Consider the following 56,576-nt stretch of genomic DNA (forward strand, 5'->3'; position numbering starts at 1 on the left):
GCGCTCGGCACGATGTACGAACAAGGTACCGGCACCCAAAGGAATCATCCTAAAGCTCGCTACTGGTACAAAAAAGCAGCCATTGCCGGGTACGCTACGGCCATGCACGACTTAGGGCGATGCTACCTGCGCGGTATTGGAGGCCCCGTAAAGCTGCCCGCGGCCCGGCGGTGGCTAGCCGCGGCCCACGAGGCAGGCGAAGCTATGGCTGCGGTGGCACTAGGTAATTATTTTACGCTGCTGTCTCCTCCAGATTGGCCGCAGGCGCTGGCGTGGTACGAGCGCGCCGTTGAGCATGGGCCGCAGCAGGAAAGCGCTCGGGCACTGTACCAACTCGGAAAAGCAGCGTTACAGGGCCAGTACGTTCCGGGCCGGTCCCGCGAGGCCAAAGATCATTTTCAGTGGGCCGCGAAATTTGGCCATCAAAAAGCTGCTATGGAACTCGCCTTGCTCACGGACGAATCGTTCTAAAAAAACCGGCCCGCCCCTGCTGGAACAGCAGAAGCGGGCCGAATAGGTTGGCGGGCGGTATGACTAGCGAAGGTCAATCACCTTTACGCCTTTGTACTTGGTTTTATCGAAATTGAAGGTCGTGGCATCGACCGGCGCGTTGGGCAGGAACTTGCTGATGCGGTAGGTGTAGCGGTTGCCGTTCTTCTTGTACATCTGCCAGCTTTTCACGGCTTTGTCGTTGCGGCCCACTTTCAGGCGCACCTTGTACACGGGGTTGTTGCGGTCTTCGGGCGACAGGTCGATGATGTCGACCATTTCGCCGCCTTCCTTGGCCTCGCCGGCATAGTTGTACTTGTAGCCTTTCTTGTAAAGCGTGTAAATCTGCGAAGGCGACACCTCCTGCTCATCGGGCTCGTAGTCGGACACGTTTACCTCGTTTTCCGACTTCATGTAGGTCCACATGGTCTGGCCGTTGTTGATGACCTCCTGGCCGCTCATCTTCAGCCGGAACTTCTGGCCGCTCACCGTGATGTCGCCGCTCAGATTCTCCTTCACCTTGGCCGCGTCGTTCTCGAGGGTTTGGGTGAAAGTAGCTTTAAAGGCCTTCATGGCCTTGTATTTGGCGCTCATCTGGTCCAGAATCTTCCCCGCCTTGGGGTCCTGCTGGGCAGAAGCCACGGAAGAAAAGGAAACAGACAGGGCGAGCAGAGCAAGGTATTTTTTCATTACAGATTTTTAAGTGTTGAGTACCGATGGGGTAGAGGTGAGTACAGAGACGTGAGAAGTAAGACTTTGTTCAGATACAACACACAGAAACGAATTCTGTCTCACTTCTCACCTCCCTATATTCACCTCTATCTTCTCTACTTGGGCAGCGTATTCAACAACTGTTCCAAACTGTACTCGTCGGGAATTAACACCTCCCGGGCCTTGCTGCCCTCAAACGGCCCTACAATACCGGCGTGCTCCAGCTGGTCAATCAGGCGGCCTGCGCGGTTGTAGCCGAGCTTGAGGCGGCGCTGAATGAGGGAGGTGCTGCCCTGCTGGTGCGTGACGATAACGCGGGCGGCTTCCTCAAACATGGCGTCGCGGTCGGCGGGGTTGAAGTCGTCGCTGTCGCCGTTGCCGCCGCCGCTTTCGCCCACCACTTCGGGCAGGTGATAGGCGTCGGGGTAGCCCTGCTGCTCGCCCACGAAGTCGCAGAGGCGGTCCACCTCGGGCGTATCAATAAAGGCGCACTGCACCCGGATGATGTCGGAGCCCTGCGAAATGAGCATGTCGCCCTGGCCGATGAGCTGGTCGGCGCCGCCGGCATCGAGAATGGTGCGCGAGTCAATTTTGCTCGTCACCTTGAAGGAAATCCGGCAGGGGAAGTTAGCCTTGATGATACCGGTAATCACGTTTACCGAGGGGCGCTGGGTGGCCACAATCAGGTGGATGCCGATGGCGCGGGCCAGCTGGGCGAGGCGGGCAATGGGCGTTTCGACCTCCTTGCCGGCCGTCATCATCAGGTCGGCCAGCTCGTCAATCACCAGCACAATGAAGGGCATGTAGCGGTGGCCCTTTTTAGGGTTGAGGCGGCGCTCAACGAACTTGCGGTTGTACTCCTTCAGGTTGCGGCAGCCGGCATCCTTGAGCAAATCGTAGCGCTTGTCCATCTCCATGCACAGCGAGTTGAGCGTGTTGACCACCTTTTTGGTATCGGTGATGATGGGCTCCTCGGTGTCGGGCAGCTTGGCCAGGAAATGGCGCTCAATCTTGTTGAAGATACTCAGTTCCACTTTTTTGGGGTCGACGAGCACGAATTTGAGCTGGCTGGGGTGGCGCTTGTAGATAAGCGAGGCCAGAATCACGTTCAAGCCGACCGACTTACCCTGGCCGGTGGCGCCGGCCATCAGCAGGTGGGGCATCTTGGCCAGATCGACCACGAACACCTCGTTGGTAATGGTGCGGCCGAAGGCAATGGGCAGGTCCATTTCCGTGGAAATGAACTTGTCGGTGTTGAACACCGAGCGGATGCTCACCATCTCCTTTTTGGCATTCGGCACCTCGATGCCGATGGTGCCCTTGCCCGGAATGGGCGCAATGATGCGGATGCCCAACGCCGCCAGGCTCAGCGCAATATCGTCTTCCAGGCTCTTGATTTTGCTGATACGCACCCCGGCGTCGGGCACGATTTCGTAGAGCGTAACGGTGGGGCCGATGGTGGCCTTGATGCTGGCGATGTTGATGCCGTAGTGGCCCAGCGTCTCCACAATGCGGTCCTTGTTGGCCTCCAGCTCCTCCTTGGTTACCTGGGCTTTGGCCTGGCCGTAGTCGTTGAGCAGCTCCAGCGTCGGGTACTGGTAGCGGGGCAGGTCGAGCGTGGGGTCGTACTCGCCGGTGGGCATGGCTTCGGCCTCCTCGTCTTCCTCGGCAATCACGGCCATGTCGGGGCCGGCCGAAGGATCAAGCTCGGGCTTGCCGGTGGCGTCTTCCACTTCGAACGAGAGCCCGGCCGTAACGGCCGGCGCGGCCACCGGCAGCGGCAAAGAAGCCGGCAGCGGGGCGCTGTCATCGGCCAGATCGGCCAGCGAAAGGGGCGTGGGCACGCTGGCTACCGCGGCCGGGGCCGCCGGCACGCGCATGGGCTCGGGCTCGGCCACCTCAATGGAAAAGCTGGGGCCACTGGGTTTGGGCACTGCCGCCGCGGCAGCTGCCACCGGCGCCACGCTCAGGGGCAGCGTTGCGGCGCCGGCTGCCAGCCCGCCGCCCGCGGCAGTTGCAGTAGCCAGCGCCGCCGAAGCCACGGCCCCGGTACGGACCGGAACGGGCGCCATGTCAGCTTCCTCCAGCTCGTCGTCGGTGTCGTCAGTGTCGTCGGCCGCGACGGGCTGCGGGGTGCGGGTGTCGCGCAGGGTGAGACCCAGGGGATTGTCGTCGGCGTGGGAGGGCGCATCGACGGCCCAGGGAGCGGGCTCGTTGGTGGCACGGCGGGCGGCGGGGGCGGGTTCTTCGGCGGGCTCGTCGGGGCTGCTGCCCAGGTTGAGGGTGGTGATGTTGAAGAAGAACACCACAAACGAAATCAGCAGGAAGGCCAACAGCAGCACGGTGCCCCAGCCGATGAGGCTATCGAGCCAGAAGGCCGTTTCGTAGCCGATGCCGCCGCACAGAAAATCGAGGCTGTGGGCCAGCGTGGGGTCAATGCCGGGGCTTTGCAAGGACAGTACCACGTAGCCCAGCAGCACGCTCAGCCAGAGGCTGGAGAACAGGCACAGCGCCAAGACGTAGCTAAACGACACAATTCCGCGGCGAAACACGGTTTTATAGCCCAGGAAGAACACTATCGGAATCAGGGCAAACGCGGCCACGCCAAAGCCATCCTGAATCAGCCATTCGGCCAGCAGCGCACCCACTACGCCCAGCCAGTTGCCGGTTTCCTGGCCCGCCTCGGGCAGGGAGGTGCGGCCCACGCTTTCGATTACGCTCTGGTCGGCGTGGCCGGTGAACAGGAACGAGACGAAGGCGATGGTGAGGTAGATGGAGCTGAAGAGCAGGAAGAAGCCCAGAAACAGCTGAAAGCGACGGTCGCGCAGAAAGCCGAACAGCCCGCCCAGCTGGAAAACCGGCAGTTTAAGCGGCCTGCGCTCCTTGCGGGGGGCGGCCGCCGACTTGGGCTCGTTGCGCCGATTCTCACGCGGGGCGGCCGCCGCCGGAGCCGCGGGCCGGGGTTGGTTGCGGGCCGGCCGGGGCTCGGCCGGGCGGGGCTCGTTGCCGCGCCGGGCAGGGGTTTCAGCCGGTTGCTTGTAGGTATTTTTAGCCATTGGAAAGTACGCCAGAAACCAAATCTAGGCATAAAGGAGGTGAAATGATGAGATGGGGAAACGCGAGGTTTGACGGTCAGGGGTGCTGGCGGGGCAAAAGGGCCGGTTACCCTGCTGAGTTCTACCCTCTACGTTGCGCCGAGGGGCGGCCAGGCCCGCCGAACGCCAACTCAGTATCCCCCTATTTCGCCGCGTACACCCACAGGTGCCAGTAAGCACCGGGCGCGGCGTAGCTGCCGAACAGGCGCAGGCCGCTGGCTTCGGGCCGGGCCAGGCGCACCGCCGACAGCACGTAGCGCCCGCCGAGGCGGCGGAAGGCAGCGGCATTAAACTGCCAGTGCTGCACGGTGCGGGCCGGCGTGCCGGGCACCCGGAAGTTCCTGCCCAGCTCGGCCGAAAACAGGTAGCAGCGGTTGCCCCAGGCATCAAAATACGTGGCCAGGTCCGGGCTTTTGGCCAGCTCGCCGGCAATCAGGGGCCGGAAGGCGTGCTTGTAGGCCAGCGGGTAGTTGTTGAGGTAGGCGTCGAGGGTGTAGAAGTTGTTGAGCGTGGCTACGGCCGGCGGCAGGCCCAGGCAGGCCACCCGGTAAGCAGCCGGCGCCTGGCCGGTGCGGGCCAGAATAGCCTGCCTGACCTGCCCAAACAGCCCGGGGGCCACGTAGGCGGCGTAGGTGGGCTCGGCAGCGGGCAGCCGGCCCAGCAGGCGGCGCACGTTCAGCGTCCACTCGGTATTCATACCCAGCCCAACAAGCAGCTGCAGGCCCACCAGCGCCCAGCGGCTCCGGCCGGCGGGCAGCTGGCGCAGGCTCAGGGCCAGCAGCGCAAACCACGCCAGCGGCAGCAAAAAATGCAGCCGCGAAAGATTAAATGCCCGCAACAGCGGCAGTACCTGCTGGCCGGCGGCCGTCAGCTGGGGGTAGAAGCCGCAGAACAGCGCCGCCCCGCCCAACGCGACCAGCGCGCCGGCCAGCTGCCGCCGGTAGCGGTAGCGGCCAGGGCTGGCCGGGACCAGCAACGCCGCCGCGCCGGCCGCCAGCAGCGGGGCCAGCCGCACAAACAGCGCACTGTGGTAGTGGCCCAGCAGAAAGTAGCGCGCCGCCGCCAGCAACCCTGCCCCTACCCCGCCCGGCACCAGCCGGCGGTAATCAAACTCGAGCCGGTGCGATACGAACTGCCCGCCCAGTAACGCCGATACCAGTGGGTATTCAACCACCAGATATGTAGAGGCCAGCACGGCCAGCCCCAGCGCGAGGCGCCTGGCAGCGTGGTAGCGGCCCAGCCAGACCGCGTGCAGCAGCAGCGCCCCGCCCGCCAGCAGCACAAACACCCCCGCCAGCACCAGACTTGACCACAGCCCAAAGCCCACCAGCACCGCCCAGTAAGGCCAGCGGGCCGGCCCTCGGCGCAGGTGCAGCAGCACGGCCGCTACCGCCGGCTGCCCCAGCACCGATACGCCGTAGGCCGTGTAGGCCGGCAGCACCGCCCAGGCCAGGGCCAGCGCGGCGCCCAACGCGGCGTGGCGGGGCGCAGGCAGCAGATGGCGGCGTAGCAGCCAGAACATGCTCAGCAGGCCTGCCAGCCGCACCAGCAGCTCGTGGAGCAGGTAGGCGGGCAGCGTGGGCAGCAGCGCCTGCAGGCCCACCAGCGGCTGCAGGCCGGGCCGCAACGCGTTGCGGGGCAGCCCGTTCAGCAGCCGTTCTACCTTGGTGGCGGGGCGGTAGTCGAGGGTTTTACCTTCGCGCACCAGCACGTAGCCGGTGGCCAGCTCAGTGTCGAGGTTGTCGTCGAGCAGAATGTAGGTGCGGCCGGCCGGCGCTACGTAGGCCAGGGCCAGCAGCAGCAGCGCCGCCACGGCGACCAGCAGAGCATTGCGCGGACGAAAGGGCGCAACGGTGGCGCCAGGTAAAGCGGGCATGAAGGTCGGCTGCAGGAACAGGGTTGCAAAAGTAGCAGCCTTTTAACAGCCACAGGCATCCCAATTCATGCTTTCACCGTTAATACATTTTCCTTATTATTTATGCTTTTTCTTATGATCGAGCGCCTGCTGTCCAGCCCCGAAAGCCCCGGGTATTGCCGGCTTAGCTACCACCCGGGGCGGCACCTGCTGGCCGTGAGCTGGCAGGGGCACGTAACCTCGGACATGGCCCACCAGGGCGCCGAGGCAGCGCTCGATATTCTGCGCCAGCACCCCTGCTGCTGCCTGCTCAACGACAACACCGAGCTGCATGGCCCCTGGTTCGATTCGCTGCTGTGGCTGGCCCAGCGCTGGGCCCCGGCCGCCGCCCGGGCCGGCGTGCAGTACGTGGCCCACGTGGTACGGACCGGCACCCTGGCCACCACTTTCCTGGCCACGCCCACCCACCACATGTTCACCCAGTTTGAAATCCAGATTTTTGACTCGCTGGCCGAAGCCGATGACTGGCTGTTGAGCCACAGAATCTGAACAGCAGGCCCTCGGCCCGTTCTGCTGGCAGCTTATCGCTGGCCCTTCGGGCCTAGCTGCGCGGATGAAACTGGGTGATGACCTGGCGCAGGTAGTCGCGGTCGAGGTGGGTGTAGATTTCGGTGGTCGTGATGCTTTCGTGGCCCAGCATCTCCTGCACGGCCCGCAAATCGGCCCCGCCTTCGATTAGGTGGGTGGCAAAGCTGTGGCGGAACGTGTGCGGGCTGATGCTTTTGCTGATGCCGGCTTTTTCGGCGGCCGCCTTGATGATGTGGAAAATCATCACCCTGGAAAGGCCCGCGCCGCGCTTGTTGAGGAACACCGTGTCTTCGTGGCCGGGCTTGATGTCGAGGTGGGCCCTAATGCCCTGCAGGTAAAAGCCCAGGTGCTTGAGCGCGTCGCGGCCGATGGGCACGAGCCGCTCCTTGTTGCCCTTGCCCGTGACGCGCACAAAGCCCTGGTCGGCGTAGAGGTTGGACAGGCGCAGGCCGGTCAGCTCGCTCACGCGCAGGCCCGAGCTGTAGAGCACCTCCAGCATGGCCCGGTTGCGGGTGCCCTCGGGCGTACTCAAATCGATGGCGGCCAGCAGCTGCTCAATTTCTACGTAGCTGAGCGTGTCGGGCAGCTTGCGGCCGGTTTTGGGCGCTTCCAGCGTGTCGGTAGGGTCGATGGAGAGCATATCCTCCATAATCAGGAAGCGGTAGAAGGCCTTGAGGCCCGAGAGCGTGCGGGCCTGCGAGGTGGCCTCCAGGCCCAGGCCGCCCAGCCAGGTCAGGAAGTCGCGCAGCAGCCGGGTGGTTACCTGCTGGGGCGAGGCCTTCAGCCCTTCCAGCTCCAGGTACTGGCGCAGCTTGTGCACGTCGCGCGCATACGCCTCCACCGAGTTGGCCGACAACGACTTTTCGAGCTGCAGGTAGCCCTCGAACTGTTTGATGGCAAGATTCCAGGGCGACATGGGTGAATGAGGGACTCGGTGAAGGAGGGAAGGAGGGGATTGAGCAAGGCAAAAGAACGTCATTCTGAGCGAAGCGGAGCGGAGTCGAAGAATCTCTACTGTAAGGCTACCCCTGTCGCCAAGACTTACTGGGGCCCGCAAGATTCTTCGACTTCGCCTCCGGCTTCGCTCAGAATGACGTTCTTTTGCCTTGCGCAATCCTCTCCTTCCCCCATTCCCCCACGCTATGCAAATTCTGCTGCTCAACGGCCCCAACCTCAACCTGCTGGGCCGGCGCGAGCCCGGCATCTACGGCACCCGCTCGTTCGAAGATTTTCTGCCCGAGCTGGTGGAGGCGTTTCCGCAGTTCGAGCTGGAGTATTTCCAGAGCAACCACGAGGGCGGCCTCATCGACAAGCTGCACGAAGTCGGCTTCAGCTACCACGGTATTGTACTAAATGCCGGCGGTTTCACCCACACCAGCGTGGCGCTGGCCGACGCGGTGGCCGCCATTGGCTCGCCAGTGGTGGAGGTGCACCTGAGCAACCTGCACGCCCGCGAGGAGTTCCGCCAGCGCAGCCTGCTGGGCCGCCACTGTGCCGGCAGCATCAGCGGCTTCGGCCTCGACAGCTACCGGCTGGCCCTGCACCACTTCGACGGCCAGCGCCCCAAGCGCATGGGCTTCCGGGTGTAGCGCTGGGCAGGTAAAAGTCAAAGAGAAAAGGTAAAAAGGCAAAGCTGTTGAACGTCCACGCCAGGCCCGTTCAACGGCTTTGCCTTTTCACCTTTTCTCTTTGACTTTTACACTTTCACTTACCTTGGCTTGGCCCTTTCCGTACCTTTGTCGTCTACTTCCCATCGGCCTTGCTTTATGTATACGTTCAATCCCGGCCCCTCGCAGGTGTATCCGCAGGTGCGCCAATATCTACAGGACGCGTTTGATGAGGGCTGGCTTTCGGCCCCGCACCGGGGCGAGAAGTTTGTGCAGATGATGCGCCTGACGGTGCAGGAGCTTAAAACCAAGCTCAACATCCCGCAGGACTACACCATTTTCTTTCTCAGCTCGGCCACCGAATGCTGGCAAGTGCTGGCCCAGAGCCTGACGCCCACCAAAAGCTTCCACCTCTACAACGGCGCCTTTGGTCAGAAATGGTACGAAAACGCCCGGGCCCTGCGCCCGGCATCAGTGGGCCAGAAATTCGGCATTGATGAGGTGCCTGATACCGACCGGCTGCCCGGCCTCGACGAGCAGACCGACCTGGTGTGCATCACCCAGAACGAAACCTCCACGGCCACCCAGCTGCGCGACGGCGTAATCCTGAATCTGTACAACCGCCTGCCTGCCAAGGCCCTGCTGGCTGTCGATGCCACTTCATCGATGGCGGGCGTGCAGCTCAAGTTTATCAAGGGCGACATCTGGTACGCGTCGGTGCAGAAGTGCTTCGGGCTGCCGGCGGGCCTCTCGGTGATGGTGCTTTCGCCGCGGGCCATCGAGCGGGTGCGGCGGCTCAATGAGCGCAGCCACTACAACTCGCTGGCCGACCAGTACGAGAAGATGCTCAACTTCCAGACCACCCACACGCCCAACGTGCTGGGCCTCTACCTGCTCAACCGCAGCCTCCACGACAACCCGCCCATCAAAACCATCCACCAGCACGTCGTGGAAAGGGCCACCAAGCTCTACGATTACTTCGACCAGGCCACCCAGCTGCGGCCGCTGGTTTCCAACCCCGAAACCCGCTCCTACACCGTCATCGGCCTGCAGGCCGCGCCGGCGCTCATCGAGGAAGTCAGGCGCCGCGCCCTGGCCCAGGACCTGTTCATCGGCAGCGGCTACGGCGAGCTGAAGGCCACCAGCCTGCGCATCGCCAACTTCCCCGCCATCCCCGACGCCGCCTTCGAGCAGCTCGTGCAGTTCTTCGCCAAGGAGTTCTCCTAAATCAGGCACCGCTTTTCGCTGATCAATGGTGATTGCCCTGCTTTTGAGCACAATCACCATTCATCAGCGCGAGTTGGAGAAATGAGGTGGAGAAAAATTGGAAGACCCCAGAAATCAGCGAAATCACGATTAATCAGCGAAAATCCGCGATTCATGTTTAGCCTCAAGGAAATAGCCTCCGTTACGCTCACGCTGTTTGCCATCATCGATATTCTGGGCTCGGTGCCCATTATCATCCAGATCCGGCAGCGCGAGGGCAGTGTGAATGCCGAGAAGGCCACCCTTGTGGCGGGCGTACTGATGGTGAGCTTCCTGTTCGTCGGCCAGAGCATCCTCTCACTCTTTGGGGTTGATTTCCAGTCGTTTGCCCTGGCGGGCGCCATCATCATCTTCCTCATCGGCATGGAGATGATTCTGGGCATCGAGCTGTTCCGCCACGACCCGGCGGCCGGCACGGGCTCCATCGTGCCGCTGGCCTTCCCCCTGATTGTGGGCGCCGGCACCATGACCACGCTGCTCTCGCTGCGGGCCGCCTACGAGCTGCCCAACGTGCTGGCCGGCGTGCTCGTGAACCTGATTTTCGTGTACCTGGTCATCAAAAGCTCGGCCTGGATTGAGCGCAAGCTTGGCAAAGCCGGCGAGGATATCCTGCGCCGCGTGTTCGGCGTTATCCTGCTGGCCATTGCCATCAAGCTGTTCAAAACTAATTTTTAAGGAGCAAGGAGTTAGGAGCCAGAAGGTAGAATGACCGGCTGTCATCCTGAGCGGAGCGAAGGACCTTATCATGCTAAAACGGCCACACTAACGACTCGTTCCAACATGATAAAGTGCTTCCTTCGTCAGGATAACAGCCGGTCATTCGAACTCCTAGCTTCTCAGCAAACCCTCAATACTCGCCAATAGCGGGTTCCTCGCGGCTCATGACCAGGCCCACCATCATGAGGATGCCGGTGAGCAGGATGACGATGAACAGGATGTTTTCGGATACTTCGCCGATGAGGTGCTCCTGCGGGATGCTGTAGAACAGCAGCACGGTAATCAGGCCTTTCGGGGCGATGAAGAGTTCCGGAATGAGGTCGGTTTTGGCAATGAAACGCAGGTAGAAATAGCGGATGGCCGTGAGGGCCGCCACGATGAGCACGCCCTGAATCAGCAGCTGCGGGCTTACGAGCTTGCTGACCGTGATGCTGAAGCCGAAGAGCAGGAAAAAGAACGTGCGAATCAGGAAGGCCGACTCGGCCGTGATGCTGCGCAGCTGGTGCAGCTCCTCGGTGAGGCGGGCCGGGTTGAACCAGCGCTTGAGCGGCCCGAGCATGAATTGCTCGGCATTGTTGACGGCCAGCCCGAACACCAGCACCAGCACCAGGGAGGAAAGGTGCAGGTTCTTGGCCACGCTATAAAGCAGCACCAGGAAAGCCAGAATCAGGAAGAATTTCACGTGCAGCCGAATCCGGTCGAGCAGGAAAATAAGGGCGGCCGTGCTCACAATTGCCACCAGTGCCACGGCTACCACATCGAGCCCGAACGTGGCCACCGACATGCCCTCACCAAAATTGGACTGCAGGGCAAAGTTGAAGAGCATGATGCCCAGAATGTCGGAAAACGTGCTTTCGTAGATGATAAACTCCTGCTTTTCACCCGTCAGGCCGGCCACGCTCGGAATGGCAATGGCCGAGCTGATAACGGCCAGCGGAATGGCATTGACGAGGCAGCTCTGGAAATTCACCCCCAGCCAGTAGTGCAGAATCAGGGCAATCACCACCGATTGCACGACCAGCATGAGCACCGCCGCGAAGAAGGAACGCCGGATAAGTGGGGCCTTTTCGCGGGTTATCTTCAGGTCGAGGGCGCCTTCCAACACAATCATAATCAGACCGATGATTCCAAATATCTCCAGGATCACTTTGGGTGTGGCAAAGGTAAACTCGAAGTAGTCGGCGGCCTGGCGCAGGGCAATACCCGAGAGCAGCAGCATGAGCACCGACGGCACTTTGGTGGCGCGGGCAATCAGGTCGAAGAGGTAAGACAGAATAACGGCCAGGCTCAGGCCGATAAGAATGGTATAAGAACCCATAGAGTGCAGTTAGGCCCAAAAGTAATTCCGGCTATACGAGCCGGAATTAGGGGCGGTTGGCCGGAGTTGCAGGAACCCGGAACGACGAAGATACGCTTTCGGCGGCGGTAGCGCGCCCCGGCCGGCCGGCCCCGGCCCGCGTGAAGGCGCGACGTACCTTTGCGCCATGCAACAGCTTTCAGGAAAAGAGGTGGCCGTGGTGGGGGGCGGGCCGGCGGGCCTGCTGGCTGCCCAGCGCCTGGCCGAAGCGGGCTGCCGGGTGCACCTCTACGAAGCCCAGGCTACGGTGGGCCGCAAGTTTCTGGTGGCCGGCCACGGCGGCTTCAACCTGAGCAACGCCGAAGACGCCACCCTTTTCGCAGGCCGCTACGCCCACCGCGCGCCCGACTTCAGGCGCTTTCTGGCGCACTTCTCCCCCACCGACCTGCGCGCCTGGGCCACCGACCTGGGCATCAGCACGTTTGTGGGCACCAGTGGCCGGGTTTTTCCGCAGGCCCACCACAAGCCCGCCGACCTACTGCGGGCCTGGGTGGCGCGGCTGCAGGCGCTGGGCGTGGTGCTGCAGGTGCGCCACCGCTGGCTCGGCTTCGGCCCCAACGGTGCCCTGCACCTGCGCCACGAAGCCACCGGCGAACAAACGACCGTGCGGCCTGCCGCCACGCTGCTGGCCCTGGGCGGGGCCAGCTGGGCCAAAACCGGCTCCGACGGCGCCTGGCTGCCCGAACTGGAGCGGGCGGGTGTGCCGGTGCGGCATTTCGCGGCGGCCAACTGCGGGGCCGAGGTGGCATGGTCGGAGTTCTTCCGGGAGAAAGTGGGCCGGCAGCCGCTCAAAAACGTGGCCCTGAGCTGCGCAGGAGCTACGGTCCGCGGCGAAATCATGCTCACCGATTACGGCCTCGAAGGCACGCCGGTGTACGCCCTCACGCCCCAGGTGCGGGCGCAGCTGGCCATCGGCGGCCCGGCCCTACTGCACCTGCACCTCAAGCCCGACCTCAGCCCGGCCCAGTTGCTGGACAAGCTGGCGCGGCGCAAACCCGGCAAGTCGGTCGCATCGTTTCTGGGCGAGGCGCTGCGCCTGGGGCCGCCGGTGCCCACGCTGCTGCGCGAGTTGGGCCCGGCCACCTTCCCGGCCGCGCCATCCGAGGCGGCGGCCCTGCTGGCAAACCTGCCCATCCCCGTAACCAGCCTGCGCCCGCTCGATGAGGCCATCAGCACGGCTGGCGGCGTGGCCTGGGAGGCCCTCAACGAGCACCTGATGCTGCACGCGCGGCCCGGCACCTTTGTAGCCGGCGAAATGCTCGACTGGGAAGCGCCCACCGGCGGCTACCTGCTCCAGGGCTGCTTCAGCACCGGCGCCTGGGCTGCCCGCGGCCTGCTACAGTGGCTGGAGATGAGCTAGGAAGGTGGCGAGTTGCTGTTTCGGGGGCCTAGTAGCACTGCATGCTCATTGGGGTTCCCAAAACAGCAGCTCGCCAACTCGCCACCTCCCTATTTCACCTCCCGTTCGGCCTCTTCGGCTTCGGCGAGCAGGGCTTTGGCTTCGTTGAGCAGGCGCTGGCCGTGGTCGAGCTGCTGGCGCAGGATGAAGGCGAAGAGCACGAAGTAGGATACAATGGGCAGCACCAGGCCCAGCGCGAACCACAGCCAGAACGAGCGGCCGTAGCTGTAGGCGCAGTAGCCCGTTATGAGCGGCACCAGCAACATGGCGAACATGCCCGCAACAACTAAATCGACGAACATGGGGCTGGCGCTGAGCGGTGGGTAGAAACTGAATGCATGCGGAAGATACACTATTCTCGGCTGCCGGACAAGTACCGCCCGGCCTGCTGCTAACCAGCCGATAGCGCGAAGGTTACGGGCATCAGCCCACAACACCCATCTTTTGGTGAGCTTTTTGCGTACCTGCCCCTTTCCGCCCTCCACGTTCTGCCCGCTGCCCCTATGTGGGAAAACCAAAGCCTGTTTCGCGTATCCGCCCAGCTCTTTGCCGATGGCGTGTTCAACCTGCTTGACAGGGCGCTGAAACCAGAGGTTTTTCTGCTGGGCATTGCCTCGGCCCGCGAAACCGACGAGCCCCAGGCCGTAGTTATCGAGCCCCAGAGCCACCGCTACACCCCGGCCGACTTTGCGGCCGTGAAAGAGCACGCCGTGGCCCTCGAACCCGACGGCCCCCGGGAGGTAGTCTATCATCTGCACCAGCTCGACCACGACCGTTTCGAAAAGCAGCGCTGGTATGAGCTGCTGCGCCGCGCCACCGAGCACACGCTGCACGAGCTGGTGGGCCAGCGCCAGGAAGAGCGCGTCAGCTTCTGCTCGCTGCCCGTGAGCACCGGCGGCTATCAGGTGCTGATTGTGCTGCAGCTTTCGGCCGAGGCCTACCACAGCTACTACGCTCTGCCCGGCCCGGCGGTGCCCAACCGGCCGGCGTCGCTGCTGGCGGCTACCGTTGAGGAACTGCTGCTCGACGCCTCACGGGCCCTGCGCGAGTCCGACCACGCCGACGACGACCGGCTGGTGCTCAACCGCGACTACAACGAGGTACTGCGCGCCGCCGGCCGCCGGTTTATGCTGCGGGCCGCCGCCGGCAGCCACGGCCTCTACGATGCCTGCAACGGCATAGCTGCCCTGCGCCACGAGGGCGACGAGGGGGTGGGCACTATGCTCGTGTCAAGGCGTAACCATCCGGCCGTGGTGCCGGTACTTACGCTCGATGCGCCCGTGCCGCTACGCGACTACCGCCGCATTCGTAAGCTGCTGGAGCTGAGCGAGGACCGCCACGCCCTCATCACCGATGCCACCGACGTGTTCGGCCTGGGCTACCTCGTCGAGCCCGACGATGCGCAGTACGAGCCCGTATTCACGGTTCACTTCACCAAGCACTACAGCTGGGAGCTGAGCCACGACGGCCAGCGCATGATGAAAGTGGTGTCGAACACGCCGCGCCTGCCGCAGGGCACCATCGACGAAAACAACTTCACCAGGGCCGTAAGCCGTATTTTTCCGGTGCTCGATGCGGCCGGCATTGCCTACCTCTGGGAGCTGACGCTCAACGCCGCCAAGCAGGAGCACGGCACTATTCTTCTAATTTCGGAAGGCGCGGCCCAGGAGGCAGTGCGCCTCTCGCCCCAGTGTTTCCGCGTAACGCCGCGCCTGATGACGCCCTCGGTGCTGCGCCTGGTCACCAACATTGATGGCGCTGTGCTCATCGAGCCCAGCGGCACCTGCCACGCCATCGGGGCCATTCTCGACGGTCTGGCCACCGAAAAGGGCGACTCCAGCCGCGGCTCGCGCTACAATTCGGTGCTGCGCTACGTGGAAAGCAGCCGCTATCCGGTGCTGGCCGTGGTGGTGAGCGAAGACGGCTGGATTGACCTGCTGCCCCCGGTGATGCGCTGATGCGGTGAGCAGAGGAATAGAACAAGAACGTCATGCTGAGCTTGTCGAAGCATCTCTACCGCTTGGTTAAACGACTCCTACAAAGCGGTAGAGATGCTTCGACAAGCTCAGCATGACGTTCTGATTGATTCCGCGGACTGTCTAAACAGCTTCTCTTTTTCAGTTTCTACATCCTACCCATTCACACTTTTCATCATGGCTTCGGGGTAACGGGAGCCCGCGGCGGCGTGTTGGGGGGCTATTTCGTTGATGCGGGCCAGGTCCTGGGCGGTGAGGGTGAGGTCGGCGGCGGCTACGTTTTCTTCGAGGTAGCTTACCCGCTTGGTGCCGGGAATGGGCACAATGTCGTCGCCCTGAGCCAGCACCCAGGCAAGGGCCAGCTGGCCGGGCGTGCAGTTCTTTTCGGTGGCTATTTCGTTGATGCGGGCTACCAGATCGAGGTTTTTCTGGAAGTTTTCGCCCTGGAAGCGGGGCGTGTGGCGGCGGTAGTCGTCGGCGGCCAGATCTTCGAACCGCTTGATCTGGCCCGTGAGGAAGCCACGGCCCAGGGGCGAGTAGGGCACAAAGCCAATGCCCAGCTCGCGGCAGGTGGGCAGAATTTCGTCTTCGGGCTCCCGGCTCCAGAGCGAGTACTCGGTTTGCAGGGCCGTGATGGCGTGCACCTGGCTGGCGCGGCGCAAGGTATCCGGCGCTGCTTCCGACAAACCCAGAAAGCGCACTTTGCCTTCCTCTACCAGCCGGCTCATGGCGCCCACGGTATCCTCGATAGGCGTATTGGGGTCGACGCGGTGCTGGTAATACAGGTCAATATGGTCGGTGCCGAGGCGCCGGAGGCTGGCTTCGCAGGCCGAGCGCACGTACTCGGGGCGGCCGTTAATGCCACGTTTTTCGGGATTATCGGGGTCGCGCTGGATGCCGAACTTGGTGGCAATAATGGCCTCCGCGCGGCGGCCCCGCAGGGCCCGGCCCAGCAGCTCCTCGTTGAGGAAGGGGCCGTACATATCGGCCGTATCGAAGAAGGTAACCCCCATTTCCAGGGCCCGGTGCAGGGTGCGGATGCTTTCCTGGTCGTCGCGCTGGCCATAGAAATCAGACATGCCCATGCAGCCAAGGCCCAGGGCGGAAACGGTGAGGCCGGAGCGGCCGAGCTGGCGGGTTTTCATAGAGGAGTAGTGAGTAGTGGAGTAGTGGAGTAGTGTGAACGGGCGCAGCAGCCGGAAGTTTAGCGCCTGCGGCCAACTTACGCGTTTGGGTTGCGTTCTTCTGCGGAACCCCGCTCGTTTATCTCCCCCTACTCATGCCAACCCCTGCTTTCGACCAAGATGACCGCCTGCGCTGGGTAGAGCGCGTTTCGCGCCTGCTCGACAGCCAGTTCCGGGTGCCCGGTACCAACTGGCGCTTCGGCCTCGACCCGCTTATGGGTCTGATTCCGGTGGTGGGCGGGCTGCCCTCGCTGGCCATTTCGGGCCTGCTGATTCTGACCATGCTGCGCCACGGAGCCAGCGGCAACCTGGTGGTGCGCATGGTGTTCAACGTGGTGCTCGACACGCTGATTGGCGCCATTCCGGTTCTGGGCAACATATTTGATTTCGCCTATAAAGCCAACAACCGCAACGTGGCGCTGCTGCGTGCCCACTACGCCGAGGGCAAGTATCAGGGCTCGGGTAAGGGCCTTATCTGGATGATTGTTATTGGTTTGCTGGCCCTGGGTGGCCTGCTGGTGTGGGCTGCCTGGACGCTGGGCGCCGCCCTGTGGCACTGGGGCGAGCGGGTGCAGTGGTAAAAGAGTGCCTGGGGCGCCGTTTCACTGCGTCCTCATCTTCCGTGCCTACCTTTGCGGGCATGAAAATGCTTTGTTTTGCCGGCCTGCTCTGCCTGATGGCGGCCTGCCAGGGCCAGCCCAGCGCCGAACAGCAGTTGGCCGCCGCCGAAAAAACCGTACTCGCCCGCCACGATTCGCTGATGGCCCGCATGGACCAGCTCTACGAGCTGCGCCAGCAGCTGGCCAAAGCCCCCGCCCCCGCCGATACCGTGGCCGTCGGCCAGGCCCGCCGGGCCCTGGTGGGCGCCGAAGACGGCATGATGGACTGGATGCACCGCTACCGCCGCCCGGCCGATACCGTAGCCGCCGCCCGCCGGCTGGCCTACTACGCCCGCCAGCAGGAACGCATCGATTCGGTGGGCCGTTTGTTTGAGAGTAGCCAGCTGGCGGCGCGCCAGGTGCTGGACGCCGCGCCGGCGGCCGCTGCTCCCTCGACTTCTGTTACTCAATAAGCTGTTTCTGTGATGACTACTTCACTTCGCCGCGCCAGCCTGCTGCTGGCCGCTGCCGGGGCCGCCCTGAGCTGCTCGCTCGGCGGCTGCTCCGCTCCTACCGATACGCCGGCCGACCGCCTGTCGGTTTACGGCATCAAGCACTCGGAGCCCACCTCGCCCGCCGACACGCTGCCCGACCCCATTCCGGCCTTCCGCCTCACCGACCAGGACCGGCAGGTGATTACCAACCAGACGTTCGCCGGCAAAATCTACGTCACCGATTTCTTCTTCGCCACCTGCCCCAGCATTTGCCCTAAAATGCAGAGCGAGCTGCTGCGGGTGTACAAGGCATTCGAGGCCAACCCCAACGTGCTGTTCCTGAGTCACACCATCGACCCGGCCCACGACTCGATTCCGGTGCTGCGCGACTACGCCGAGCGGCTGGGCATCAAGGACGCCTCGCGCTGGCACTTCGCCACGGCCCCCCGCGACTCGGTTTTCGCGCTGGCCAAGGCTTACATGACCGGCGCTGAGGTAGACGCCACCGTGCCGGGCGGCTTTGCCCACAGCGGCACCTTCGCCCTCGTCGATTCGCGGCGGCGGGTGCGCGGCGTGTACGACGGCATGGTGCCCGAGCAGGTCGACCAGCTGATCAAGGACATTCCGGTGCTGCTGAAGGAAGAGGCGGCCGAGGCGCAACCCGTAGCTGCCAAATGAGGAGCCGCCCGTTACGGCTGCTGGGGGCCGGCAGCCTGCTGCTCACGCTGGCCTTCTCGCTGGAAAGCTGCTTTACCGAACGCCAGAACGAGGGCGCCCAGCTCTATGCCGCCCATTGCAGCAGCTGCCACGGCGACCAGGGCCAGGGCCTGGAGCGCCTCATCCCGCCCGTAGCCGCCGCCGACTACATTGCCCAGCACCGCGCCGAGCTGCCCTGTCTCGTCCGCAAGGGCATGCAGGGCGACATCGTGGTCAACGGCATTCACTACAACCAGATAATGCCCGGCCACGAAGACCTGACCGACTCGCAAATTACCAACCTGCTCAACTTCCTGCAAACCAACTGGGGCAACACCAACCAGTCCTACACCATCCGCGAAACCTCGGAGCTGCTCGGCCACTGCAACGGCTCGGACGGGCAGTAGCGGTGAGATGGTGAAATAGTGAAATGGTGAGTTGATGTTTTAGGGGCCTGATTGCGCCATTTACACAATTAGGCCCCTAAAACATCAACTCACCATTTCACCATCTCACTATTTCACCATCTCACTATTTCACTTCTTTCGCCAGCCAGTCGCCGACCACCTGGAGGGCCGATGGCGCGAAGGTTTCCTCGATTTCGGCGTAATGGCTGGTGCCGGCCGGGTCGGTTTGGAAGAGGTGGTTGAGGCCGGGCAGGAGGCGCACCGTGGCGTTGGAGTTGCGGGCGGCTTTCAGGCCCCGCTCGATGGCGGGCAGGTTTTCAGTGGCGGCTACCTGCAAATCGTTGGAGCCGTTTAGGGCCAGCACGGGGCATTTTACCTTGACCAAGTAGGTGGCCGGGTCGGTGAGCAGGAAGCCGCGCAGCCAGGGGGCAGTGAGGCGGGCTGCCTGACTTTGCGCCTGCTCGGAACTCATGGCGGGCACCTGCTGCTGCATCACGGCGGCCAGTTGCCGGGTAGCCTCGGTGGTGGAGGTGCTGGCGGGCAGGCGGCGCAGCGCGGCAAACAGCGCGGTGTGCAGGCGGCGGTTGGCTCCGATGGCCGCCGTATCAGCACCGGCAGCGCGGGCCATATCAGCCTGCTGGCGCAGCAGAATGGCGTCTCCGGGTACGCCCGGGCCGGCCAGGCTCACCACGAAATCGGGGCCCTGGGGCTGGGCTGCCGCCTGCCAGGCAATCAGGCCGCCTTCGCTGTGCCCGATCAGGCCCACCTGGCGGGGCCTGATATCGGCCCGCGTGCGAAGGTAGACCAGCGCGGCCTGGGCATCGGTGGTGAAATCAGCAGTAAGCGCATCCTTGAACGTGCCTCCCGATTTGGCCGTGCCCCGGTCGTCGTAGCGCAGCACGGCAAAGCCCCGGCGCGTGAGGTAGTCGGCCAGCACCAAGAAGGGCTTGTGGCCGAACACAGTCTCGTCGCGGTCTTCGGGGCCCGAACCCGATACCAGCACCACGGCCGGAAACGGGCCTTTGCCCTGGGGCAGCGTGAGCGTACCAGCCAAGTTAAAACCACCTTTGGCGTTCGGGAACGTGAGGTCGAGGGCGCGGTAGGGCAGCGGGCCTTTGGGCTCCTGGGGCCGGCGAGGAGCAGCGGCAGCCTGCGCTTCGGCGCTGCTGCGGGCCAGCGTCAGGGGCAGCTGCCCGCCGCCCTGGCTCCAGACGCCCGTCACCCGCTGCCCATCGGCAGAGAACCGGCCTGCAAACTTCCCTCCTATCTTATCAGATGCCAGCAACAGGCTGTCGTGGCGCACGACAACGCTGCTGAGCGCGAACCCCGCCAGGCCCTGCTGGGGCACGCTGATGGTGCCGCTGAGGGTGGCACCCTGGCCTTTCAGCTCGAACACCGTGCGCAAGGCGCGGCCCGACACATCGAGGCTGCCCTCCCAGATGCCGGTGGGGCTGGGCGTAGTTTGGGCCTGGGCAGTAGTGGCGGCGAGCAGGCCGGCGGCCAAAAGGATCAGGGAAGGCGTTTTCATAAGGAACGGGGTTTGATGGAAAGATAAGGAGCCGGCCATCCGGCGCAGGCCGCGCCAGCTGTAACTGGCACCAGCCAGCGGGGCCCTGAAACTGCGACAAAGGTGCAGCCGGCCATCAGCCTGCCGCTACTTTTCGGACAAACCGGGCCGGGGCATGATGAGCAGCCACGCCGGGCGGACGAACGGCGTTCATCCTGCGGCGTTGCAGCCCGCTGGGCCGGTCCGTACCTTCGTTCTGGTTGCGCACCCTGCGCTTTCTGCTTAGCTAACCGAGTTGGAACAGCCCGCATCCTCCACCCGTTTTACCCTGCATCTGCCGCACGTGCTGAGGCTGCTGCTGCGCGATGCGCTGGTATGGGGTGCGTTGGGGCTGCTGATGTGGCTGGCAGCCTCGAAGGTGCCGCCGGCATTTCAACTCCGAGCCTACCAGGGCATCATGCCGTTTATAGTGCTGACCATGGTTTCCGTGTATGGCAACAACCTGGGGCTGGTACCCTGGCTGTTCGACCGGGGCCGCTACGGCTGGTACGCGCTGGCGCTGCTGCTGTGGATGCTGCTGTTGCACGCGGTTGGGCAGTTTATCTGGCCAACGGTGTATGCCCGCAGCATCATGCAGCCGGGCAGCAACAGCCTGTTTACGATGCTGGTAGCCCTGGGCCTGCTGCTGCTGTGGCGCACCGTAACCCAGCGGCGGCAGCTGTTGCGGCGGCAGCTGCTGGAGCGCGAGCAGCAGCTGCGGCTGCTGGAAGCCCAGGTGAATCCGCATTTCCTGTTCAACACCCTCAACAGCCTCTACGCCCTCAGTCTCACCCAAAGCCCGCAAACCCCCGATATGCTGCTGGCCCTGGCCGGCCTGATGCGCTACCAGCTGCCGCCGCAGTACCGGCGCCCGCCCCGGCCGCGCTGCTGCTGCGCGACGGCGCCACCACCCACCGCGTGCCACTCACCGATATTCTGTGGCTCGAAGCGTACGGTAACTACGTGAAAGTGCACACCGCCACCGGCCGCCTTGTGGTAACCGACACGTTGCGTCGCCTGCTGGCCAACGAGTTGCCGGCCCCGGCTTTTCTGCGGGTGCACAAATCCTACGTGGTGCCGTTGCAGCAGGTCGAGCGTATGGAAGGCAACCAGCTGACGGTGCGCGGCGGCCAGGTGCTGCCGCTGGGCGCCGCCTTCCGCCAGGACTTCCTGCGCCACTGGCCGGGAACTGCGGGCTGAGCCGGGCGGTTATTTTACAGCAGCCGTTTGGCCGGCAGCCTATTTTGGCCGTGCATCTTCGCCCAAACCTGCTTAGCTTGCACCTTCATTTCTTTGCTTGAATATGGCCCTGTTTGACTTTTTAAAGAAGAAGCCCGAAGACAACGCTTCGGCCCCTGCAACCCCCAATAAGGCTGCCGAAGCCGGTTCTGCCCCGGCTGGGCCTGCCGCTCCGGCCGAGCCGGCCGGCCCCCGCTATAAGGGCTCCAACTACCAGATGCCTGCCCCGGAGGCCCCCGCCCCCATGCCCATGATTCCGCCGGCGCCGCCCATTGCCATGCCCGGCATGATGGGTGACCAACCCCAGGGCAACATGCCCGAGCAACCGGCTTTCGAGCCCACCAACATTCTGGAGCAGCTGCTGATGCAGGCCTCCTACGACCCGCAGTTCCGCTCACCCTTCTACCAGGCGCTGCTGGGCGAGGAGGTGGCCGTAGTTCTGGCTGCCAAAGAAGGGCAGGAGCCCGGCGAAATTACGCCTACCGAAGGCATGGAGATTCAGCTGCAGGCCCTGCACGATGGCAAAATTGCCATCTTCTCGGCCGTGGAGCGTATTTTCGACAATGGTGCCGTACCGGAGGGCACTGTTACCTACATGCGCCTGCGTGGCCACGACTTCTTCACGATGGTGCAGGATGCGGACTGCGCCCTCAACCCCTTCTCGGCGGTGGGCAAGCTGCTGCCAGCCGACGAAATCAAGGCCCTGGTATCCGGTCAGCTTTTCGATGCCGCCGCGCCCCAGGACGTACAGGTAACGCTGCACCAGCCCGAGCCCGAGCCTACGGCCCTGCTCGATGGCCTGCGCGAATACAGCGCCACTCAGCCGGCCATCCGCGCCGTGTATCTGGCCGAAATGCGCATGCAGAATGTACCCGAACAGTCGCGCCTGCTCGTTGCCTTCGACACCGAGGAAACCGACCCGGCCTTCCTGCAGGACCTGGGCCCCGTCATCCAGGGCAACATCGCCGAGGCCCAGTTTGTGGACCTCATGCTGATTGACCCCACTTCCGAAGAGCCCCTGGTACAGTACCTGCTCACCACGGAGCCGGTGTACGCCCGGGCTTAAAACTTAGAGCTTAGAGCTTAGAGCTTAGAGCTTAGAGCTTAGAAAGGAACGTCATTCCGGGAGGAGTGGCGTTCCTTTGTTTATGGCGGCGCCCTAATCTTTCCGCTTTGCTTATTCCTACTCTGCCGGTTGCGTTTCTCTGGGCATCACGCGGGCCAGCAGTGGGCGCAGCATGAAGTACACGACTGGCCCCAACACCAGAAGCGCGCCGGCCCAGAGCAGCAGCGCGCCCAGCATGGCCTGCCAGAGCAAGTGCAGCGCCGCCAGCCAGTCGTTGGCCAGCAGGTAGCGCAGCTTATCGAGGGTGAGCTCCGGGGCCTGGTCGCCCCAGAGCAGCGCGCCCTGCCGCAGCAGCGGAATAATGAGCAGCAGCTGCACCGGGCTCCAAAGGTGGGCAACCAGCAGCGTGGCCGCCACATTCAGGCGCAGGCGCAGCGCGGCAAAGGAAGCGGTAAGCGTCGTCAGGCCCAGCACCGGAATAACGCCGCAGGCCGAGCCCAGCACCACCGTGAGGGCCAGCTGGTGCGGCGTGAGGCCCTGGCGCAGCAGCCCCAGCAGCGGGTCGGTAACGCGGCGCTGCCACCAGCTACGGGGCGGCGGCGTAGGTAACGGAGAATCAGGCACAGAAAGCAGCTTTAGCAAGTACAACAACGAGCCCCAGGCGTAGCGGAGGTGTTAAGGGGCCGCTGCCGGCATCACGGGCAGCTGCAGGTTGGCGCGGGTATTGGCCGAAAGGGTTACGCAAACCAATATGAAGCCCGTAAAGCCCACTAGCAACGGCAGCCGCCACGCCGGGGCCACCCGCTGCCGCCACCGCGCCGGATGGGGCAGGCCAAAGCACACCAAGCCATACACCAGCAGGTGCAGCGAGATGAAAAACCGGCATTCCACTACCAGCGGCACCGATGCCAGCGTGGGCAGAACCAGCGCAGCCACCAGCAGCCAGTCGGTTGGGGCCAGGCGCGGGGCCTGGCGCACGGCCACCACCAGGGCCAGAAAAAGCACCGCGTAGTTGAGCAGCGCCAGCCCTATAGCCGGCGAATACACGTGCATCAGGTAGGGGCCGGCGTACAGCACGTCGAGACCATTGAATAGGTGGCGGCAAAGTAGGCCCGTCATTTCCGAAGGATGCTGCCCAACCAGGGCCGCATACTCGGCTAGGCTCCCGATTTCGGGGTTCGGCCGGCCGGCCAGCACAATCGGGGCGGTCGGATCGGCGTACACGACTGCGGCGTTGGCATACTCCTGGCCCACGTTGGTTTCGTACTTCTGAATACGCAGTCCGACATTCATGTGCCAGAGATAGAGGTTGTCCTCGCCGGCTACGGTATAGTTGCTGCCCGGCTCCTGGTTTAGCACCAGCGGGTTGTTGGATTGGAAGTTGTGCTGGTTGATCAGGAGTTGGGGCGTGGCCACCACCACGGCTCCGGCGACAATGGCAGCCCACTGCCGCAGGCCGGGGCGGGCAGCCCCCCTCCCGGGGCGTAGCCCGTACCAGAGCAGCACGCAGGGCAGCGCCAGCAGGTAAATGGGGCGGATGTAGAGGCTGCCCACCAGCAGCATTGCCCCCACAAAGACCCGCCCCACCGACTGGCCCCGCAGCACGAGGGTGCTGCCGGCCAGCAGAAACAGGATGCCCGGGAAATCGGCGAGCAGGAAGTTGAAATAGTCGCGCCAGAACAAAAACCCCAGCCCGATAAAGGCCAGTCGCCGCCCGAGCCCTACTTGCTGCCCGGTCACGGTTTGCCAGAACTGCGGGCCTACCAGCCCGAATAGCAGGGCCGCGACCAGGGCTCCTTCGGCTTTTACCAGGGCCATCTGGCTATCGGGCAGCAGCTCCCGGTGCAGCACCGTGAGCGGGTAGTTGAGCAGCGGGTACAGGTAGCCGCGCAAAGCCGTGTTCAGGTGGTAAAGCGAGAAGTGGCCCTTCTGCTCCAGGTCGCGGGCATACCCCCAGTACGAGGTCGAATCGTAGTAGAGGCTGAAGTACTTCGACGTGGCCAGGTGAAGACCGAAAAGCAGCAGGGCTATTGCAAAACCTACCCAGGTGGGCCGTTGGCTGGCCGCCTGCCATAACTTGCGCATACGTAGTAAAACACTAATGAAAGTGGCCCCCAAAAGCCACGTCCCCTAACTGGATGGATGCGAAATGGCCCGCGCCGCCAAAGCCGACAGACGCCCGCCAAGGCCCCGGGATTTGGCAGCGCGGCAGCCGGAATGAGGCGTACTCCTATCAGCGGCGGGTAGTACCTTCGCCGTGCCGGCAAAGGCTGAATTTGCCTTATGTTGGCGCCTTCCATGACAAAAGTACACGCGCCCGGCTTAACGCGCCGCCCATTCGCTACATTTTTGCTGCTGCTGCGCCAGGCGGCCCGCGAATTCAGCCACCACGACCCGCTGCGGCTGGGGGCAGCCACGGCGTTCTTCGCCACGTTTGCGCTGCCGCCTATTGTTATCATCCTCATTCAGGGACTGGGCTACCTGTACTCGGCCTCGCAGGTGCGGGTACTGCTGCTCACCAAACTCTCGCACCTGCTGGGCGCCTCGGCCGCCGGGTTGGTCGAGCAGATTCTGCGCAACGTGACCGATGTGGAGCGCAGCCGGCTGGTAACGTGGCTGGGCTTTGCGTTTCTGCTGTTCATTGCCACCACCCTGTTCGGCGTCATTCAGCACTCGCTCAACCAGATATGGCAGGTGCGCGTACGCCGCAGCACCGGCCAGCTGCGCACCGTGCTCAAGGAGCGGACCCGTTCGCTGGGCTTGCTGCTGGCCACGGGTTTGCTCTCGATTCTGGCGTTTCTGTCGGATGCGGCCCTGGGTTTTGTGGCCCACTACGCCGATTACCTCGACGCCAACTTCAGCTATTTCGTGCTGGAGCTGGGCAACCGGCTTTTTTCCTGGCTGATTCTGGTGGGCTGGTGCGGCGTGACGTTTCGCAACCTGAGCTCGGCCAAAATACCGCGCAAGGCCGTCTGGCGCGGGGCCCTGCTCACGGGCAGCCTCATCAGCCTGGGCGAAAGCGTGCTGGCGCTGCTGCTGGTGCCGCGCAACCTGGGCCCCATCTACGGCCCGGCCTCCAGCATTGTGCTGGTGCTGCTGTTCGTCTTCTACTCGGCCATGATTTTCTACTTCGGTGCCTGCTTCACCAAAGTCTACGCCCGGCACGCCGGCCTCGATATCCGCCCCAAAAAATCGGCCGTACGCTACAAGCTGGTCGATGTGCTGGAGCAGGAAGTGAGAAGTGAGAAGTGAGAAGTGAGAAGTGAGAAGTGAGAAGTGAGAAACGGTACGTCCTTCTGAGCATGTGGTTCTATGCGCCGCATGCTCAGAAGGACGTTTCTCTTTTTTATCGCTCCCCTTCAACTAAGCCGTACCTTTGTACCATGACCCCGACTGAACCAACCGAACCGATTACCCCCGCCACCTCGCCCGCCGCTGCTCCCGCGGCCTTCTCCGACCTGGGCCTGGCGCCCGAACTGCTGCAAGCGCTGGAGGAACTGCAATTTACGGTGCCGACGCCCGTGCAGGAGCAGGTGGTGCCCATGGCCCTGGCCGGACAGGACGTGGCCGGGCAGGCCCCCACCGGTTCGGGCAAAACCGCTGCCTACGGCCTGTCGGTGCTGCAGCTGCTCGATCTGAAGCAGGACGCCGTGCAGGTAATTGTGCTGGTGCCGGCCCGCGAGCTGGCCTTGCAGGTGCGCGACGCGCTCAAAAAACTGGGCAAGTACCTGCCCAACCTGCGGGTGGCCGCCTTCTACGGCGGCCACGCGTTCCGCGAGGAAACCGCCTCGCTCACCCAGGCCCCGCACATCGTGGTGGCCACGCCCGGCCGCCTGCTCGACCACTTCGAGCGGCGCTCCATCATCCCCAACCAACTCAAAACCCTGATTCTCGACGAGGCCGACAAGCTGCTGGAGCTGGGCTTCCAGGATGAGCTGGTGGAGATTGTGAAGCGCCTGCCCCGCCGCCGCCAGACCCTGCTGTTCTCGGCTACGATGTCGGACAAGGTGGTGGACCTGATCCGCAAGAACCTGACCCGGCCGCGCGTGGTGAATGCCGGCCAGGACACCGACGAGCTGCCCGAAAACCTGACCCTGCTCGGCCACTTCGGTCCCATTGAGCAGAAGCCGGCCGCGCTGCTGCACCTGCTCAATCTGCCCGAAACCGGCCGCGCCCTCATCTTCTGCAACACCCGCGATCGGTGCATGGAGCTGACGCGCTTCCTGGTGGGCCGGGGCGTGGCGGCCGAAGTGCTGCACGGCAAAATGCCCCAGCCCGAGCGCGACAAAGCCCTGCTCAAGCTCCGCAACGGCTCCAGCCAGGTGCTGGTAGCCACCGACGTAGCGGCCCGCGGCATCGACGTGACGCAGCTTGACACCGTGGTGCAGTACGACGCGCCCGATAAGGCCGACGGCTTCCAGCACCGGGCCGGCCGCACGGCCCGCGCCGGCGCCGCCGGTACGGCCCACCTGCTGGCCACCGAAAAGGAGCGCGCCCATGTGAGCAAGTGGCCCGTGGCTGAGGGCATCCAATGGAAGCCCCTGCACGCGCCCAAGCTGCCGCCCGCCGCCCCCAAAGCCCCGCGCCCCGAGAACGTAACGCTGCACGTATCGGCCGGCAAAAAGGATAAAGTAAGCGCCCACGACCTGGTAGGTGCCTTCGTGAACGTAGGCGGCGTGGCCCGCGACCAAGTGGGCCACATCGAGGTGTTCGACTACTACAGCTACGTGGCCGTGCCCCGCGAGCAGGCCCAGCTGGTAGCCGAGCGGCTGGCCGGCACCAAAGTGAAAGGCCGCAAAGTACGCGTGTCGGTGGTGGCTTAGCGCCCCTACCGCACTTTCCGCCGCGCTTCGCCCTCGCCGGCAGCCACCCCGGCTGCCGGCGAGGGCGAAGTCGTTTTCAGGTTTGCCTGCTGGTTGCCGGGCGGCGCAATGATGCTGCTTTTGCCAATACTGATGCAAACAAGTACGGCATAGGTACATGTAGCCGGTATCCGGCCGGAATCTGCTACTTTGGCAGGCGGAGCCGTGCGTGCGGTTCTGCTGCTTAACTGCCCACCATTTCCCAGCCTCGCCGCATATGGCCGCTCCTGTTACAACTATCCCGCTGCCCGCCGCAGCCTCCCCAAACGCACCCGGCACCGAAACACCCAACTACACCCCGGCTCTGGCTTCGCTGACGGTGCTGTTCTTCATGATGGGGTTCGTTACGGTGATGAATGACATACTTATTCCCTATCTGAAGGGGCTATTCACATTAAGCTATACAGAGGTCAGCTTAGTGAATTTCTGCTTTTTCGGAGCCTACTTAATAATGGGTATACCCGCTGGATCACTAGTGAAAAAAGTGGGTTACAAAAACGGGATGCTAGCTGGTTTTTTGGTAGCTGCTCTCGGCGCATTCTTGTTTTACCCAGCCGCTGAAGGTCGTACTTTCCCTCTATTTCTAGGAGCTTTATTCGTTCTAGCTAGCGGAATTGTAACCCTACAAGTTGCTGGTAACCCCTACGTATCCATACTTGGTCCGCCTGAGTCAGCGTCAGCGCGCTTAACCTTAACACAAGCTTTTAATTCCTTGGCAACTGCATTTGGTCCATATGTTGGCACCAAGCTAATATTATCTCAACTTCCAGACCCTAAACATATGACAGCGGCTCAAGCCGCTGCTCTTGATGTAGTGCCAGTTCAGCAGTTGTATTTGGCTGTCGGAGCTATTATGCTACTAATTAGTGCCATCCTGTTCTTTATTAAGCTACCGCATATTGCACACGAACCAGCTAAAGAAGGTGATACAAGCCGAGCTTGGCATAGCAGACACCTCTTGCTGGGGTTGCTAGGAATTTTCACATATGTCGGTGCAGAAGTGGCAATTGGCTCTCATATCGTCAGTTATCTGAATCAATCTGAAGTCATGAACCTCAGCGCTGAAATTGCCGGTTATTGGGTGATGGCTTATTGGGGGGGCGCTGCAGTCGGGCGATTTGTCGGAACGGTAATCATGCGCAATATCAAACCAAACAAACTTTTGTTTTTCAATGCTTTGGGGGCTATTGCCTTGATATTGATTTCTATCAATACTTCCGGCGAACTGGCTATGTATAGCCTACTGGCAGTGGGTCTGATGAATTCTATCATGTTCCCGGTCATTTTCACGTTGGCCGTAGCGGGGTTGGGCAGGCATACGGAAGACGCCTCGGGCCTACTTTCTGCCTCTATTGTGGGCGGTGCAATTATTCCGCTGTTTTTTGGTATAGTTGCCGATGGCGCTATTGGTAGTGGTGGGGTACACTCTTTGCGCTGGGCCTTCGTGCTGCCGGTGCTCTGCTACGCCTACATTGCCTGGTACGGGCTGAAAGGCCACCAGCCCGCCGCGGCTTAAAGTTTCCCTCTGACTAAACCAACCAACCGCCCTACTTGAAGCTCCTGTTCATTTGCAGCCAGAACTGCTGGCGCAGCCTCACGGCCGAGCGGCTCCTGGATGACCACGCCACACTCCAGGCCCGCTCGGCCGGTACCGAGCCGGGGGCGCGGGTGCGCGTTACGGCCGGCCACCTGGGCTGGGCCGAGGTAGTGCTGGTGATGGAGCGCCGCCACGCCGACATGCTGCGCCAGAAGTTCGGCGAGGCGCTGCCGGGCAAGCGCATCATCAACCTGCGCATTCCCGACAAGTACCAGTTTCAGGACCCCGCGCTGGTGGATTTGCTGCGCCAGCGCCTGCAGCAGCACCTGGCCGTGGAGATCTGATGAAACAGCCAGCCGGCTGGTTGCCAACCCTGGCGGCCGGCCGGCCGTTTAGCAGCGCATGAATTACGTCTTCTTTCTTGCGCTGGTGGCCCTGGTGGGCTTCTTTTTTTACCGCTACCTCACCCGGGATGCCCGCCTGAAAGCGGCGGCCCTGGCCGAGGAGTTCCCGGCGGCCTGGCGGCAGGTACTCAGCGAGCGGGTGGCCTTTTACCTGTCGCTCACCGACATCGACAAAACCCGCTTCGAGAAGCGCGTGCAGCTGTTTCTGGCCCAAACCCGCGTAACGGGCGTACAAACCGAGCTCGACGATGCCACCCGGCTGCTGGTGGCGGCCTCGGCCATTATCCCGGTGTTCGGTTTCCCCGACTGGGAGTACGGCAACCTGAGCGAGGTGCTGGTGGTGCCCGACGCCTGGACCCTGCAGCGCGACCCCAACAAGGAGTACGTGGGCCTCGAAGGCACTCTGCTCGGCAGCGTGCAGGGTTTCCAGACCTCGCACTACATGCGCCTGTCGAAAAGCTCGCTGGAGCGCGGCTTCCAGGATTCGCTCGACCGCCAGAACGTGGGCATCCACGAGTTTGCCCACCTGCTCGATGAGGCCGATGGCGTGATTGACGGCGTGCCCGGCCTGACGCTGCCCGCCGCCCTGCGCCCCGAGTGGGAGGCCGTGATGAAGCGCGAAATTGACGTAATCCGGGCCGGCAACTCCGAAATCAACGATTACGCGGGCACCAACGAGGCCGAGTTTTTTGCCGTCGTGACCGAGTATTTCTTCGAGAAGCCCGAGAAGCTGCAGGAGCATCACCCCGAGCTGTACGGCCTGCTGCTGCTGGCTTTCCGCCAGAACCCCAAAAGCCGCTTCCTGCGCCTGGCCACCGATCCGCGCGAGTGGCTGAAAACCATCCGCAGCCGCCGCAAATTCGGCCGCAACTCGCCCTGCCCCTGCGGCAGCGGTAAAAAGTATAAGGATTGCCATTTAGGCCAGGAGGCAGCAGCGGCAGTTTAAAGCCTTCCGGCAGGTTGCGTAACTTGGCCAACTGATAGCACCAACGCAAGTGCCCACTCCGCAACGCCCCGCCTTCCCGTGAAAAGATCCTTCCTCCCCTTGCTTACCGCGGCCACGCTGCTCGCGGCCTGTGCCCCCACTACCCAGGTTCCGGTAGCCACTGCGCCGCCCACCACGGCGCCGCAGGCCGCCGCGCCCCACTGGCCTTCGCTGGCCGAAACCTACCTGAACTATTATTCGGGTGAATACCAGCGCCTGTACACCGCTTCGGCCGAGGCCGAGTGGCGCTCCAACACCCACATTGTGCCCGGCGACACGGCCAACGCCGGAGCCACGGCCCGCGCCAACGAGCGGATGGCGGCTTTCACGGGCTCAACGGAAAATATCACCCGCCTGCGCGAGCTGCTCGAACACAAAGCCGAGCTGACCGCTTTGCAGGTGAAGCAGGTAGAAACGGCCCTCTACAACGCCGCCAACTCGCCCCAGACCGTGGCCGACGTAGTGAAGGCCCGCATCAAGGCCGAAACCCAGCAGACCGAGAAGCTCTACGGCTTCGACTACCAGTACCAGGGCAAGTCGGTGACCACCAACGACCTCGACGAGCTGCTGCGCCAGGAGAAAAGTCCGGCCCGGCGGCAGCAGATCTGGGAGGCCAGCAAGGAAATCGGGCCGACGCTGAAACCCGGCCTGCTGAACCTGCGCGACCTGCGCAACCAGACCGTGCAGGCCCTGGGCTACCCCGACTACTTCACCTACCAGGCCTCCGATTATGGCCTCAGCCGCCAGGAGATGATGACGCTGGTGCGCCAGCTCAACGAAGAGCTGCGGCCCCTGTACCGCGAGCTGCACACCTACGCCCGCTACGAGCTGGCCCGGCAGTACGGCGTGAAGCAGGTGCCCGACTACCTGCCCGCCTCCTGGCTGCCCAACCGCTGGGGCCAGGACTGGAGCAGTATGGTGGACGTAAAGGGCCTCGACCTCGACCCGGTGCTGGCCAAGAAGGGCGCCGAGTGGCAGGTGCAGCAGGCCGAGCGCTTCTACCAGAGCCTGGGCTTTCCGGCCCTGCCGGCTTCGTTCTACGCCAAATCCAGCCTGTACCCGCTGCCCAAGGGGGCCAATTACAAGAAAAACAACCACGCCTCGGCCTGGCACATGGACCTGGACCACGACGTGCGCAGCCTGATGAGCGTGGAGCCCAACACCGAGTGGTACGAAACCACCCACCACGAGCTGGGCCACATTTACTACTACCTCACCTACACCAACCCCGAGGTGCCGGTGCTGCTGCGCGGCGGCGCCAACCGCGCCTACCACGAGGCCATGGGCAGCCTCATGGGCCTGGCCGCCCGCCAGAAGCCGTTTCTGGCCGGGCTGGGACTGATCGACCCCAAAGTAAAAACCGACGAGATGCAGGCCTTGCTGAAAGAGGCGCTGGGCTCGGTGGTGTTTATTCCGTTTGCTTCGGGCGTGATGAGCGAGTGGGAAAACAGTTTCTACGCCGACCAACTGCCTGCCGACCAGCTCAACGCCCGCTGGTGGGAGCTGACCAAGCAGTACCAGGGCATCGTGCCGCCCACCACCCGCGGCGAGCAGTACCTCGACCCGGCCACTAAAACCCACATCAACGACGACCCGGCCCAGTACTACGATTACGCCCTGAGCTACATCATCCTGTTCCAGCTCCACGACCACATTGCCAAGCAGATCCTGCACCAGGACCCGCACGCCACCAACTACTACGGCAGCAAAGAAGTCGGCACGTTCCTGGCCGACATCATGCGGCCCGGCGCCAGCAAAGACTGGCGCACGGTGCTCAGGGAGAAGACCGGCGAAGACCTCTCGGCCCGCGCCATGGTCGAGTACTTCCAGCCCCTGATGGCCTACCTCAAGGAGAAGAACAAAGGCCGCAAGTACACCATGTAATTTTCACGGTCCGGCAGCTTTGCCGGACCGTGGTTTTTCCGCTTCCTTATGCAGCACCTCTCCCACTTACCCACCCGCGCCCCAATGGCGCTGCTCCTGCTACTGGTACTTTCGCTTAGCCGCGCCGTGCCCGCTACGGCCCAGCAGGCAGCCCCGGCGGCGGCGCTCAGCATTGGCCAAACGTTCACGCTAACCTCACAGGTGCTGGGCGAAACCCGGCGTATCAACGTGTACCGACCAGCTAGCTTCCCCGATTCGGCCAATACGGCCCTGCCGGTGCTGTACATGCCCGACGGCGGCATGGCGGAGGATTTTCTGCACGTGGCCGGACTGGTACAGGTGCTGGTGGGCAACGGCACGATGCGGCCGTTTATGCTGGTAGGCATTGAGAACACCGAACGCCGCCGCGACCTCACGGGTCCCACCACCGACGCCAAGGACCGCAAAATTGCGCCGCGGGTGGGCGGCTCGGCAGCTTTTCGGCAGTTTCTGCGCCGGGAGCTGATGCCCGAAATTGCCAGGCGCTACCCCACAACGGCCGAAAAAGCCATCATCGGCGAGTCGTTGGCCGGGCTGTTTGTGGTGGAAACCCTGCTCACCGAGCCCGATTTGTTTGACACCTACCTGGCTTTCGACCCCAGCCTGTGGTGGAACAAGGAGCAGTTGCTGCAGGTAGCGCCCGCGTTTGCGCGCCGCTACCAGGGGCCGGCCAAAGTGCTGTTTATGGCCGCCAGCAGCCAGCCCGATATTGCCCGCGAAACCCGGCAGCTGGGCGTTATACTGGAGCAGGCCGGCAACCAGCGGCTAACCGTCACGGCCCTCTCGCTGCCCCTCGAAACCCACCAGACCATCTATCATCCGGCCGCGCTGCTGGGCCTGCGGGCAGTTTTTGCGCCCAAGCTCGCCAAAAAGTAGCCAGTTACCTAATGCGTTGGCCGCTGCTGGTAGCGGCCGGCGCCGGCCCGGCTACAAGAAAAGGCTGCCTGTAAGGGCAGCCTTTTCTTGTTTCCAATAGCATGTAGCCCAGGTCTTCTTTATCAGGCAAAGCCGCCCATGCGACGGTCCAGCACTTTGGTTACGCCGGCAACGCGGCGCAACACCAGGTCGTGGATTTCGGGGTCGTCGAGGTTGAGGCCCTGGTTGCGGGCCGTGAGGTAGCGCACGAGCGTGGCATTGTCGTCGAGGGTGGTGGCCAGCTCGCGTTGGGCGGCCTCCCACTCGGCTGGTTGCCGGGCCTGCAGGTACTGATACCGCAGTTCAATGGTGCCGCTAACCACCTCGGCCAGCTGTTGCAGCACCTGCTCCTCCGCCCCCGATAGGGTCCGGTGCTCGCGGCCGATAACGGCCATCATGCCGATGCGCACGTTATCGGGCGGCATGCGCAGGGCCGAGCCCGCGTAGAAGTTCAGGCCCAGAGCCCGGGCTACATCGGGTTTGATGAGCTGGCAGCTTTCCGCTGAATAGTCGGAGGTGACGATGGGCACGTCAACCAGAATGGCCGCCGAACACATACTTTCGGCCCGTGGCAACCCGGTTATGCTCTCGCTTCCGGCTACGGCCTTAAACCAGACGTGCTCTTCATCAACCAGCGAAATGAGCGCAATGGGCGTGCTGAAGAGCTGCGTCGCCCAATCAACGTAGGCATCAAAAATCGGCTCGGGTGCGGTATTGGCAATCTGGTAGAGGTGTAGGGCCCGCAGCCGGTCGGCCTCGGTGGCCGGAATCAGACTTGTGGGAAAGGCAAGGCTCATGCGTGGGGGTTAATAGTTGGCCGGGGTTGCCGGCAGGTCGAGCAGCACGAAGCGCGCATCGGCCGTAGCTTGTATTTCGAGCACATGCTCGTTGGTGGCCCGTAGCTGGTCGCTGGTACCTACGTCGAGGCCGTTTACAAAAATCTGCCCTTCGAGCACGTAAATAAAGGTGTTGCGGATGGGAAAGGTTTTAAAACGGACGGTTTGCTCGGCGTCGAGGTTGCACCAATAGATGGTACTATTGGAATTTACATATAGCAGGTCTTCCAGAACCTTCTGGCCCGAGGCTACCGGAATCAGCTCGTTGCTGGTGCCAAACAGCTTCACATCTTTGCGCTCATAACTCGGAGCCAGACCCTTCTGACCAGGCATCAGCCAGATCTGAAAAATGTGCGTGGGCGTGTCGGTGGCATTCATTTCGGCGTGGGCCAGGCCCGTACCGGCCGTAATGCGCTGAGCATCGCCCTTGCTAACACTGCCGCGGTTACCTATGGTATCGTCGTGCTGCAACTCGCCTTCGAGCACCAGCGTCACGATTTCCATTTCGGAGCGCGGCTGCTGCGGGTAGCCGCTCTTGCCCTGAATAGTGACATCGTTGAACGCCCGCAGTGCGCCAAAGTGCTCGTTGTCGGGGTCGTTGTAGTCGGCAAAGCTCAGCAGGTAGTAGCTGCTGAGCCAGTTGGTTGGCGAGGCGTGGTAGCGGTCGGTGGCAGGAATCAGCTTCAGCATCGGGAGTGAGTAGGTAAGTGAATACTGCCCCGATTTACGCAGCCCGCCCCCGGAAGTTAGGCCACCCGGCACAACAACCGGCCCCGCCGCCAGCAAGGGCAACGGGGCCGGTAGGTAATCAGGGGCGCTTGCTGACCGTAGTCCGGCAATCAGTACGTCGTCGGCCAAATCCGTTTCAAAGACCGGCAAACTGAACCGCGGGGCCGCAGCATAGCGCCGTCCCGGGTTCGCCTATACCTTCTTCATCGTGGAAACCTGCTGCTGCAGGTCGAGCACGATGCTGGCCAGGCGGGTCAGCGAGAGGTCGGCAATCGGGAAGGTGCTGCTGATGTAGGCTTTGGCTTCCCATATTTCCACTACGTCCTCCACGTCAATCTCGTAGGGCGAGTAGAGCGGGTTGTCGGAGTGCAGGGCCAACATGGCGTTGTCTTTCAGGCGGTTGAACACGCGCTTGAACACGATACCCTCCTTGCTGCTGACGATAATGCAGGGCGTACCGTCCTTGAGGTTCAGCCAATCATCAATGTAGCGGCCCACGATAACGGTGCCGCTGGCAATGGGCAGCATCGAGTCGCCGGCAATTTCGAAGGCCCGGAACGTGCCCGAGCTGCCCAGCATGGGCAACCGGAACTTGGGCAGCTCCTCCAGATACTCGGGGTCGGCGTAGCCATTGAGGTAGCCGGCCGCGGCCTTCTGGGGCACGAGTTCGATGTTTTCGTTCTGCTCCCGGTCAACGGTGAGGGCCAGGATGCGCAGCTTGCCCCCGCCCGCATAGTCGGCGCTGGTATCGGTGGCCGCCATCTGGGCGTTCTGGGCCTGGAGCTGGGCGGCGGCTTTGGCGTTCTTTTTCTTGCTGAAGTCGGTGGTTACCAGCGAGTCGAGCGTGATGCCGAACAGGCGGGCCATGTTCACGAGGGTAGCCAGCTTGGGTTCGGCCCGGCCCTCCTCATAAGCGCCCACCAACGAGCGTTTGATGCCCAGTTTTTCGGCCATCTGGGCTTGGGTGAGACTCAATTCGCGCCGCCAGAATTTGAGGTTGGTGTTGATCATAACGCAGAGGGAGCCGGGAAAACAGGTCGACAAGGGCAAGTATGGACCGGCTCACGAAGATAGGAACTCCGTTACGATAATACTAATTCAATTAGCTGAAAAATTTACTAATATTTTTGCGATAAGGCTGCGAGGTAGCTTCTGTCAACCTGAATGGCAGATGTTAGCCGTTGCCAACACACGAACTGTCATTCTGAGCGCAGGGGAGCGGAGTCGAAGAATCAATCTCGCGGGCAGTGGTAAATCCTAACGTCAGGAGTTACCACTGCCCGCGAGATTCTTCGTTCCTGGCTTGATGCGCCACATCCTCAGAATGACATCCTAAGTTTCCCAGCTACCCCTCCCCGCGCAGGCGGCGGAAATACTGCTGGGCTAGGCGCAGGCGGAAGTAGTCGTAGTCTTCGCGCAGGTGATCGAACAGGTCGCGCAGCAAGGGCTGGCCGCCGAGCTGGGCCACGGCGGTCTGGATGTTGGCTAGGTCCTGCGACGACAGGAAATCCTCCAACCGCAGCTCGGCGCCGTTGGTGTAGAGCGTGGTCAGGTGGCTTTGGATGGTGCTCAGGGCCAGGCCGCGGCGCTCGGCAATGGCTTCGGCGCTCAGGCCCATGCGGTGCAGCTGGAAGGTGGTGTCGATGGTGGAGCCGGCTTCGGTATTCGCCTCCTTCTTGGCTGCAGCCTCCTTTTTGCGCGGGGCCCGGGGCGCACCCGGGTCGTCGGGGTCGAGGTTAGCGGGCAGCTCATCATCGAAATCGGCCTGGGCGGCGGGGTTGCCGCCGTGGGCCAGCACCTCGCGGATAAAGGCCTCGCCGTAGGTGTCGAACTTCTTCATGCCCACGCCCGAAATGCCCAGCATGGCCACCCGGTTCACCGGCCGCTCGGCCGCCATTTCCGTTAGCGTAGCATCGGTGAAAATAACGTAAGGCGGCACCCCCTGCTCGTCGGCGATGCGCTTGCGCAGGGCGCGCAGGGCCTCGAACAGCTGGGCCTCGCGCGAGGTGGGCGTGCTGGCCGAAGCGGTAGCAGCCGCTTTGCGACCCCGGGGCTTCTTCTCGGCCTTCTCGGCGGGCTGAAACTTCTTCATCGACACCGGGCGCTGGCCCTGCAGCACTTCGCGGCCCAGGTCCGTGATTTTCAGCGCGTAGCCTTCCTCGTAGGCGATGTACACCAGCCCGTCATTCAGCATCTGGTGCACGTAGCTGTACCAGTCGAGGTAGGGCAGGTCGCGGCCGGCGCCGTAGGTTTTTATCTGGTCGAAGCCGCCGCTGAGCACGGCCTGGTTGCGCATGCCGCGCAGCACGTCAATCAACAGGCTGATACTGAGCCGCTCGCGCCCCCGCACCAGGGCCGAGAGGGCCTTCTGGGCTATTTCGGTGCCGTCGAAGGTGGTGGGCGGGTTGCGGCAGATGTCGCAGTTGCCGCAGTCGTGGGGCAGGGTTTCGCCGAAGTAGTTGAGCAGAATGCGGCGGCGGCAGCCGGCGGCCTCCGCGAACTGCTGCATGCGCTCCAGCTTGGTGAGGTTGAGCTGGTTGAGCTGCGGGTTTTCCTTGGTGAGCATGTCGCGCAGGCTCATCACATCACCGAACGAGTAGAACAACAGGGCCGTGGCGGGCGTGCCGTCGCGGCCGGCGCGGCCGATTTCCTGGTAGTAGCCCTCGATGTTTTTGGGCAGGTTGTAGTGAATCACCCAGCGCACGTTGCTCTTGTCGATGCCCATGCCGAAGGCGATGGTGGCCACAATCACCTGCAAGTCGTCCTTGAGGAAGCCTTCCTGCACCGCCCCGCGCTGGTTGGGCGTGAGGCCGGCGTGGTAGTAATCGGCCTTGATGCCCTTGGCCTGGATTTTCTGGGCCAGCGTTTCGCACTGCTTGCGGCTCAGGCAGTAGATGATGCCCGCCTCGCCCTGGTGGCGCTCCAGAAACTCCAGAATGCCCCCCACCCTATCCTGGCCCGGCCGCACGATGAGGTTGAGGTTGGGCCTATCGAAGCTGGAGAGAAAGACCTTGGGCTTGGTCAGGCGCAGCTGCTGCTGGATGTCGCGGCGGGTGAGGCGGTCGGCGGTGGCAGTGAGGGCGATGATGGGCACCTGGGGGAACTGCTCGCGCAGCACCCGCAGCTGGGTGTACTCGGGCCGGAAATCGTGGCCCCAGGAGCTGATGCAGTGGGCCTCATCGATGGCAAACATGCTTACCTTAAGCCGCTTGAGGAAGCTCAGAAACCCATCCGACAGCAGCTTTTCGGGGCTCACGTAGAGCAGCTTGAGGTGCCCGTTGAGGCAGTCGGCGGCAATATTGTTGGCCTCGCTGCTGCCGATGCTGGAGTTGATGTAGGCGGCCGGAATGCCGTTGGCTTTGAGCGCCTCCACCTGGTCTTTCATGAGCGCAATCAGCGGCGAGACGACGATACAGACGCCCTCCTGCACCACGGCCGGCACCTGGAAGCAGATGCTTTTGCCGCCGCCGGTGGGCATGAGCACCACCGTGTCGTGCCCGCCCATGATGTTGCTGATAATGTCCTCCTGCATCGGCCGGAACGCGTCGTAGCCGTAGTATTTCTTGAGAACCTTACGGGCAGATTCGATGGTTGGGGCGAGGGGTTCGGCGGCGAATAACATAGCGTAAAGATACGGCAAATGGTGGGGCGGGGAAAGGATGAAGATAACCCGGCGGAGGCGGGAATCGTGCACGAAGCCCCCTAAATCGTGCACGGCCAATCGTAGCACACTCCCGTACAAGAGGCTAGCAATTCGTTTAATCTATTCCATTTCAGTATGAACCAGCCCAGCACTTCCGCCACCCAAAACCAGCAAGTTCTCGACGCCCTAGCCCGCTGCATCGCCGCCTGCGAAATGTGCGCCACCGCCTGCCTGCACGAGCATGATATCAGGATGATGGTGCCCTGCATCCGCCTCGACCGCGACTGCGCCGACATCTGCCGCCTCACCCACGCCTTCATCGCCCGCAGCTCCGACCATGCCCAGCACGTGCTCAAGGAGTGCATCGAAATCTGCCAGAAGTGCGCCGACGAGTGCGGTAAGCATGAGCACGAGCACTGCCAGCAGTGCGCCGAAGCCTGCCGCGCCTGCGTGGAGGCCTGCAAGGCTTACCAGAAGTAAACCCCAGCCGCCCGCCGTACCGAGACCCAGGCAAGGCAGAGGAGCTTACTACCTTATATTACGCCGTATTGGATTTAGGCAACTAACGCACGGCGGGCGGGGGCAGAGCTTGCCCCCGCCCGCCGCTAAGGCCATTGAACGGACTCGTTACAACGACGCGAATGGCGGGCGGGACTTGCCCCGCCCCTACCCCCGGCTGCCACTGCATAACAGCAGGTATTAACAGGTTCCCATACGCAGAAAGCCCCTGATGCCAAAATGGCCGTCGGGGGCTTTCTACGTATCCGGGGCTTACCTTATTCTCTTCCCTCTTCCCCTTCCTTCTCCATCTTGCGCGTCCCGCGGTACAGCTCGTACTTCAGAAGGCGGCAGTCAATCGGCCCGTTATAGAGCGGAATGCGGCGGCTGGCCTTAAGGCCCACGCGCTTGGCGGCTTGCAGGTTACCGGTGAAGATAAAGGCGTCGTAGCCCTGGAAGTTGGTTTTGAGCGTGTCGCCGATGGTTTTGTAGAGCTCGTCCATCTCGGTTTCTTCGCCGATTCGCTCGCCGTAGGGCGGGTTGGTGAGCACGATACCGGGTTCCTCACGGGGCGGGGCTACGGCGTCCTTCACGTCGCGTACCCCCAGGCGGATGAAGTCTTCGAGGTCGGCGGCGGCAATGTTCTCGCGGGCCAGCTCGATGAAGTCGCGGCTCAGGTCGGAGCCACCGATGTAGCACTGGGGTTCCTCCAGCCGCATCTGCCGCGCATCCATTTGCACCGTTTCCCAGAGGGTCGCATCAAAATCGGCCCAGTGCTCGAACCTGAACTTACCCTGGTGGTAGAGGCCCGGCGCAATGCGCTGGGCAATGAGGGCGGCTTCGGTGAGGATGGTGCCCGAGCCGCACATGGGGTCGACGAGCGTGGTTTTGCCGTCCCAGCCGGCCAGCAGCAGCAGGCCGGCGGCCAGGGCCTCATTCAGCGGGGCCACGTTGGTTTGCTGGCGGTAGCCGCGCTTGTGCAACGACTCGCCCGAGGCGTCGAGGCTCAGCACCACCTCGTTTTCCAGCATGTGCAGGTGCAGGCGGATGTCGGGGTTGCGCACATCCACGTTGGGCCGCTCGCCGGTGCGGTTGCGGAACTGATCCACGATGGCATCTTTGGTGAGCTGGGCCACAAACAACGAGTGTTCCAAGTTGGACTTGTTGACGACGGCCGTAATGGCAAACGTCTGGTCCTGGCGCAGGTATTTGCTCCAGTCAATCCGGCCTACCTCGCGGTAGAGCGACTTTTCGTCGGGGGCCGAGAAGCCGGCGAAGGGCCGCAGAATGCGCACGGCCGTGCGGCACCACAGGCAGGCCTCGTAGAGCAGCTGCTGGTTGCCGCTGAACTCGATGGCCCGCTGCCCCACCTTCTCGATTTTCGCGCCCAGCGCCCGCAACTCGTCGGCCAGCACTTCTTCGAGCCCGAACTGAGTGGTGGCGGTCATGTAAAACGGCTGGTCGCGGCGGTTGGCAGACATAGGGTAGCGTCAGGTGAAGCCGCAAAGGTCGGGAATCTGGGGCAAGCGTGTATCTTGGGGCAGCGGATGCGCCTAGACTAGCGGGTATCTAGCTACCGTTAGTATGATACCCGCTACTGAGTAGCGGGTATCAGGATGTTACCTGCAAGCATAAAATGAAACCACGTTACACATACATACCTTCGAAAGACTTTATTAATGACTTGACATTTAGTTATGTTGAAACATACTCATTTCAACGTGGCAAAGAATTTGAATTGCAACAGAAAGAATTTGACAAAGAATACGAAAAATTGAAATCTCGAAAATCGAAAACTAATAATTTGACCGTTGAAGAGGAAGAAAGGTTTTTATTTTTGAACAAACTTTGTGGCTTTACTCAATACTTGCTTGACGACACAAATCAATTTCATTATTCAAGCAAAAAGACAAACACCTTTAATTTGACAGACACGAAAGTTGAATTATTGAAAAACATTTTGAGAACTGAAATAATTGATATTCCATCGTGGATGTGCGCACCAATGTATCGAGACGCTTTTGTTTTTTTCGACAAGCAAGACAATATCGTTTCAGTACTAAATATTTGTTTAAGCTGCCAATATATGGAGACAAGTAAATTTAATCACATAACCAGTGATTGGAAAACTTATGACTTATTGAAGCTTTTCTTTATTGACATAGGACACGAAGTTGAAGACCCAAAACGTTTTCCTGGATAACTTAGAAAATTTGAAAAGTGAATTCAAAAAATAACAAACATAACGGCAAATGCCTGCAGGTAACAAGGGTTTTGCAATAGCGGGGCGAAACTACAAAGTTCAACGGTAGTTCTTCTGTTCAACTTTTGTGCAAAATTGAAGATTTGTGCTTCGATTGCCCCACCATCGCAAAGCCCCGGAACGTTAGTAACCATATATCCAATCTATCTTCATGCCTACCCTCCAACGCTTCCTCGACGCCCAAGAGTCCACCTACCCAACGGCCCTGACGGAAATCCAGAACGGCCGTAAGCGCAGCCATTGGATGTGGTTTATTTTCCCCCAGCTCCAGGGCCTGGGGCTGAGCGAAACGGCCCGCTTCTACGCTATTCAGGATACGCGGGAAGCGGCCGCCTACCTGGCCCACCCGGTGCTGGGGCCGCGGCTGGTCGAAATCTGCGGGGCGCTGCTGGCCCTGGACTCCACGGATGCCAACCGCATCTTCGGCAGCCCCGACGATGTGAAGTTGCGCTCCTCCATGACGCTGTTTCGGGCCGTGCCGGGCGCTTCACCGGTATTTGGGCAGGTGCTGGAACGGTTTTTCGGCGGCGTGCCGGACCCGCGGACGCTGGCGTTGCTGGGAGGAGCCACTGAAACGATGTAGAGACGCAACAGTTGGAGTCTCGTCGTTGAACGTCCGGGTATGTGCTTGCTAACAACATCAGCAACGACGAGACTCCAACTGTTGCGTGTCTACATCGTTTCAGTGGCTCCGGCAATTAATTTAAACCACCTTAAAAGATGCGGAAAGCAAGCGCCTATCTTTAAGGCCGCATATTTTTCCCGATTCCCGCAAATGGCCGCACCGCTCGTCTCCTCCCCCACCACTACCGCCCCGGCCGCCACCCGCTCCTACCTGGGACCGATGGTGCTCATGACCACCCTGTTCTTCCTGTTCGGGGCCGTCACCAACTTCAACGACGTGCTCATGCCCTACCTCAAGGACGTGTGCCAGCTCACCGATTTCCAGTCGACGGCCGTGCAGTCGGCTTTTTTTGGGGCGTATTTTCTGATGTCGCTGCCGGCCGGGCGGGTGCTCGAAAAGCTGGGTTTCCAGCGCGGCATCGTGCTGGGTCTGCTGGTGATGGGCGTGGGGGCGCTGCTGTTCGTGCCGGCCGCCAACACGCGCACGTTCGGGCTGTTTCTGCTGGCGCTGAGCTTCTTGGGGGCCGGCATCACGCTGCTGCAGGTGGCGGCCAACCCCTACGTGAGCGTGCTGGGGCCGGCGCGCACCGCCGCCAGCCGCGTGAGCATCGTGGGCGTGGCCAACGGCTTGGGCGGCACCCTCTCGCCCCTCATCGGCGGCCTGATTTTGTTTGGCGGCTCCACGGTGCTCAAGGCCCAGCTGGCTCAGCTGCCGCTGGAGCAGCGCCTGAGCGAGGAAGCCGCGCTGGTAAAGCCGCTCTACATCGGGCTGGCCGTGTTTTTGGCGGTGCTGGCGCTGCTGTTTTTCCTAGTGCGCCTGCCCAAAATCGAGAGTCTGCCCGCCGATGAGGAAGCCACCGCCGCCCAGGCCGCTGCCGAAACCGGCCGCTCCTCGGCCCTCAGCTTCCGGCACCTCACGCTGGGCGTGGTGGCCATTTTCGTGTACGTGGGCGTTGAAGTGGGCATCGGCTCGTTCATCATTCGCTACGGCGAGGCCCAGAACATCCGCCAGCTCAGCGGCTTTACGCAGGAGCTGGTGCGTGGCCTGAGCCTGGCCACCAACTGGGCCGCCGCGCTGTTCGGCAACACGCCCGATGCCATCGACACCACCGCCGGCTTCACCAAGGCCGTGGGCGCGGTGCTGGTATCGTCGTACTGGTTTGGGCTGATGGTGGGCCGCATCATCGGCATCCCACTGCTCAGCCGCTTCGATGCCCGCAAGCTGCTGGCGGGTGTGTGCGCGGCGGGCGTGGCGCTGGTTACGCTCTCCATTTTCAGCCAGGGCGAAACTGCCCTGTGGCTGGTGGTGCTCTGCGGCCTGTGCAACGCCATTATCTGGCCCGTGGTGTTCCCGCTGGCCATTACCGGCCTGGGCCGCTTCACCAAGCAGGGCTCTTCGTACCTGATTATGGCCATTGTCGGCGGGGCCATCATCCCGCCGCTCATGGGCCTGGTAGCCACCCACGGCGGTGGCCTGCGTGTGGCCTTCATCCTTCCGGCCCTCTGCTACGCCTACCTGCTGTTCTACGCCCTGAATGGCTACCGCGTGGTTAGATAGACTGGTAGCTGGTAGCTGAAAAAACAAGAAAGGTCCCGTACTCGATTGAGTGCAGGACCTTTTTTATTGTGGGTAACGGATTCCAAGACGGAAGCTAAAAGCCAAAGGTCATCAGCTAATAGTTGAACATTTACTGCTCATTCAGGCTCCAGTTGTATTCCTTGTAGCTCAGCTTCGCGTTCGGGTAGATTTTCTGCTTGGCGTAGCGGTTCACGGCATCCTGGATAGAGGTGCTGCCGTTCTTCTCGAAATCCTTGGGGTAGAAGCTGTAGATGGCCGACAGCGTGGGCTTGTCGGCGGGCGTGAGGTCGTTCTTTTGGGGGTTGTTGATGAAGTTGCGGCCCTGGTCGGCGAGTTGCTCCTGCACGCGGGCGCCCACGTAGGCCTCCTGGCGCAGGCGCGGGCACGACATAGCCGCGCACACCAAGGCGTAGTGGATGCGGTTGTCGTCGAACTGCTTGCGGATGATGCGGTGCTCGATATCGTTGAGCGTGTAGCGCTTGCCGCCGAGCGGAATGAAATCCTGGTCCCAGACGGTGTTGACGAAGATTTTGTCGCCCCCCAGGTCCTTGATGCTCTTCACCGGATAGGCCCGGATGATGCGCTGCACCGTGAAGGCGTTGTAGGCGTTGAGCCAGTAGGCCAGCTTTTCATCGGCGGGCGATTTCTTGGCCGGCAGGTTGTCTCCGAGGGTTTTCAGGTAGGCATTCAGCGCGGCGCTATCCTGCTGCAGGCCCTTATAGTTCACCATGCCCTGGTCGTCGACGTACTTTTTCAGCAGTCCGTCCCAGGCCGAATGGTCGAGGGTGCGGCCGCTATTGGAAGTTGGGTTGAGCGGAATCAGGTAGCCGACGTAGCCGCAGCTGCTGGCGGCCAGCGTGCCGGCGGTTAGCAGAGTGCCCAGCGCCAAACGGGAAGCGAAACGGGAAATGGAGTGCATATACAGTTGGAAAGCTCGTTAAAACAGCTGCCCCGCAGGGCCGGGCTGGCATATACGGGGTTAGCGGGCTGAACAGTTGTAGGGGGAGTGTTAACCCGGGGTCTCAGGGCTAAGGCCTTGGGACTTTCCGCCCGACTTCCCACCCACAACTGCCAACTGCTGTACCTTTGGGCTCTCACCGTTTTGCCGCTGCCATGAACCCCGCTCCCACACTCGAATCCAACGTTTCGCTTCGCCCCTACAACACCTTCGGCCTTGAGGTTACGGCCCGCTGGTTTGCCCGCTTTGCCTCGGTCGAGGAGCTGCGGGCGTTGCTGGCGCTGCCCGAAGTACAGGCCGCCGAAAAGCTGGTTCTGGGCGGCGGCTCCAACCTGCTGTTTACCCGCAACTTCGAGGGCGTGGTGCTCAAAAATGAAATCCGGGGGCTCGAAGTAGTGAGCCAGGACGACGAAACGGCCGTGGTGCGGGCGGGTGCCGGCGAGTCGTGGCACGCGCTGGTACAGTATGCGCTGGGCCAGGAGCTGAGCGGCATCGAGAACCTGTCGCTGATTCCGGGCACGGTGGGTGCGGCGCCGCTCCAGAACATCGGCGCCTACGGAGCCGAGCTGAAGGACACGTTTGAGCAGCTGGAGGCCCTGGAGCTGGCCACCGGCCGGCTGCGCACGTTTTCGGGGGCCGAGTGCGGCTTCGGCTACCGCGAAAGCGTGTTCAAGGGCCCGCTCAAAAATCAGTTCATCGTGACCAGCGTGCTGCTGCGCCTGCACCGCCAGGCCCGGCCCAACGTGCGCTACGGCGACATCCAGACCACCCTGCAGGACATGGGAATCGAGGGCGAGCCCACCCCGCGCCACATCAGCGAGGCCGTCAGCAGCATCCGTCGTAGCAAGCTGCCCGATCCGGCCCAGATCGGCAACGCGGGCTCGTTTTTCAAGAATCCCGAAATCTCGCAGGCCAAGTTCGATGAGCTGAAAGCGCGGTTCGAGAGCCTGCCGGGCTACCCGGTGCCGGGCGGCGTGAAGGTGCCCGCCGCCTGGCTCATCGAGCAGTGCGGCTGGAAGGGCCAGCGCCGTGGCCCCCACGGCGTGCACGACCGCCAGGCGCTGGTGCTCGTGAATCACGGCGGCGCCCAGGGCCAGGATATTCGCGACCTGGCCTACGAAATCATCGCCTCGGTGCGCGAGAAATTCGGCATCGAGCTGCACCCCGAAGTGAACATTATGTAGCCGCCGGTGGCCCGGCTGGCGCGGCCGGCTTGGGCATCATGCAAACTTCATCTGGCCAGCTCGTTTTTTGCAGCTGAAATCAAGACCTTTGCCTGGTAGCTGCCTGCGGGCAGCCGGCTTTTTATTCCCATTTTCTGCGTTTCATTTGATGAAAAAATTACCCTTTCTGGCCCTGCTGATGAGCTTGGCCGGCTGGCAGACGGCGCAGGCCCAAACCGCCATAGCCATTGGTGCTGCCCGGGCCCAGGCTCCTGCCTTTAACACCTCGGGGGCCACCGTTACGCTGCGCGGCATTGTTACCAACGGCGCCGAGCTGGGCGCCATCCGCTACATTCAGGACGCTACCGGCGGTATAGCCGTGTATTCGGCCACCAAAGCAACGGAGCTCGTGCCCGGCGACCTGATCGAAGTAACCGGCACGATGAAGGATTACAACGGCCTGCTCGAAATTGACCCGGTGACGTCGCTGGAAGTTATTGCCGGCAACCAGCCGGTGCCCAAGCCGGTCGAGTTTCCGGCTACCGGCGCCACCGCCGCCTACGCCGAGCTTTACGAAGGCCAGCTAGTGAAGCTCGTTGATGCCACCACCATCACCACCACCTCAGGGGCGCCGGTGTCGGCCTTCGCCAGCACCACCTACCGCATCAGCGGCAACGCTGCCACGGTGATGTACGTGAACAAGTCCTCGAACGGGCCCGACGGCCTCATCGGCAAGCCCTCGCCCACCGGCAAGTTCGATGTGGTCGGCATTATGAGCCAGTACACCACCAAAGTTCCTACCGGCGCGGGCGGCTCGGCCGATGGTTTCCAGCTGCTGCCGCGCCTCTACGCCGACTTCCAGCAGGGCAACACGCCCAACCTGCTGGCCACGCCCTACCCTACCAACATCACCAGCACGGGCTTCACGGTAAATTTCACCACCCAGAACGCCGGCAGCAGCAAGCTGGAGTACGCCACCAGCCCCGCCGGCCCATTTGCGGCCGTTGAAAGCAGCACCAGCACCACCGGCCACAGCCTCGCCCTCACGGGCCTGCTGCCGGCCACCATCTACTACGTGAAGGCCAGCAGCACCAACGCCGTGGGTCTGTCCGAGTCGCGGGTGGTGCCCATGATTACGGCTTCGCTCTCGACGGGCAAGATGCGCACCTACTTCACCAACCCCGTGAATACGGCCCTGGCCCTGCCCGGCAACGCCGCCCTGTACCTGCCCAACGGCGCCATGGCCGACACGGTAGCCCGCTACATCGGCCTGGCCAAGCAGACGCTCGACATTGCCATTTATAACTGGAACAGCCAGACGATTTTGATGGCCGTGAATGCCGCCAAGGCCCGCGGCGTGGCCGTGCGCGTTATTTTTGAAAACGACAACGCCAACGTCAGCCTCAGCGGCCTCGACCCGGCCATTCCGCGCATTGGCCGCCAAACGGTGCAGAACATCATGCACAACAAGTTTGTGGTGATTGACGCCAACAGCACCGAGCCCAAGCAGCCCTGGGTCTGGACCGGCTCGACCAACTGGACGTCCGCCCAGCTGAGCACCGACCGCAACAACTCCATTGCCATCCAGGACCAGTCGCTGGCCCGCACCTACACCGTCGAGTTCAACGAGATGTGGGGCGCCGGCACCCAGGCCACGGCCCTGTTCGGCTCGCGCAAAACCGACAACACGCCGCACTATTTCAGCATTGCCGGCAAGCAGGTCGAGTCGTGGTTCTCGCCGACCGATAACGTGAACGGCCGGCTGATTGAGGTGATTAAAACGGCCGACCAGGACCTGCACATTGCCACCATGCTGCTTACCCAGACGGACATCGGCAATGCCATTACCGCCCAGATTCAGGCCAAGAACATGGCCGGCTGCTCGGAGATGGTGATGAACTCGATTCAGGCCAACACCGCCGCCCAGGATATTTTCGACAACATCAAAACCGTGCTCGGCCAGCGCCTCATGATTGACAAGCAGCCTGGCATCATGCACCACAAGTACGCCATCATCGACGCCACGGCGCCGCAGTCGGACCCGCAGGTGTTCGTCGGCTCGCACAACTGGAGCCTGTCGGCCAACACCGAAAACGACGAGAACACGCTTATTGTGCACGATGAGCGCATCGTTAACCAGTACTACCAGGAGTTTGCCCAGCTGATTGCCAACCAGAACAACGGCGTGCAGGTGTGCAACCTGGTGCTGGCCACCAAAAATGCCAGCATCCAGCGCAGCAGCGTGCAGGTGTACCCCAACCCCACCAGCGGCAAGTTTCGCCTGCGGGTGCAGACGGGCGCCGCCCGCACCGCCCGCGTCGTGCTGCGCGACGCCACCGGCCGCGTAGTGCTCGACCAGACCCAGCCCCTCAACGGCCAGGATGTTAGCGTAGATGCCTCCGCCCTGAAATCGGGGATGTACATGGTGCAGATTGTAACGCCCGAAGCCACCCAGGTTAGCCGCGTGGTAGTGGAGTAGGTTGTTGGAAGTGAGAGGTGATACTTTTCACTGGCTCAACTGACGTGAAAAAGGCGGCCCCCAAATCGGGAGCCGCCTTTTTGTTATTTGTCATTCTGAGCGGAGCGAAGGACCTATATAGAAGCTGGCTTCAAAAATTAATACCCTTTGAATACCATCTGGATAGATCCTTCGCTTCGCTCAGGATGACAAACCGCACTTACGCTTTCCAGCGGCGCGCGGCCCACTCCTGGCGCTGCTCGGGGGTCTGGAAGGTCCAGGCCACGATGCGGCTGATTTTCTGGCCCTGCTTCATCTCGATGGTGCGGGTTTCGGGCGAGCCGGCCAGCTTGAGGAAGTGGTAGATGCTGGGCAAAGTTTCCTTTTTGGAGATAAGCGTGCTGAACCACAGCACCCGCTCGCGCACGGCCACGCTCTGGGCCACCATGCGCTTGAGAAAGCCCTCTTCGCCGCCCTCGCACCACAGCTCCGTGTTTTGGCCGCCGAAGTTGAGCACCGGCCCGCCAGCTGTTTTGGGGTAGCCCAGGTTGCGGCCCTTGCGGCGGCTGCCGCTGGCGGCTTCCTCCGCCGAGGCGTGGAAGGGCGGGTTGCAGACCACCAGATCGAACTCCTCGCGGAGCTTTACAATGTCCTCGAACACGAAAGCCGGGTGGCTTTGCTGGCGCAGTTCCACCCGGTTCACCAGCGCCGGATTAGCTGCCACCAGCGCCCGCGCCGATTTCAACGCCACCGCATCGGTTTCCGAACCCACGAAGCGCCAGCCGTAGGCCTTGGTGCCGATGATGGGGTACACGCAGTTGGCCCCCACGCCGATATCGAGTACGTGCACGGCTTTGTCAGTGGGTACGGTGCCAGCGTTGTCGGTGGCCAGCAGGTCGGCGGCGTAGTGCAGGTAGTCGGCGCGGCCGGGGATGGGCGGGCAGAGGTAGCCGGCCGGCACGTCCCAGTGCTGCACGTCGTAGTGCTGCCGCAGCAGCGCCTGGTTCAGGGCCTTCACGGCGGCGGGGTTGGCGAAGTCGATGCTATTGTCGCCGGCCGGATTGGGCACCACGAAATCAGCCAGCGCGGGGCTGGCAGCCGTGAGTTGGGCGAAATCATAGCGGCCGTTGTGGGGGTTGCGAGGATGCAAAAGGCGTGGGGACTAAAGGTGAAGAAGCATCCGAAGAAGCGGGCTGCTTTTTGGCAAGTTACGGCTTTACTAGCCCGTCATGCTGAGCGGAGTCGAAGCATCTCGCGTGCAATGCTAACCTTATCGTCATGATTACTATTGCACGCGAGATGCTTCGACTCCGCTCCGCTGCGCTCAGCATGACAGCTTTTTTTCCATTCACTCTACTTCAACACCGCAATGGTCACGCCGTCGCCGCCGCGGTCGGCGTGTTCTTCGGCTACGCTGGCTACTTCGCGGGTGCGGTGCAGGTAGTCGCGGGCAATCTGGCGCAGCACGCCGTTGCCGCGGCCGTGCAGGATTTTGATTTCCGGGATGCCCAGCATGATGGCGTCATCCACGTAGCTGCGGATTTTGTTCAGGGCGTCCTCAGCCCGCTCGCCGCGCAAATCCAGCGTGGGTTTGAAGCTGGCCATGCGGCCGGTGGTGTCGAAGCCTGAACCAGCGTACTGGGCCGGGGCCCGGCGGGCCGCCTGCTTTTCCCGCTCCCGGATTTCGGAGCGCGTCAGCTTTTCGAGCTGGCTGACCTTGACGATGGTTTTCATGCCGCCAAACGACACCTCAGCCGTTTTACCCTTCACGCTCATGATTTCGCCGTGGCCCTCCTGGCCCAGCAGGGCCACTTTATCGCCCACTTTGAGGGTGGCGGCATCGGCCAGCTCGCGGGTGGCGCGGGCCTTGGGGGGCTCGATTTGCAGCTTCTCGCGCACGAAGGTGTCGAGCTTGCCGCGGGCCTCCTTGGTGCGCTCCTTGTCGGCCTGGCCCAGGCGGATTTCCTGGATGGTGGCCTCGATTTGCTGGTTGGTGTCGCGCAGCAGGGCTTTGGCCTGGGCCTTGGCGGTGCGCAGGGTTTCCTGGGTGGTGTCGTCGAGGTAGCGCTTGAGGTCCTGGTATTCCTGGGCGGCTTTTTTGAGGCGGCGCTCGGCTTTGGCGGCTTCGGCGGTGCGCTGCTCCAACTCGGTTTTCTCCTTTTCGAGGCCTTCGAGTAGCTGGTCGTAGCGGATTTTATCCTTGCCCACGAGCTGGCTGGCACGCTCCACGAGCTGCTTGGGCAAGCCGATTTTGCGGGCGATTTCGATGGCGAACGAGGAGCCCGGCTTGCCAATTTCGAGGCGGTAGAGGGGCTGGAGCTGGTCGGGGTCGTAGCGCATGGCCCCGTTCACGATGCCGGGTGTGCGCTCGGCGTAGTTTTTCAGGTTGGTGTAGTGGGTGGTTATCACGCCGAAGGCGCGGGCCCGGTTGAGCTGCTCCAGCACGGCCTCGGCAATAGCGCCGCCCAGGCTGGGCTCGGTGCCGGTGCCGAATTCGTCAATCAGCACCAGGCTGCGCTTGTTAGCCAGCGTCACGAACTGCTTCATATTCAGCAGATGCGAGGAATAGGTGCTCAGGTCGTTTTCCAGGCTCTGCTCGTCGCCGATGTCGATGAAGATATCGTCGAACATGCCGGCCTCCGACTTCTCGCCGGCCGGAATCAGCAGACCGCATTGCAGCATGTACTGCACCAGGCCCACCGTTTTCATGCTCACCGACTTACCCCCGGCATTGGGGCCCGAAATCAGCAGGATGCGCTGCTCGGCGTTCAGCTCAATATCGAGCGGCACCACTTCGCGGGGATCGGTTTTGGCGTGACTGAGAAAAGTGAGGTAGAGCAGCGGGTGGCGCACCTGCTGCCAGCGCAGCAGCGGCTGGGGGTGCAGCACGGGCAGCGTGGCTTCGAGGCGGCGGGCCAGCTGGGCCTTGGCGCGGATGAAGTCGATGAGGCCCAGGTACTGGTAGGCCTTGCGCAAATCCGGGATGTGGGGGCGCAACTGGGCCGTGAGCTGGGTGAGAATGCGCAGCAGCTCGCGCTGGTAGGCGTTGTCGAGGTCCTTGATGTCGTTGTTGAGCTCAAAAACCGCCTCGGGCTCGATGTACACCGTCTGGCCCGTGGCCGACTCGTCGTGAATCAGGCCCTTGACGCGGCGCTTGTGCTCGGCCACCACCGGCAGCACCAGCCGCCCGCCCCGAATGGTGGGCTCGGCGCCCTCGGGCACCCAGCCCTGCTGGCGGGCGTGGCGCAGAATGCTGCCAATCTGCTTACGCAGCATCATCTGGCGCGAAATCAGCTCCTGGCGCAGCTGGCGCAGCAGCGGCGAAGCGTCGTCGCGCACTTGGCCCTCATCATCTACTACTTTGTCGATGGCAGCCAGCAGGTTGCGGTCGACCTGCACGCCGATGCCCAGCAGGCGCAGCGTGGGAAACAGGTCGTCCTCGGCCCGCGAGAAAAACAGGAGCGCCTCGCGGATGGTGCGCAAACTCATCTTGAGGGCGTAGAACGCGGCCACGTCGAGGTAGGAGCCCGGCAGGTTGGCCCGCACCAGGTAGGGGTTCACGTCGTGGTAGTGGCTGCTGGGGAAGTCGGCGCCGCTGCCCAGCAGCTGGCGGAACTCGTCGGTTTGCAGCAGCAGCTTCTGGAGCTGCTCGGACTGCGTCTGGAAGCTCATGCGGCTCACAAAGTGGCGACCCAGGCCGCTCAGGCACAATTCATTGAGCATGTCCCGCAGTTGGGAGAAGCCGATTTTCTGCTCGAAATTCTGAGGAAGAATCAAAAGGGAAAGGTGGTATTTGGTACTGGGTAGTTAGATGGCTAGACGAAGGTAAACAGCAAACGAGCCGGTAAAGATTCAGCTTTTTACATGGAAATAACTGGCCCCATGATGGGGCGGGGCTTGCCCCCGCCCGCCGTTGAACGAGTATCGTTGAACGGAGCCGTTGAAGCGGTGCGAATGGCGGGCGGGGGCAAGCCCCGCCCCTACATTTCCCCCTCCACGCCCAGCCCAAACAGCGCGAAATCGTACTTCACTGGGTCCTGAGGGTCGAAGGTGCGCAGATGAGCGGTCAGGTCTTCGGCGGCCAGCCAATCGACCTGCTTGCGCTGGAGCAGGCCCAGACGGCGTGCTACCCGCTCCACGTGCACGTCGCAGGGGCAGATGAGGTCGGCGGGTGAAAGAAGGGTCCAGAGGCCGAAGTCGACGCCATATTCATCTTGGCGCACCATCCAGCGCAGGTACATGTTCAGGCGTTTGCAGGCCGAGCCGCGGGCGGGCGTGGCCACGTGCTTGCGGGTGCGCTGGGGCGCATCTTCGAGGCTGAAGAACAGGGTGTTGAAGTTTTCCAGCCGCTGTTTCTGGGTGGTGCCGTGCAGGAAGGCATCTTCCAGCGACTCGTGCTGCCCGTAGTACCAGCGCAGCCAGTGCACGAAGTAGAGCAGGTCGGTGTCGCAGAAGGTGCGGTGGCAAAAGCCCAGCAGGCGCTTCAGGTCGTCGTCGTGGTGCTGGGTGATGAACTGGTGGGGGGCGTCGTCCATGCGCCGCAGCAGCTCCCGGCACTTGCTGATGATGGTGGGCCGCCGCCCCCAGGCCAGCACGGCCGCAAAAAGCCCGCTGATTTCCACGTCGGCGCGCGCCGAGAACTGATGCGGGATGCTGATGGGGTCGAGGGCAATAAAGCCGGGCTGGTCGTAGCCGCGGTACTTCTCGTCGAGCAGCGCCCGCACCTGGGCGTGGTTCATGAGGTGAGATGGTGAGGTGGTGATTTGGTGAATGAGTGACTCAGTGAGATGGTGAGTTTGATGTTTGGGGGGCATTGCGGCGTAGGAGTGGTGCCACGACTTTTTTGTCGTGGTACCACTCCTACGCCGCAATGCCCCCCAAACATCAAACTCACCATCTCACTGAGTCACCATCTCACCTTACGGCACGTAGCTGGTTTCGACGCGGAAGCGCTGGTCGGGGGTGGCCAGGCGCTGCACGGCGCGCTTGGAGAGGCGCAGCAGCACCCGGTCGTTTTCGCCGGTGTCGGGCAGGCGGCCGATGACGCGCACGTACACGGCCTGGCCGTTCATGATATTGCGCACTTCCATGATGGTGCCCACGGCGGCTGTTTTGTGCAGGGCCAGGTACTTGTCGGAGGCATCGGTGGGGATGACCATGGCCAAGCCGCTTTCCGTAACGCGGCGGCCGGCTTCGGTGGCGCGGGCCGGGGCCTCTTTGGCTTCGGGCTTGGCGTCGGCGGGCTCGGGGGTTACGGCGGGCGAGCTGGCTTCGTCGCGGGCCTTGTCGCGCTCGGCGTCGCGGGCAACGGCTTTTTCGCGGGCTGTGGGCTTGGTGGCGGCTACCGCGGGGGCCGGCGGGCCGGCCGCGCCGGTAGCGGGCGCGGCTACGATAATTACCTCATCCACCCGCACGCTGTGGTCGGTGGCGAAGCCGTTGAGGCGGGCCAGCTCGGCGGGCGTGGTCTGGAAGCGGCGGGCAATGGCGTAGAGCGTCATGCCGGGGGCCACTTTGTACACGCGGTTGCCGCTGGCGTCGGTGGGCAGGGCGCGCACGGAGGCAGTTGCCGCGGCCGGCGCGGCGGCCCCACCAGCGGCTTTGCCAGTAGCCGCCGGAGCGGGCGTGAGCACCACCCGGGTGCGCGGAATCAGTACGATCTGGCCCAGGTTGAGCTGGCCCTTCTGGCCCGAATTGGCCTCCACGATGTCCTCGACGGGCACTTTGTAGCGGCGGGCGAGGCCGTAAATGGTTTCGCCGGCCGTTACGCGGTGGCGAATGAGCAGTTTGTTGTTGCGGTACTCCACGCCGATGGAATCGGGCGGGGCTACCGGCGCGGGGGCCGCCCACGCGGAAAGGCCGGAGAAGACGAGGGCAGCGGTCAGCAACGAAAATCGGGACATAAGAAAGCAGGACGCGAAGCGGATAAACGGGCCAAAGCCGGCACAGCCACATAAACTTTGCCTAAAGTTACGGTTTAGCGCTTTAGTAGCGCCTTAATACTCCAAAAACCGGTTATTTAAGTGCCGGCTGATTTATTGGAGCGGCTCATTCGTGGGTTTTGCCGTTTCTTGCGCTTCGTTCTTTCGCCCCGCTCCTATGCTCGCCATCGGCATCATTCCCGCCCGCTACGCCTCCACCCGCCTGCCCGGCAAGCCCCTCATCGACTTGGGCGGCCATACCATGATTGAGCGCGTAGTGCGCCAGGCCCGGCAAGCCAACCTCCAGCGGGTGGTAGTAGCCACCGACGACGAGCGGATTCTTCGCCACGTGCGCGACTTCGGCGGCGAGGCCGTGCTAACCGCCCCCGACCACCCCAGCGGCACCGACCGGGTGCGCGAGGCCTACGAGCAGCTGGGCGTAACGGCCGACTGCATCGTCAACATCCAGGGCGACGAGCCTTTCATTCATCCCGGCCAGATAAACGCGCTGCTCGATTTATTCGCGGACCTCACCACGCAAATCGGGACGCTGGTAAAGCCCGTGGTCAGTGAAGAAGAGCTGTTCAGCCCCCACCTGCCCAAGGTGGTACTCGACGGCCAGGAACAGGCACTATATTTCAGCCGCCACCCCCTGCCCTACCAGCGCCAGCACCCGCAAAGTGAGTGGCTGCAGCACCACCGCTACCTGCGCCACATCGGCCTCTACGCCTACCGCCCCGCCGTGCTGCGGGCCATCAGCCAACTGCCGCCCTCGCCCCTGGAGCTGGCCGAAAGCCTCGAACAGCTCCGCTGGCTCGAAGCCGGCTACCCCATCCGGACGGCCGAAACGATGCTGGAAACGATTGGCATTGATACGCCAGAGGACGTGGAGCGGGCGTTGCGGTTAATTAAAAATCAAAAATGACCATTGAACGCCCCGTTCAGGAGTTGTTCAACGGCCATTTTTAATTTCTCACTTTTAATTTTTAATTCACTTAGCCACCACACTCACCGCGTAGCCACCAGCGGGGGCGCAAACCTGCCGGAGCTTGGTTTTGCTGGTTACCGTGAGTTTGCGGATAGTATAGGCCTGGGGGTTGGTTTTGTAGTGGGCCGTAGGGGCGTCGGCGTAAATGGTGGCCTCGTATTTTTTACCCTGGGGCAGGAAGCTGAAATCGAGGGTGCTGGTGCGGCCCTGCTCGTCGCAGATGCTGCCCACAAACCAGCTGCTGCCGCCCTTCTGCAGCCGGGCAATGGTAATGTAGTCGCCGGGCTCGGCCTCCAGTACGCGGGTGTCGTCCCAGTCCACGGGCACGTCTTCGATAAACTGGAAGGCGTCGAGGAACTTGTTGTAGGTTTCGGGCAGGTCGGCGGCCATCTGCAGCGGGCTGTACATGGTTACATACAGGGCCAGCTGCTGGGCCAACGTGCTGTTGACATGCGAGTTGTTGTTAGGGTTGTACTTGCTCACGTCCATCTCGAAGATGCCGGGCGTGTAATCCATGGGGCCGCCGATGAGGCGGGTGAAGGGCAGGATGGTGCAGTGGTCGGGGCGGCTGCCGCCAAAGGCCTGGAACTCGGTGCCGCGGGCCGATTCGTTGCCGATAAGGTTGGGGTAGGTGCGGGCCAGGCCGGTGGGGCGCACGGCCTCATGGGCATTCACCATAATGCGGTGCTTGGCCGCCTCGGTGATGGCGTAGAGGTAGTGGTTGTTCATCCACTGCCCGTAGTGGTACTCGCCCAGCGGCAGCACATCACCCACGTAACCGCTTTTCACGGCGTTGTAGCCGTACTTATTCATCAGCTGATACGCCTGCTCCATGTGCCGCTCGTAGTTGCGCGCCGAGCCGCTGGTTTCGTGGTGCATGATGATTTTGATGCCCTTGCTTTGCGCGTAACGGTTCAGTTCGGCAATGTCAAAGTCAGGGTACGGCGTCACGAAGTCGAACACATACTCTTTGTGCTTGCCGAACCAGTCTTCCCAGCCGGTATTCCAGCCTTCCACCAGCACGGCGTTCATTTTGTGGGCGGCGGCGAAGTCGATGTACTCCTTTACGTGGGCCGTGTTGGCGGCGTGGGTGCCGTTGGGCTTCACGGTGGAGTAGTCGAGGGAGTCGAGCTTGATGTTTTCCAAGTTGGTGTACGACCACGAGCTTTTGCCCGTAATCATTTCCCACCACACGCCCACGTATTTAATGGGCTTAATCCAGCTCGTGTCCTTGTACTTGGTGGGCTCGTTGAGGTTGAGCACGAGCTTGGATTCGAGGATGCCGGCGGCCCGGTCGCTGACGATAATGGTGCGCCAGGGCGAGGTACCGGGCGTTTGCAGGTTGCCTTTGTTGCCCTGGGCATCGGGCGTGAGGTGGGCGTTGAGAACGAAGTTCTTATCATCCAAATCGAGCGACATGGTGGAATAATCGACCAGCGCGGCCTCGTGGATGTTGAGGTAAAGCCCATCGGCGCTCTTGAGCATGAGCGGGGTTTGCAGGCCGGTGGGCGAAAACTGGGTTTGCGAGGCGTTGTCGGTAATAGCCGATTTCATCAGCCCCCGCACCTCCGAAAGCTTCGAGGTAGTGGTTTCGTACTCCTGGGTGTCATAGTCGCCGGGCAGCCAGAAGGCCTTGTGGTCGCCAGCCAGGGCAAACTGGGTTTTCTCCTCCTTCACCACAAAATAGCCCAGCTCGGGCTGGCGCGGAAACTCGTAGCGGAAGCCCAGACCGTCATTAAACAGCCGAAACCGCACCAGCATGGTGCGCTTGGTGGCCGTTTGGGTGAGCGTGAGGGCCAGCTCGTTGTAGTGGTTGCGGATGGTTTTCACCTCGCCCCACACCGGGTTCCAGCTCTCGTCGATAGACTTACGCACGGCATCGGTCTGCACGAAGCCGCTGGTGAGGCTGGGTGTATCCTTCAGCTCCAGCCCTAGCTGACTGGGCTTGAGCACTGCCTTGCCCTTGTAGGTAAGGCTGTAGGTGGGCATGCCGTCGGTCGTC

At 62.4% G+C, this 56,576-nt stretch carries 49 protein-coding genes (2 of these 49 cut by a window edge); 28 read left to right on the forward strand and 21 right to left on the reverse strand.

The annotated features are described in order from the left end of the window. Window positions 1-471, forward strand: partial view of a tetratricopeptide repeat protein gene (locus tag BMY67_RS09250; protein ID WP_143069760.1) — the 3' portion only. It extends 381 nt beyond the left edge of the window; 471 of the gene's 852 nt are visible here — the last part of the coding sequence; the start codon falls outside the window, past its left edge; it ends in the stop codon at window positions 469-471. A gap of 63 nt (window positions 472-534) precedes the next feature. On the opposite strand, the gene BMY67_RS09255 is transcribed toward BMY67_RS09250, so the two are convergent. The 3 genes from BMY67_RS09255 to BMY67_RS09265 form a co-directional block, all read right to left on the reverse strand. Further along, window positions 535-1,179, reverse strand: coding sequence for an outer membrane lipoprotein periplasmic chaperone LolA1 (locus tag BMY67_RS09255; protein ID WP_092770723.1), 645 nt, complete (start codon window positions 1,177-1,179; stop codon window positions 535-537). A 137-nt stretch (window positions 1,180-1,316) separates the two neighbouring features. Further along, window positions 1,317-4,256, reverse strand: coding sequence for an FtsK/SpoIIIE family DNA translocase (locus tag BMY67_RS09260; RefSeq protein ID WP_092770725.1), 2,940 nt, complete (start codon window positions 4,254-4,256; stop codon window positions 1,317-1,319). A gap of 181 nt (window positions 4,257-4,437) precedes the next feature. Next, window positions 4,438-6,171: a DUF6044 family protein gene (locus BMY67_RS09265; RefSeq protein ID WP_092770727.1), complete on the reverse strand. Its 1,734-nt coding sequence runs from the start codon at window positions 6,169-6,171 to the stop codon at window positions 4,438-4,440. 102 nt (window positions 6,172-6,273) lie between these two features. Here BMY67_RS09265 and BMY67_RS09270 point away from each other — a divergent pair, with 102 nt between their 5' ends. Continuing rightward, a complete protein-coding gene (locus BMY67_RS09270; RefSeq protein ID WP_143069761.1) occupies window positions 6,274-6,699 on the forward strand; it encodes an STAS/SEC14 domain-containing protein in 426 nt (141 codons plus the stop codon). 52 nt (window positions 6,700-6,751) lie between these two features. Here the strand turns inward: BMY67_RS09270 and xerD are convergent, their stop codons facing one another. After that, entirely contained in the window at window positions 6,752-7,654 is a 903-nt protein-coding gene (xerD, locus tag BMY67_RS09275; protein ID WP_092770731.1) for a site-specific tyrosine recombinase XerD, read from the reverse strand. A gap of 226 nt (window positions 7,655-7,880) precedes the next feature. Here xerD and aroQ point away from each other — a divergent pair, with 226 nt between their 5' ends. From aroQ to BMY67_RS09290, 3 genes are all read left to right on the forward strand, one after another. Next, complete coding sequence (gene aroQ / locus BMY67_RS09280; protein ID WP_092770733.1) at window positions 7,881-8,327, forward strand: type II 3-dehydroquinate dehydratase; 447 nt, start codon at window positions 7,881-7,883, stop codon at window positions 8,325-8,327. Window positions 8,328-8,504: 177 nt separating this feature from the next. Continuing rightward, window positions 8,505-9,572, forward strand: a complete 1,068-nt coding sequence (locus BMY67_RS09285; protein ID WP_092770735.1) for an aminotransferase class V-fold PLP-dependent enzyme — start codon at window positions 8,505-8,507, stop codon at window positions 9,570-9,572. Between the two features lie 153 nt (window positions 9,573-9,725). Continuing rightward, a complete protein-coding gene (locus BMY67_RS09290) occupies window positions 9,726-10,286 on the forward strand; it encodes a MarC family protein (protein ID WP_092770737.1) in 561 nt (186 codons plus the stop codon). Window positions 10,287-10,458: 172 nt separating this feature from the next. Here BMY67_RS09290 and BMY67_RS09295 read toward each other — a convergent pair whose 3' ends face one another. Then, entirely contained in the window at window positions 10,459-11,646 is a 1,188-nt protein-coding gene (locus BMY67_RS09295; RefSeq protein WP_092770739.1) for a cation:proton antiporter, read from the reverse strand. Window positions 11,647-11,812: 166 nt separating this feature from the next. Here BMY67_RS09295 and BMY67_RS09300 point away from each other — a divergent pair, with 166 nt between their 5' ends. Further along, a complete protein-coding gene (locus BMY67_RS09300; protein ID WP_092770741.1) occupies window positions 11,813-13,045 on the forward strand; it encodes a BaiN/RdsA family NAD(P)/FAD-dependent oxidoreductase in 1,233 nt (410 codons plus the stop codon). 89 nt (window positions 13,046-13,134) lie between these two features. Here BMY67_RS09300 and BMY67_RS09305 read toward each other — a convergent pair whose 3' ends face one another. Then, window positions 13,135-13,386 carry a hypothetical protein gene (locus BMY67_RS09305; protein WP_092770743.1) on the reverse strand — a complete coding sequence of 84 codons (252 nt, stop codon included), beginning with the start codon at window positions 13,384-13,386 and terminating at the stop codon, window positions 13,135-13,137. 201 nt (window positions 13,387-13,587) lie between these two features. On the opposite strand from BMY67_RS09305, the gene BMY67_RS09310 reads away from it, so the two are divergent. Next, window positions 13,588-15,042 carry a diadenylate cyclase gene (locus BMY67_RS09310; protein ID WP_092770745.1) on the forward strand — a complete coding sequence of 485 codons (1,455 nt, stop codon included), beginning with the start codon at window positions 13,588-13,590 and terminating at the stop codon, window positions 15,040-15,042. Between the two features lie 173 nt (window positions 15,043-15,215). On the opposite strand, the gene BMY67_RS09315 is transcribed toward BMY67_RS09310, so the two are convergent. Continuing rightward, complete coding sequence (locus BMY67_RS09315) at window positions 15,216-16,205, reverse strand: aldo/keto reductase (protein WP_092770747.1); 990 nt, start codon at window positions 16,203-16,205, stop codon at window positions 15,216-15,218. Window positions 16,206-16,339: 134 nt separating this feature from the next. On the opposite strand from BMY67_RS09315, the gene BMY67_RS09320 reads away from it, so the two are divergent. Genes BMY67_RS09320 through BMY67_RS09335 form a run of 4 tightly spaced genes read left to right on the forward strand, consistent with a single transcriptional unit; the run spans window position 16,340 to window position 18,440 of the window. Next, window positions 16,340-16,825, forward strand: coding sequence for a DUF4112 domain-containing protein (locus BMY67_RS09320; RefSeq protein WP_092770749.1), 486 nt, complete (start codon window positions 16,340-16,342; stop codon window positions 16,823-16,825). A gap of 59 nt (window positions 16,826-16,884) precedes the next feature. Continuing rightward, window positions 16,885-17,316, forward strand: coding sequence for a hypothetical protein (locus tag BMY67_RS09325; protein ID WP_092770751.1), 432 nt, complete (start codon window positions 16,885-16,887; stop codon window positions 17,314-17,316). Between the two features lie 12 nt (window positions 17,317-17,328). Continuing rightward, window positions 17,329-18,015, forward strand: a complete 687-nt coding sequence (locus BMY67_RS09330; protein WP_092770753.1) for an SCO family protein — start codon at window positions 17,329-17,331, stop codon at window positions 18,013-18,015. Continuing rightward, a complete protein-coding gene (locus BMY67_RS09335; protein ID WP_092770755.1) occupies window positions 18,012-18,440 on the forward strand; it encodes a c-type cytochrome in 429 nt (142 codons plus the stop codon). The genes BMY67_RS09330 and BMY67_RS09335 overlap by 4 nt, the downstream gene beginning before the upstream one ends. Before the next feature lie 124 nt (window positions 18,441-18,564). Here BMY67_RS09335 and BMY67_RS09340 read toward each other — a convergent pair whose 3' ends face one another. Beyond that, window positions 18,565-19,968, reverse strand: coding sequence for an alpha/beta hydrolase family protein (locus BMY67_RS09340; protein WP_177189762.1), 1,404 nt, complete (start codon window positions 19,966-19,968; stop codon window positions 18,565-18,567). 322 nt (window positions 19,969-20,290) lie between these two features. On the opposite strand from BMY67_RS09340, the gene BMY67_RS09345 reads away from it, so the two are divergent. The 3 genes from BMY67_RS09345 (at window position 20,291) to BMY67_RS09355 (ending at window position 22,291) form a co-directional block, all read left to right on the forward strand. After that, window positions 20,291-20,953, forward strand: coding sequence for a histidine kinase (locus BMY67_RS09345; protein WP_218144609.1), 663 nt, complete (start codon window positions 20,291-20,293; stop codon window positions 20,951-20,953). After that, on the forward strand, window positions 20,905-21,186 hold the full coding sequence (locus BMY67_RS09350) for a LytR/AlgR family response regulator transcription factor (RefSeq protein ID WP_177189763.1): 282 nt from the start codon (window positions 20,905-20,907) through the stop codon (window positions 21,184-21,186). The genes BMY67_RS09345 and BMY67_RS09350 overlap by 49 nt, the downstream gene beginning before the upstream one ends. 103 nt (window positions 21,187-21,289) lie before the next feature. Continuing rightward, a complete protein-coding gene (locus BMY67_RS09355; protein WP_092770759.1) occupies window positions 21,290-22,291 on the forward strand; it encodes an enhanced serine sensitivity protein SseB in 1,002 nt (333 codons plus the stop codon). Window positions 22,292-22,408: 117 nt separating this feature from the next. Here BMY67_RS09355 and BMY67_RS09360 read toward each other — a convergent pair whose 3' ends face one another. Both BMY67_RS09360 and BMY67_RS09365 read right to left on the reverse strand, forming a co-directional pair. Further along, window positions 22,409-22,915: a DUF2062 domain-containing protein gene (locus BMY67_RS09360; protein WP_177189764.1), complete on the reverse strand. Its 507-nt coding sequence runs from the start codon at window positions 22,913-22,915 to the stop codon at window positions 22,409-22,411. Window positions 22,916-22,966: 51 nt separating this feature from the next. Further along, window positions 22,967-24,376: a hypothetical protein gene (locus tag BMY67_RS09365; protein WP_092770763.1), complete on the reverse strand. Its 1,410-nt coding sequence runs from the start codon at window positions 24,374-24,376 to the stop codon at window positions 22,967-22,969. Window positions 24,377-24,589: 213 nt separating this feature from the next. Here BMY67_RS09365 and BMY67_RS09370 point away from each other — a divergent pair, with 213 nt between their 5' ends. The 7 genes from BMY67_RS09370 (at window position 24,590) to BMY67_RS09400 (ending at window position 32,878) form a co-directional block, all read left to right on the forward strand. Then, window positions 24,590-25,543, forward strand: coding sequence for a YihY/virulence factor BrkB family protein (locus BMY67_RS09370; RefSeq protein WP_177189765.1), 954 nt, complete (start codon window positions 24,590-24,592; stop codon window positions 25,541-25,543). A gap of 131 nt (window positions 25,544-25,674) precedes the next feature. Continuing rightward, complete coding sequence (locus tag BMY67_RS09375) at window positions 25,675-27,114, forward strand: DEAD/DEAH box helicase (RefSeq protein ID WP_177189766.1); 1,440 nt, start codon at window positions 25,675-25,677, stop codon at window positions 27,112-27,114. Between the two features lie 256 nt (window positions 27,115-27,370). Continuing rightward, window positions 27,371-28,669 (forward strand): sugar MFS transporter, encoded by a 1,299-nt coding sequence (locus tag BMY67_RS09380; protein ID WP_092770769.1) that lies wholly within the window; start codon window positions 27,371-27,373, stop codon window positions 28,667-28,669. A 35-nt stretch (window positions 28,670-28,704) separates the two neighbouring features. Continuing rightward, window positions 28,705-29,034 carry a low molecular weight protein tyrosine phosphatase family protein gene (locus BMY67_RS09385; protein ID WP_092770771.1) on the forward strand — a complete coding sequence of 110 codons (330 nt, stop codon included), beginning with the start codon at window positions 28,705-28,707 and terminating at the stop codon, window positions 29,032-29,034. A gap of 58 nt (window positions 29,035-29,092) precedes the next feature. Continuing rightward, window positions 29,093-30,040, forward strand: coding sequence for a M90 family metallopeptidase (locus BMY67_RS09390; protein ID WP_092770773.1), 948 nt, complete (start codon window positions 29,093-29,095; stop codon window positions 30,038-30,040). Window positions 30,041-30,118: 78 nt separating this feature from the next. After that, on the forward strand, window positions 30,119-31,963 hold the full coding sequence (locus BMY67_RS09395) for a M2 family metallopeptidase (protein WP_092770775.1): 1,845 nt from the start codon (window positions 30,119-30,121) through the stop codon (window positions 31,961-31,963). Between the two features lie 48 nt (window positions 31,964-32,011). Continuing rightward, window positions 32,012-32,878 carry an alpha/beta hydrolase gene (locus tag BMY67_RS09400; protein ID WP_245744976.1) on the forward strand — a complete coding sequence of 289 codons (867 nt, stop codon included), beginning with the start codon at window positions 32,012-32,014 and terminating at the stop codon, window positions 32,876-32,878. Window positions 32,879-33,000: 122 nt separating this feature from the next. Here BMY67_RS09400 and BMY67_RS09405 read toward each other — a convergent pair whose 3' ends face one another. The 4 genes from BMY67_RS09405 to recQ all read right to left on the reverse strand — a co-directional run bounded on the left by BMY67_RS09405 (window position 33,001) and on the right by recQ (window position 38,104). Beyond that, window positions 33,001-33,714 carry a GAF domain-containing protein gene (locus BMY67_RS09405; RefSeq protein ID WP_092770779.1) on the reverse strand — a complete coding sequence of 238 codons (714 nt, stop codon included), beginning with the start codon at window positions 33,712-33,714 and terminating at the stop codon, window positions 33,001-33,003. A 9-nt stretch (window positions 33,715-33,723) separates the two neighbouring features. After that, on the reverse strand, window positions 33,724-34,443 hold the full coding sequence (locus BMY67_RS09410) for a pirin family protein (protein ID WP_092770781.1): 720 nt from the start codon (window positions 34,441-34,443) through the stop codon (window positions 33,724-33,726). Between the two features lie 231 nt (window positions 34,444-34,674). Further along, window positions 34,675-35,493, reverse strand: coding sequence for a helix-turn-helix domain-containing protein (locus BMY67_RS09415; protein WP_092770783.1), 819 nt, complete (start codon window positions 35,491-35,493; stop codon window positions 34,675-34,677). A gap of 334 nt (window positions 35,494-35,827) precedes the next feature. After that, window positions 35,828-38,104 carry a DNA helicase RecQ gene (gene recQ, locus BMY67_RS09420; RefSeq protein ID WP_092770785.1) on the reverse strand — a complete coding sequence of 759 codons (2,277 nt, stop codon included), beginning with the start codon at window positions 38,102-38,104 and terminating at the stop codon, window positions 35,828-35,830. A 156-nt stretch (window positions 38,105-38,260) separates the two neighbouring features. Here recQ and BMY67_RS09425 point away from each other — a divergent pair, with 156 nt between their 5' ends. Next, window positions 38,261-38,605, forward strand: a complete 345-nt coding sequence (locus BMY67_RS09425) for a four-helix bundle copper-binding protein (protein WP_092770787.1) — start codon at window positions 38,261-38,263, stop codon at window positions 38,603-38,605. Window positions 38,606-38,901: 296 nt separating this feature from the next. Here the strand turns inward: BMY67_RS09425 and BMY67_RS09430 are convergent, their stop codons facing one another. Then, the gene (locus BMY67_RS09430; protein WP_092770789.1) at window positions 38,902-40,104 is read right to left on the reverse strand and encodes a THUMP domain-containing class I SAM-dependent RNA methyltransferase; all 1,203 of its coding nucleotides are present in this window, start codon (window positions 40,102-40,104) and stop codon (window positions 38,902-38,904) included. A gap of 155 nt (window positions 40,105-40,259) precedes the next feature. On the opposite strand from BMY67_RS09430, the gene BMY67_RS09435 reads away from it, so the two are divergent. The 3 genes from BMY67_RS09435 (at window position 40,260) to BMY67_RS09445 (ending at window position 43,068) form a co-directional block, all read left to right on the forward strand. Further along, window positions 40,260-40,826: a hypothetical protein gene (locus BMY67_RS09435; RefSeq protein ID WP_092770791.1), complete on the forward strand. Its 567-nt coding sequence runs from the start codon at window positions 40,260-40,262 to the stop codon at window positions 40,824-40,826. A 211-nt stretch (window positions 40,827-41,037) separates the two neighbouring features. Further along, a complete protein-coding gene (locus BMY67_RS09440) occupies window positions 41,038-41,469 on the forward strand; it encodes a DUF1810 domain-containing protein (RefSeq protein ID WP_092770793.1) in 432 nt (143 codons plus the stop codon). Between the two features lie 192 nt (window positions 41,470-41,661). Beyond that, window positions 41,662-43,068 (forward strand): sugar MFS transporter, encoded by a 1,407-nt coding sequence (locus tag BMY67_RS09445; protein ID WP_177189767.1) that lies wholly within the window; start codon window positions 41,662-41,664, stop codon window positions 43,066-43,068. 130 nt (window positions 43,069-43,198) lie between these two features. Here the strand turns inward: BMY67_RS09445 and BMY67_RS09450 are convergent, their stop codons facing one another. Then, entirely contained in the window at window positions 43,199-44,008 is an 810-nt protein-coding gene (locus BMY67_RS09450) for a DUF547 domain-containing protein (protein ID WP_092770797.1), read from the reverse strand. A 194-nt stretch (window positions 44,009-44,202) separates the two neighbouring features. Here BMY67_RS09450 and murB point away from each other — a divergent pair, with 194 nt between their 5' ends. Then, window positions 44,203-45,231 carry a UDP-N-acetylmuramate dehydrogenase gene (murB, locus tag BMY67_RS09455; RefSeq protein ID WP_092770799.1) on the forward strand — a complete coding sequence of 343 codons (1,029 nt, stop codon included), beginning with the start codon at window positions 44,203-44,205 and terminating at the stop codon, window positions 45,229-45,231. Window positions 45,232-45,379: 148 nt separating this feature from the next. Next, a complete protein-coding gene (locus tag BMY67_RS09460; RefSeq protein ID WP_092770801.1) occupies window positions 45,380-47,689 on the forward strand; it encodes a phospholipase D-like domain-containing protein in 2,310 nt (769 codons plus the stop codon). A gap of 199 nt (window positions 47,690-47,888) precedes the next feature. Here the strand turns inward: BMY67_RS09460 and rlmF are convergent, their stop codons facing one another. From rlmF to BMY67_RS09480, 4 genes are all read right to left on the reverse strand, one after another. Continuing rightward, a complete protein-coding gene (gene rlmF, locus BMY67_RS09465; RefSeq protein WP_092770803.1) occupies window positions 47,889-48,818 on the reverse strand; it encodes a 23S rRNA (adenine(1618)-N(6))-methyltransferase RlmF in 930 nt (309 codons plus the stop codon). 203 nt (window positions 48,819-49,021) lie between these two features. Continuing rightward, window positions 49,022-51,445, reverse strand: a complete 2,424-nt coding sequence (locus tag BMY67_RS09470) for an endonuclease MutS2 (protein ID WP_092770805.1) — start codon at window positions 51,443-51,445, stop codon at window positions 49,022-49,024. Window positions 51,446-51,648: 203 nt separating this feature from the next. After that, entirely contained in the window at window positions 51,649-52,407 is a 759-nt protein-coding gene (locus tag BMY67_RS09475; RefSeq protein ID WP_092770807.1) for a TIGR02757 family protein, read from the reverse strand. 180 nt (window positions 52,408-52,587) lie between these two features. Continuing rightward, window positions 52,588-53,568, reverse strand: coding sequence for a LysM peptidoglycan-binding domain-containing protein (locus BMY67_RS09480; RefSeq protein WP_092770809.1), 981 nt, complete (start codon window positions 53,566-53,568; stop codon window positions 52,588-52,590). A 196-nt stretch (window positions 53,569-53,764) separates the two neighbouring features. On the opposite strand from BMY67_RS09480, the gene kdsB reads away from it, so the two are divergent. Next, the gene (gene kdsB / locus BMY67_RS09485; RefSeq protein ID WP_092770811.1) at window positions 53,765-54,511 is read left to right on the forward strand and encodes a 3-deoxy-manno-octulosonate cytidylyltransferase; all 747 of its coding nucleotides are present in this window, start codon (window positions 53,765-53,767) and stop codon (window positions 54,509-54,511) included. Between the two features lie 66 nt (window positions 54,512-54,577). Here the strand turns inward: kdsB and BMY67_RS09490 are convergent, their stop codons facing one another. Further along, window positions 54,578-56,576, reverse strand: partial view of a glycoside hydrolase family 97 protein gene (locus tag BMY67_RS09490; RefSeq protein WP_092770813.1) — the 3' portion only. It continues 140 nt past the right edge of the window; the window shows 1,999 of its 2,139 coding nt (coding positions 141-2,139); its start codon lies off the right edge, out of view; its stop codon occupies window positions 54,578-54,580.

The organism is Hymenobacter actinosclerus (assembly GCF_900111515.1).
GTDB classification, from domain to species: domain Bacteria; phylum Bacteroidota; class Bacteroidia; order Cytophagales; family Hymenobacteraceae; genus Hymenobacter; species Hymenobacter actinosclerus.

Excerpts from the sequence above, each read along its gene's own strand:
- BMY67_RS09255 (WP_092770723.1), bottom strand. The coding sequence starts at position 1,179 with ATGAAAAAATACCTTGCTCTGCTCGCCCTGTCTGTTTCCTTTTCTTCC.
- BMY67_RS09260 (WP_092770725.1), bottom strand. The coding sequence starts at position 4,256 with ATGGCTAAAAATACCTACAAGCAACCGGCTGAAACCCCTGCCCGGCGC.
- BMY67_RS09265 (WP_092770727.1), bottom strand. The coding sequence starts at position 6,171 with ATGCCCGCTTTACCTGGCGCCACCGTTGCGCCCTTTCGTCCGCGCAAT.
- BMY67_RS09270 (WP_143069761.1), top strand. The coding sequence starts at position 6,274 with ATGCTTTTTCTTATGATCGAGCGCCTGCTGTCCAGCCCCGAAAGCCCC.
- xerD (WP_092770731.1), bottom strand. The coding sequence starts at position 7,654 with ATGTCGCCCTGGAATCTTGCCATCAAACAGTTCGAGGGCTACCTGCAG.
- aroQ (WP_092770733.1), top strand. The coding sequence starts at position 7,881 with ATGCAAATTCTGCTGCTCAACGGCCCCAACCTCAACCTGCTGGGCCGG.
- BMY67_RS09285 (WP_092770735.1), top strand. The coding sequence starts at position 8,505 with ATGTATACGTTCAATCCCGGCCCCTCGCAGGTGTATCCGCAGGTGCGC.
- BMY67_RS09290 (WP_092770737.1), top strand. The coding sequence starts at position 9,726 with ATGTTTAGCCTCAAGGAAATAGCCTCCGTTACGCTCACGCTGTTTGCC.
- BMY67_RS09295 (WP_092770739.1), bottom strand. The coding sequence starts at position 11,646 with ATGGGTTCTTATACCATTCTTATCGGCCTGAGCCTGGCCGTTATTCTG.
- BMY67_RS09300 (WP_092770741.1), top strand. The coding sequence starts at position 11,813 with ATGCAACAGCTTTCAGGAAAAGAGGTGGCCGTGGTGGGGGGCGGGCCG.
- BMY67_RS09305 (WP_092770743.1), bottom strand. The coding sequence starts at position 13,386 with ATGTTCGTCGATTTAGTTGTTGCGGGCATGTTCGCCATGTTGCTGGTG.
- BMY67_RS09310 (WP_092770745.1), top strand. The coding sequence starts at position 13,588 with ATGTGGGAAAACCAAAGCCTGTTTCGCGTATCCGCCCAGCTCTTTGCC.
- BMY67_RS09315 (WP_092770747.1), bottom strand. The coding sequence starts at position 16,205 with ATGAAAACCCGCCAGCTCGGCCGCTCCGGCCTCACCGTTTCCGCCCTG.
- BMY67_RS09320 (WP_092770749.1), top strand. The coding sequence starts at position 16,340 with ATGCCAACCCCTGCTTTCGACCAAGATGACCGCCTGCGCTGGGTAGAG.
- BMY67_RS09325 (WP_092770751.1), top strand. The coding sequence starts at position 16,885 with ATGAAAATGCTTTGTTTTGCCGGCCTGCTCTGCCTGATGGCGGCCTGC.
- BMY67_RS09330 (WP_092770753.1), top strand. The coding sequence starts at position 17,329 with ATGACTACTTCACTTCGCCGCGCCAGCCTGCTGCTGGCCGCTGCCGGG.
- BMY67_RS09335 (WP_092770755.1), top strand. The coding sequence starts at position 18,012 with ATGAGGAGCCGCCCGTTACGGCTGCTGGGGGCCGGCAGCCTGCTGCTC.
- BMY67_RS09340 (WP_177189762.1), bottom strand. The coding sequence starts at position 19,968 with ATGAAAACGCCTTCCCTGATCCTTTTGGCCGCCGGCCTGCTCGCCGCC.
- BMY67_RS09355 (WP_092770759.1), top strand. The coding sequence starts at position 21,290 with ATGGCCCTGTTTGACTTTTTAAAGAAGAAGCCCGAAGACAACGCTTCG.
- BMY67_RS09365 (WP_092770763.1), bottom strand. The coding sequence starts at position 24,376 with ATGCGCAAGTTATGGCAGGCGGCCAGCCAACGGCCCACCTGGGTAGGT.
- BMY67_RS09370 (WP_177189765.1), top strand. The coding sequence starts at position 24,590 with ATGACAAAAGTACACGCGCCCGGCTTAACGCGCCGCCCATTCGCTACA.
- BMY67_RS09375 (WP_177189766.1), top strand. The coding sequence starts at position 25,675 with ATGACCCCGACTGAACCAACCGAACCGATTACCCCCGCCACCTCGCCC.
- BMY67_RS09380 (WP_092770769.1), top strand. The coding sequence starts at position 27,371 with ATGGCCGCTCCTGTTACAACTATCCCGCTGCCCGCCGCAGCCTCCCCA.
- BMY67_RS09390 (WP_092770773.1), top strand. The coding sequence starts at position 29,093 with ATGAATTACGTCTTCTTTCTTGCGCTGGTGGCCCTGGTGGGCTTCTTT.
- BMY67_RS09400 (WP_245744976.1), top strand. The coding sequence starts at position 32,012 with ATGCAGCACCTCTCCCACTTACCCACCCGCGCCCCAATGGCGCTGCTC.
- BMY67_RS09405 (WP_092770779.1), bottom strand. The coding sequence starts at position 33,714 with ATGAGCCTTGCCTTTCCCACAAGTCTGATTCCGGCCACCGAGGCCGAC.
- BMY67_RS09410 (WP_092770781.1), bottom strand. The coding sequence starts at position 34,443 with ATGCTGAAGCTGATTCCTGCCACCGACCGCTACCACGCCTCGCCAACC.
- BMY67_RS09415 (WP_092770783.1), bottom strand. The coding sequence starts at position 35,493 with ATGATCAACACCAACCTCAAATTCTGGCGGCGCGAATTGAGTCTCACC.
- recQ (WP_092770785.1), bottom strand. The coding sequence starts at position 38,104 with ATGTTATTCGCCGCCGAACCCCTCGCCCCAACCATCGAATCTGCCCGT.
- BMY67_RS09425 (WP_092770787.1), top strand. The coding sequence starts at position 38,261 with ATGAACCAGCCCAGCACTTCCGCCACCCAAAACCAGCAAGTTCTCGAC.
- BMY67_RS09430 (WP_092770789.1), bottom strand. The coding sequence starts at position 40,104 with ATGTCTGCCAACCGCCGCGACCAGCCGTTTTACATGACCGCCACCACT.
- BMY67_RS09435 (WP_092770791.1), top strand. The coding sequence starts at position 40,260 with ATGAAACCACGTTACACATACATACCTTCGAAAGACTTTATTAATGAC.
- BMY67_RS09440 (WP_092770793.1), top strand. The coding sequence starts at position 41,038 with ATGCCTACCCTCCAACGCTTCCTCGACGCCCAAGAGTCCACCTACCCA.
- BMY67_RS09445 (WP_177189767.1), top strand. The coding sequence starts at position 41,662 with ATGGCCGCACCGCTCGTCTCCTCCCCCACCACTACCGCCCCGGCCGCC.
- BMY67_RS09450 (WP_092770797.1), bottom strand. The coding sequence starts at position 44,008 with ATGCACTCCATTTCCCGTTTCGCTTCCCGTTTGGCGCTGGGCACTCTG.
- murB (WP_092770799.1), top strand. The coding sequence starts at position 44,203 with ATGAACCCCGCTCCCACACTCGAATCCAACGTTTCGCTTCGCCCCTAC.
- BMY67_RS09460 (WP_092770801.1), top strand. The coding sequence starts at position 45,380 with ATGAAAAAATTACCCTTTCTGGCCCTGCTGATGAGCTTGGCCGGCTGG.
- BMY67_RS09475 (WP_092770807.1), bottom strand. The coding sequence starts at position 52,407 with ATGAACCACGCCCAGGTGCGGGCGCTGCTCGACGAGAAGTACCGCGGC.
- BMY67_RS09480 (WP_092770809.1), bottom strand. The coding sequence starts at position 53,568 with ATGTCCCGATTTTCGTTGCTGACCGCTGCCCTCGTCTTCTCCGGCCTT.
- kdsB (WP_092770811.1), top strand. The coding sequence starts at position 53,765 with ATGCTCGCCATCGGCATCATTCCCGCCCGCTACGCCTCCACCCGCCTG.